This window comes from Nocardiopsis chromatogenes YIM 90109 (assembly GCF_000341185.1).
GTDB classification, from domain to species: domain Bacteria; phylum Actinomycetota; class Actinomycetes; order Streptosporangiales; family Streptosporangiaceae; genus Nocardiopsis_A; species Nocardiopsis_A chromatogenes.
The window spans coordinates 1-45934 of sequence record NZ_ANBH01000115.1 but is presented as its reverse complement, the minus strand read 5'-3'; the positions used below and the strand labels follow the sequence as shown (position 1 = coordinate 45934).

Genomic DNA, 45934 nt, shown 5'->3' with positions numbered 1-45934 from the left:
CCCCGCCCCCGCCAGGCCCGGCTGGCCATTCGCGCCCTCCGCGGAGGGCCCGGACTGTCCGGGCCCGCGCTCGACCGGCGCCCCGACCCGGCCGCCGCCCTCCTCCGGTGCGGCGTCGCCGACGCGCAGAGGGGCCATATCCCCCGCGCCGTCGTCGCCCTCGACGCCGCGCTCGAACGGGTCGGCCCGCGGACCCCCGAGCGGCTGCTGCCCGCCCTGCTCGCCAACCGCGGACTCGCCCTGGTCTACGCCGACCGGCTCGCCGAGGCCGCCGACGACCTCTCCCGCGCCCTGGCCCTGGCGGACGCACGGCGCCTGGGCTACCTGCGCGCCGCGATCCTGCAGAACCTCGGCTGCCTGGAGTCCCGGCGCGGCGACACCGCCGAGGCCCTCCGCCTGTTCACCGAGGCCTCCGCGGGGTCCACCCGCTCCCGGCGCGTCGCCCTGCTGATCGACGGCGCCGACGCGCTCCTCGCCGCGGGCCTGCCCGAGGAGGCGCGGCTGCGGCTGGAGTCCTTCGGAGGCCCCGGCGCGGCCGGTCCGCTGCTGGGTGAGGCGGCGGCCCTGCTCGTCGACGCCAAGCACCGGCTGGCCCGCGGGGACCGGCAGGCCGCCCTCGCCCAGGCGCGCCGGGTGCGCGCCCGGTTCGCCCCCGACTCGCTGTGGGCGCACCTGGCCGGGACGGTCGCGTGGTCGGCCCGCTGCCTGTCGGCGCCGACGCCGTCGGCGGGAGTCCGCCGCCGCACCGCCGCGCGGTGCGCGGTCTACGCGCCGACCGGGGCCGCCGGGGCCGTCCGTCCCACCCGCGACCAGGCCGCCGCTGCCGCGCTGGTGGACGCGGGCCGACACGCCGCGGCGCTGCACCGGCTGGCGGCGGACCGCCCCGGCCACGCCGAGGCGGCCGGGCACACGCGGCCGCGTGAACGCGCGATCGCCGCCGAGGGCGCGCGCCGGGCCCTGGCGGAGGGGCGCGGGGAGGACCTGCTGGCCTGGCTGGAGTACGGCCGGTCCGGCCGGGGCGCCGCGGCCTGCCGGGACCGGGCGTGGGCGGGGCTGCTGGAGCGGCTGCGCGACGCCTACCGGCGGGCCGAGGAGGGGGACGACGCGGCGCACTCGGAGATCGGGCACTGGTCGGCCCGGCTGGCGGCCGCGCAATTGCACCGGTGCCGGTCCGCGCCACCGCGCGGCGCCCGCGTCCTGGAGGAGCTGCGCGACCGGCTCGGCGGGCGGGCGCTGGTCTCCTACGCCGTCGTGGACGGGGACTGCGCGGCGGTGGTGGTGGCCGACGGCCGGGCGGAGGCGCACGTCCTGGCCCCTGCGGCGCACGTCGCCAGGGAATGCGCGAAGTTCGCGTTCGACGTGCGCATGGGGGCCCTGCGGGGTGTGGAGGAGAGCCGGGGCGCGGCGATGTCGGCGCGCCTGCTGGACCGGATGCTGCTGGGGCCGCTCGCGGAGGCTCTGAGCGACCGACCGGTGGTGGTGTGCCCCGCGCCGGTGGCCCAAGAGCTTCCCTGGGGGCGGCTGCCCACGCTGCGCGGCCGGGAGGTGTGCGTGGTTCCCTCCGCCCGTTCATGGCTGGATGCCGAAGCGGCGGCAGGGTGGGCGGAGGCCGCGGGACCGGCNGGCCCGGGGGTTCCGGGCGCGGCCGCCGAGGCCGGACGGGTGCGGGAGATCCTGCAGCGGGCCGGGGTGGAGACACGGGTGTTGAAGGGGCCGGAGGCCACCGTGGCCGAGCTGCGCGCGAGCCTGCCCGGGGCGCGGGTGGCCCACCTGATCGGGCACGGAGGGATGGCACCGGCGACACCGATGCTTGCGGCGCTCCTCTTCAAAGACGGGCCGCTGTTCGCCTACGACGCGGAGATGCTCCCGCGGGCGCCGCGCTTGGCGGTGCTGTCGGCGTGCTGGCTGGGGATGTCGACCCCGGCACCGTCCGGCGCGCCGCTGGGGATGGGAACGGCTCTGCTGTCGCGCGGGGCCGGGACCGTGGTGGCCTCGGCGGTACCGGTGCAGGACAGGGAGGTGAAGGGGCCGATGGGGGCGTTCTACGCGGCCGTGGCGGCGGGAACGCCCCCGGCCAGGGCGGTGGCCGACCACTTGGCGGAACACGGCTTCCTGTGCATGGGCGCGGGCTGACCCGGTGAACCCACGGCGGGCGCGGACCGATCAGGTCGTTTCGATCGGCCCGCGCCCGCCGAGCTGCGCCTCCGGGGCGGGGCGAATCCGGCCAGCGGCCGCAACGCGGCGACAGTGAACGGGACCGACCGTGGAAGGCCCTCCCCCACCGGCTTTCAAGCGGACCGCGAATCTTCGGAGGCGGTGACGTCCGCACAACTTCCGGCGGCCGCGGCCGCCGCGGCCCGGGCCACGTGCACGGAACTTCCGTCCAGCCGGGTCAGCGGTCACGTCCGCTGGAGTGGTGTCATTTCCGTCCGACCAGGTCGGCGCGGGCGTCACGGCCCAGGGGCGGCCCGCCTCGGTGCCGGTGCCATGACCGGCGCCCCGGCCTGTCGGCGGGTGGCCGAAGACCGACCGGCCAGGGCGGCCGCGGCCGCCGAGAAATCCACCACTCCAGCGGACGCCACCAGGTCAGCCCACTGGTTCCGGTTCTGGGGGAAGACCGGACCGCCTTTGAAGCCCTGACCTGGGCCCCGCCCTTCGGCGCGCGGCCGGGGGACGCCCTCCGAAGGCGGTCGTAGTCGGCGGAAGCTCCACCACCCCAGCGGACCTGGCCTCGGAGGCGGACCGCGCCTTCGCGACCACGTCCGCGGCATCTCCGTCCGAGCAGGTCGGTACGGTCGTCGCGGAGTTGGGCGGCACTGCCCCTGCGTCGGCATCCTGACCGGCGCCCGGCCTGGTGGCGGGTCGCCTCCGGCCGACGCCGTCCTCGTGGCCCCGGGCGGGGGTTCGGATGGTACAGACTGGGGCCATCGGGCGGGACCGCGATCCGCCCGGTGGCGGACCGCCGTGTCCCGCCCTGCTCCGCAGGAGTCCGTTTCCTTCCCGCGTGAACGCGGGGGTTTCCCGGAGGTCGACCGATGAGCTACGAGAACGACGACGCCCCAGAGCATCGGGAGTTCACCCTCGACGAGGTCCACGCGCTCATGCCGGAGGTCATGGAGCGCGCCGGTGAGCTGGTCGCGCTCCGCGCCGACATGGCCGAACTCGCCGCCGACCTGCGGATCGCCGGGGACTCGGCACTCGGAGGGCGGGCCGAGCTCAAGGGGATGGAAGCGCGCTTCAGCGAACTCCAGGCCTGGTTTCCCGACAACGGCATCGAGGTCAAAGGGCTGGCACCGATCCTGCTCGACTTCCCCGCCATGCTCGACGGGGCGTCCGTGCGCCTGTGCTGGCTCGAAGGGGAGACCGCCCTCGGGTGGTACCACCGGAGCGAACTCGGCTTCTTCGGCCGCCGCCCCCTCCCTTAGATCGTTGATGGGAAGCCCTGTATCGGCTGCGGACACGGCGAGGGGCGCCCGTGGCCGGTGTGTGCGGGCCGGGTGCGCCAGCGGACCAGGGCGGTGGTCCCGACGCTGAAGGGCCGGTCGGGGTCGGAGCGCCGTGCCGGGTGCACCGCCGGAGCGCATGGGCCGGGAGTGCGCCGGAGGGGCTGCGCGCCTTGCCCCGCGATCCGGCACGACCGGCTGATCGGTGCCCCGGCCAAGCGGCTGCCGGTGGTCTCCGACCAATGACCGGGGCACACATTCCCCAGCAACGATTCGGGGCACGTCTCTCGGATCAGACCCGATGACGCGACGCCCGGGCACGGTCCTCGCCGCGTCCTCATCGGTCGACGGCCTGCTGACCCGCCCCTATTCGGGCCGGGTGACGCCGCCGGTGCCTTCCACGGCCCCGATCCAGGAGACGCGCCCTGGTGTCCACCGCGCCGCAGCCCCCGGCCGCCGTGCTCCGGAGCCCTGCCGACGTGCGCCGGAGCCCCGGAGCGCCGAAGGGCCGGCGGCGTCCGCCGGTTCGGCTTCGTCTCGCTCCGGGGCCGTTGTAGGGGAGCACCCCGTCCCTCTCAGGGCGAACGACGCCCGGCCGGTGCCGACGGCGCCGGGGCCTCACCAGCCCCGCTGCCGCCATTCGTCCAGGTGGGGGCGCTCGGCGCCCAGGGTGGTGTCCTTACCGTGGCCCGGGTACACCCAGGTCTCGTCGTCCATCTCGGCGAAGACGCGCTCCTCCACGTCGCCCAGCAGCGACCGGAAGTCCGCCTCCGACCACGTCTTGCCCACGCCGCCGGGGAACAGGCTGTCGCCGGTGAACAGGTGCGTCCCCCCGTCGGGGTCGTCGTAGCGCAGCGCGATCGACCCCGGCGTGTGCCCGCGCAGGTGGATGACCCGCAGCGTGCACTCGCCCACCGGGACACCGGCACCGTGCTCCACCGGGTCGTCGACCGACACCGGGAGCTCGTCGCCGTCGCTCGGGTGGGCCACCGTGCGCGCCCCCGTGACCCCCACCACCTCGGCCAGGGCCTGCCAGTGGTCGGGGTGCCGGTGGGTGGTGATCACTCGGGCCAGGCCGCCGTCGCCGACCAGGTCCACGATCCGGTCCGCCTCCGCGGCGGCGTCGATGAGCACCGCCTCGCCGGTCCGCTTGCACCGCAGCAGGTAGGCGTTGTTGTCCATCCGCCCCACGGCGAGCTTGCTGATGGTCAGTTCTGCCAGGTCGCGTACGTCGGCCGGTCCGCCGACCCTGGTATCTCCTGAGTAGGTCACGTCTCCCATTACAACACCCACCGCGGTCTGCGCTTCTCGAAGAAGGCGCTGCGGCCTTCGGCCGCCTCCTCCCCCGCGAAGTAGCCCTCCGACAGTTCCGTCATCCGGGCGAACTCCGCCGCCCTGTCCGCCGCCCCCTGCCCGGCCAGCAGCGCCTTCGCACCCGCCAGCGCGCCGGGGGCGGCCGCGCGCATCCCGTCGGCGATCCGCTCCACGGCCTCGTCCAGCCCGGCGCGCGGGACCGCCTCGGTCAGCAGCCCCGCCGCGACCGCCTCGCGGGCGCCGAACACCTCGCCGGTCAGCAGGTACCGGCTCAGGGCGCGGTCGTGCAGCCGCCGCCGGACGGGGACCGAGATCACCGCGGGGACCAGGCCGATGCGCACCTCGGTGAAGGCGAACTCGGTGTCCTCCGGCGCGATCGCCATGTCGGCCGCCGCGACCAGGCCGAGCCCTCCAGCCCGCGCCGTCCCGTTCAAGCGGGCGACCACCGGCTTGGGGGCGTCCATGATCGCGGAGAAGATCTCCCCCATGCCGGGCGCCCCCGGGCCGGGATCGCGCCCCGCCAGTCGCTCGGCGACCTCCTTGAGGTCGGCGCCCGCGCAGAACACGGTCCCCGCCCCGGTCAGCACGACCGCGCGCACGTCCTCGTCGGCCGTCGCGGCCCGCAGCTCGGCGAGCAGGGCGGTGCGCAGCGGCGCGGACAGGGCGTTGCGGTTGCGCTCGGAGTCCAGGGTGATCGTCGCGATCCCGCGGTCGGTGCCGCGCCGTACGGGCGGTGCGCCGTCGGCCTCGGCCATCGGGTCTCCTTCCGTTGCGGTCATCGGCCCGCGGACCCGGCGCCGCCCGCCTTGCGCAGCGCGGCCAGCGCCCCGTCGGCGTGGGCGTTCATCCGGATCTCGCTCCTGACGACGTGCAGGACCCGGCGGTCGGTTCCGATGACGAAGGTGCACCGGCGGGTGGGCGCCAGCGCCGACAGGCCGGGGGCGGCGCGCCGGACGCCGTAGGCGCGGGCCGCCGTCCCGTCCGCGTCGGAGAGGAGGGGGAAGCCGAACCCGTGCATCCCGGCGAAGGCGCTCTGCCGTTCGACGGCGTCCGCGCTGATCCCCGCGCATCCGGCACCGATCCGGGCGAACTCCTCCGACAGGTCGCGGAAGTGGCAGCTCTCCGCCGTGCACCCGGGCGTCATCGCCGCAGGGTAGAAGAACAGCGCGATGGGCCCCTGTGCCAGCAGCCCGTCCAGGTCGCGCACGCGCCCGTTCTGGTCCGGGAGGGAGAACCCGGGCGCGGTGTCTCCGATATCAACCACGGGGCGCAATCTAGCCCACCCGCCGCTCGGCCACCACCCTTGATCACCGCCCGTGTGGGGGCGCGGCGGTGGAACAGGAGGTGGAGCGGTGCGGTGGGCGGTGGGCACCGATGGTCCGGAGGCCGACGCATGTGTCCGGCGGGGGCACGGCGGACGGACCGCGCGCCCTGTCCCGGCGGCGCCGGGCCAGCCCCTCCGAGCCCTCCGACGGGACCGACGTTCACCACAGGTCGGCACCTCGCCAGCCCCGCACCGCGCGCCCGTTCCGGTGCCCTGGGCCGCGGCCCGGCGGGGTCACTCGCCGATGGTCGTGTACGTCAGCAGCGGCACCCGCAGCTCCTCCGGCGTCAGGGAACCGTGCTGGCCCACCAGTGCGCTCTCGACCGGCTCCGCCCGGGGCGCCACCAGCGCGCACGACCCCGTGGCGACCGCCAGCACGTCGCCGATGCGCTCGCGCACCCCGTCGTCCACCCGGCCGAACAGGCCCGCCGCGACCGCCTCCTCCCGGGTCATCACCCGGGCGCGCCCCTCCAGGCGCTCCGCCCAGGCGTCCCGCACGTCCGCGGCCGCGCCCGGGACGGTGTACACCTGCCGCACGCGCGCCTCCCCCGCGAGCACGCGCACCCCGCGCGTGAGCCCCGGGTCGGCCTCCACGTCGATCCGGCAGTTGGGGCCCGTGTCGACCATGCCGTGGTCCGCCGTCACGTACAGCGCCGCGTCCGGCGGGAGCGCCTCGGCGACCTGCTCGGCCAGCCGGTCGACGTGGCCCAGGTGCAGCCGCCAGTAGTCGGAGTCCATGCCGAACATGTGCCCGTAGGTGTCCAGGTCGGCGTGGTAGACGAAGACCAGCGACCGCTCCCCCGTGGACATGGCCGCACCCGCGCGCACCGCCAGTTCGGTGATGTCGTTGGCGGGAAGGTAGCGGCTGCCCCGGGCCGAGGCGCGGCTGAGCCCGCTGCCCTCGTAGGACCCGGCGGCCACGTACCCGGTCGCCACCCCGGCGCGCTCGGCGCGCTGGTACACGGTGGTGCACGGCTGCCAGGACTCCGGGTCGACGTCGGCGTCCCAGCGCAGCTGGTTGAGGACGGTGTCCTGGCCGGGCACGGCGACCTTGTAGCCGACGACCCCGTGATGCCCGGGCGCCAGCCCGGTCCCGAAGGAGGTCAGGCTGGTCGCGGTGGTCGTGGGGAAGCCCGCCGTGATCGGTGCGGCGTCCCCGATCAGGGACGACAGGAAGGGGGCGCGCTCGCGGTGGGCGAGCAGCGCCTCCCAGCCCAGCCCGTCCACCAGGAGCACGCAGGCGCGGCGCGCCGGGGGCAGGCCGAGCACGTCGGGCTCGCCGTCCACCCCCAGCGATGCCAGCACGGACGGGGCCAGGTCGGCCAGGGACGCGGTGCCGTAGCCGGGGACGTCGAAGGGGGTGGTCACGGGCTTCCTCCAGGCTCCGTGATGGGCCGCCTCAGCCGGAGGCGGCCTCGGCCAGCACCGAGGCGAAGTTGAGCATGGTGGCGACCGCCTCCGGCCCGTCGGCGGCCTGGCTGACCCTGAGGGTCAGGGGTTCGGCGGTGATGGCGCCGGTGTAGCCGTGGTCGGCCTCACAGGTCTCGTCGGCGCAGGCGGCCGGCTCCAGGTCCACGTGGGCGACGGCGCCCCAGTTCACGCTCAGGCTGATGTTCAGGACCAGCTCGGCGGGCAGGGTCCCGGCGACGTGGTTGGCGGGGTCGGTGACCACCCGGGTCAGGGCGACCGACTGGATGTTGTCGAGCCGGATGGCGTCGGTGGTGGTGGACGCCTGGGGCCGGTCGGCGCCCTCCGTCGCCGGGTGCTCGTCGGTGTGGCAGACCACCAGCCGGGTCGCGGTGAGCAGTAGGACGGTGATGTGCCGCCGCATCTCCATCGCGGGATCGAAGGTGGCCTCGTGGTGGACGACGAAGGCGTCGGCGCTCTCACTGCCGAGAGCGGCGGCGACGGCGTCGGTCACCAGGCCGGGGTAGTACCCGCTGCGCTCGATCTCCGAGCGCCAGTCGGTGGACACGGCACGCGTTTTCCTCATACCTCCATCCTGCCCTCTCCCGCAGACAGATCGCACCCTGGTCGGCGCGGTCGCGGCGACCCGGGAGCGGTCGGGCGCCCATGGGTAGCGCACCGGTAGGGCGGGTACGGGCGGGGGCATGAAGGCGATTGCGCGCATCCGATTCCGGATTCCCCGCGGCTCCGCGCCCCGTGGAACGGTCCCGCCGCTGCCGAAACCGCCGCCGCCGGGTCCGGGGCCGACCCCGCCGGGCCCGGCCCCGGTCCCGCCGGAGCCGCCTGTCCCCGACCCTGAACCGGGGCCCGGCCCCGGACCGGGCCCCGTGCCGCCCGAACCCGAACCGCAGCCCGAACCGGCCTGAGGCTCCAAGGCCGCGGGGCGGCGGGCCGGTCGGGCGTGTTTCTGGATCAGGTCCGTAGCGGGGCACCGGCGGGGTCATGCGGCCCGGGGATGAGTCGGCCTGCTCGCCGTCGACCGGTGAGAACACGGCGAGGACCGTGCCCGGGCGCCGCGCAGTAGGGCCTGGCCCGGGAAACGCGCCCTGGATCGTTGATGGGAACCCCTGTATCGGCCGCGGACACGGCGAGGGGCGCCCGTGGCCGGTGTGTGCGGAGCGCCGTGCCGGGCGCACCGCCGGGGCCCATGGCCCGGGGCGCGCCGAAGGCACCGCGCGCCCTACGCCGCGACCCGGCACGACCGCCTGACCGGTGCCCCGGCCAAGCGGTCGCCGGTGGCCGACGACCGATGGCCGGGGCACACAGTCCCCGGCAACGATCCAGGTCGCCGAGCGGCGGAGGGGCGGGCGCCCTGTCCGGGCGGCCCGCCCCGCGCCGCTTCCGCCGTGTACCGGCTCGCCCTGTACCGGCTCTGCCCTGCGGCCTCCTAGAACGCCACTCCGCGCAGCCTCCTCGGGCCCGAGTCCGGGCGGATGTCGGGGGCCTCGCGCAGCCACACCCTCGCCCCCAGGACGTGCGCCCCCTCGGCGTTCACCGTCACCGGGTCCAGGTCCATGTGGCCGATCTCCGGGAACGCGTCCGCCAGTCGGGACACCCGCACGAGCAGCTCCTCCAGCGCCTCCACGTTCGGCTGCTCGGCCAGGGTCGTCGCCCCGGCGGGCAGGCCGAACAGCAGCGGGGCCGCCCGGACCGCGTGGACCAGGTCGCTGGCGTCGGCGTGGGTCAGCGGCGCCAGGCGGAAGGCCCGGTCGTCCAGCAGCTCGGCGGTCACGTCGGCCAGGCCGAACCCCACCACCGCGCCGAACGACGGGTTGTCCCCCGCCCGCACCACCGTGGGCACGCCGGGCACCACCATCCGCTGCACCACCAGCATCGCCTCGTCGCCGAGGCGGCCGTGCAGCGCGGTGAAGGCCCCCCGCACGTCGTCCGGGGTGCGCAGGTCGGCGCGGATGCCGGTGCCGCCCGCGCGCAGTCGCAGGTCGGGGGCGTTGGCCTTGACCACGACCGGGTACCCCAGCTCCTCGGCGGCCGCGACCGCCCCGTCGGCGTCGAAGACCGGCACGTCGGGCCAGACGTCGATGCCGTAGCAGGACAGCAGCTCGCGGGCGGTCTCGGGGGGCACCGCCGACTCCTCGCCGTGCACCGGCTCGCTGGTGAACCACACCGGCCGCGCCGCCTCGGCGCCGCCGCGCTCCAGCGCCCGGTCGATGACGGCGCGGGCGCGCGCGCCGTCCACGTCGGCCAGCTCGGGGTGGCGCCCCGGGTCCCGCTCGCGCCAGAGCGCGTACCGGGTGGCGTGCGCCAGCGCGCGCACCGCGTCCTCGGGGGCGAGGTAGGAGGGCACCGACCCGCGGGCGGTCTCGCCCTTCTCGTTGACCTGCCGCAGCTCCTCGGGGAGCCCTTGGTGCCCCAGGTAGGTGGTGAGGATGGGCTTGCCGGAGGTGGCCGCCTTGGAGCGCATCACCGCCGCCACATCGTCGGAGATGGGCGTCAGCGCCGGGATGAACACCACGATGACCGCGTGCACGGCGTCGTCGGCGAGCGCCTTGGACAGGGCCTGGTCGAAGTCCTCGGCGGTCGCCTTGGGGCCCAGGTCGACCGGGTCGTGCGGCTTGAGCCCCTCGCGCACGCACGCGTCCTTGACCAGCAGCCCCAGCGAGTCGGAGTTGCCGAGGATGGCCACCCGCGGCCCGGCCGGGAGCGGCTGGTAGGCGAAGAGCTGGGCGACGTCGAACATCTGGGTGATGTCGTCCACGCGCACCACCCCGGCCTGCTCGAACAGGGAGGTCACCGCGTAGTCGGGCAGCGACAGCGCCCCCGCGGCGTGCCCGGTGGGCACCCCCGAGGAGCCGCCGCTGCGCACCGCCACCACCGGCTTGTGCTGGGCCAGCCGCCGCGCCAGCCGGGTGAACTTGCGCGGGTTGCCCAGCGACTCCAGGTACTGCAGCACGACCTCGGTCGCCGGGTCCTCCTGCCAGTACTGGATCAGGTCGTTGCCGGACACGTCGGCCCGGTTGCCCGCCGACACGAACGTCGACAAGCCGATGCCGCGCTCGGAGACCCGCTGCAGGATGGCCCGCCCCAGCGCGCCGGACTGGGAGAAGAAGCCGATGGGCCCACGCGGCGGCACGTATGGCGACAGGGTCGCGTTCAGCGACACGGCCGGGTCGGTGTTGGCGACCCCCAGGCCGTTGGGGCCCACCACCCGCATGCCCTCCGCGCGCGCGGTGGTGACCAGGTCGTCCTGGCGGGCCTTGCCCTCGGGGCCGACCTCGCCGAACCCGGAGGTGACCACGACCAGCCCGTGCACGCCCTTGCGGGCGCACTCGCGGACCACGTCGCCCACCATGTCGGCGCGCACCGCCACCACGGCCAGGTCGACCGGGTCGGGGATGTCGAGCACGCTCGGGTAGGCGCGCACCCCGGCGACGGCGCGCGCCTCGGGGTGCACCGGGTAGACGGGCCCCTGGAAGTCCCCGGCGAGGAGGTTGCGCAGCGCGGTCTGCCCGACGGTGTGGGCGGTGCGGCTGGCGCCGATGACGGCGACCGACTCGGGGAAGAGCAGCCGCGCGATGGAGCGCGACTCGGCGCGCTGCTCGCGGGCCCGCATGACCTCTTCGGAGTGGTCGGTGGGCTCCAGGTCCAGGGTGAGGCGGATGACGCCCTCGTCGAAGGTCTGCTGGGCGGTGTAGCCCGCCTCCCGGAAGACGTTGATCATGCGCCGGTTCTCCGGCAGCACGTCGGCGATGAAGCGGCGCACCCCGCGCTCGCGTGCGGCGGCGCCGATGTGCTCCAGCAGGACGGAGGCCAGGCCGCGCCCCTGGTGGGCGTCCTCGACGAGGAAGGCCACCTCGGCCTCGTCCTCGCCGATCTTGTCGTAACGCACGACGGCGACCATCACGCCGGAGATGGTGGCGATCAGGCCGACCCGCTCGTCGTAGTCCACGTGGGTGAAGCGCTTGACGTCGCGGTCGGACAGGCGGGGGTAGGGCGCGAAGAAGCGGTAGTAGATGGTCTCGGGCGACAGGCGCGCGTGGAAGGCGCGCAGCAGGTCGCCGTCGTCGGGCGTGATCGGGCGGATGTGGGCCGTCCCGCCGTCGGTGAGTACTACGTCGGCTTCCCAGTGGTTCGGGTATGGCTGCACGGATTTGAGCCTAAGGGAGATCGGCCCCGGTGTGGTGAACGCCGCACCCCGTTTCGGAGGACGTTCGGGCGGTGCCGCTTCGTTACCTCGCCGTACCGGAGAACCTGTTAACGTCTCTGTGCATATGCTCGCAGGCCCGCGCGCACGGGGTCGGGCGACCGGGGCGCCGGCGGGCCGGAAGGCGCGTACGGTCGGGAGTTCTCCCCCGCTCGGCGGGGACGCAAGGTGGTGGTGGACGCAATGGCACGAGTCGTCGTGATCGGTGACCTCATGACCGATTCCGTCGCGCGGGCGTTCTACCCGCTCGCGCGCGGCAGCGACACCCCCGCCTCGGTCCTGACCTACGGCGGCGGGTCGGGCGCCAACGTCGCCGCCTGGCTGGCGCTGGAGGGCGCCGAGGCCACGTTCGTGGGGCGCCGCGGCTCCGACATCACCGGCCGCACCCGCGAGATGGAGCTGATGGGCTACGGGGTCGACTCGCGCCTGGTGATGGACCCCGAGCGGGCGACCGGCACCTGCGTCGTGATGATCACCCACCGCGGCGACCGGACCATGCTCAGCGACCCGGGCGCCAACGCCCGCCTGCAGCCCGAGGACCTGCCGCGCGACGTGTTCGCCCCCGACGGGCACCTGCACGTGTCCGGGTACACGCTGATCAACGAGGACTCCCGGCGGGCGGCCCGGATGGCGCTGCGCATGGCGCGCGAGTCCGGGATGTCGATCTCGGTCGACGGCGGCTCGCACGCCCCGCTCAAGCGGGCGGGCGCGGAGAACTTCCTGGACTGGACCAACGGTGCGCGGCTGCTGTTCGCCAACACCGACCAGGCCGAGGTGCTGACCGGCCGGGACGACCCGGAGGCGGCCGCCAAGGTGCTCACCGCGTGGTTCCCCGCCGTGGTGATCAAGCTCGGCGACGAGGGCGCGCTGTGGGCGGCCAAGGGCCGCGACGAGATCATCCGCGTCCCGGCCGAGCCGGTGGAGCCCTCCCCCGGCTCGATCGGCGCGGGCGACGCGTTCATGGCGGGGTTCCTGCCGCTGTGGCTGTCGGGCAAGCACCCGAAGGACGCCCTGGCCCGCGCCCAGCACCTGGCCGCCCGCGCACTGCACATGCCCGGCGCCCGCCCCGACCTGGGCGACCTGTAGCGGCGCCGGGCGGCCGACGGCCCGCCGGTCAGCCGTCGGGCAGGGCCGCGACGGCGTTGTTCTGGCCGACGACGATCCTCCAGACCCCCTGGTCGCGCGCGATCACACAGGTCGTCACGCCGCGGGGGCCCTCGACCGTCCGCCCGGCCCCGTCCGTGGGCACCTGCCGGACGTTCACGCCGACCACGCCCGGCGCGACCGCGAGGAGCTTGACGACCTCGTAGCGCGCGTAGGCCTCGCGCAGCGGCCCCCGGAACGCGGGGCCGCCGAATCCGGCGATCGCCTCGCGCCCGTCCAGGCGCATGCCCGCGGCATTGGTCCAGGACGCCTCCTCGGCGAAGCACGCGCTCAGGGCGACGGCGTCGTGGGCGTTGAAGGCCTCCTCCAGGTCCTTCACCACCGCCATCGCCGCCTGCCGTTCCTCCGTCGGGACGTCTCCCGCCACCACGATCCCCTCGGCCATGGCCGCCTCCCCTTCCCCTGTCCTCACCCGTGGCCGGGGCCGGCGTCGCACCGCTCCGTCCCGGCGGGCGCCGGCCCCGGGGGCCCTCCGGGCCCCGAGAACGACCCAACACCCTGAAGTCAGGTTGAGGTCAACCGCCGGGCACGGTGCGGACCGGGGCCGCCACAGCACCCGGCGGCCGGCCAACGCTCCGTCGGCCCGCGCGCACCCGTGCAGGGGCCGGGGCGCTGCCCGCCCCTACGACGTGGCGGCCAGCGCCAGGGGCAGGACCTCCTCGGCACCCGCCTCGCGGAGCAGCCGGGCCCCCACGGCGAACGTCCATCCGGTGTCCGTGAAGTCGTCGACGAGCAGCACCGGGCCGTCCAGCGCCGCCACGGACGCCCGGACCGCCTCGGGGACCTCCAGGGCCTTGGCCACCGACGCCAACCGCTGTGCGCTGTTGTGCCGCCGGGGCCCGGGCCGGTCCGGGCCCGTGTAGGACAGGGCCCCCACCGGCGCCAGGCGCCCGACCCGGGACAGCCGGGACGCCAGGTCGGCGATCATCGCCGGGCGGGTGCGCGAGGGCATCGCCACCACCCCGGCCGGGCGCCGCTCCCAGGGCCACGCCGCCAGCACGTCCACCACGGCCTTGAAGGCCGTCTCGTCCACGGGCGCGTCGGGGGCGTCGTCGGCGAGCAGGCGGCGCAGCGCCGTCCCCCACCCGATGTCGGTCAGGCGCGCCAGCGCCCGCCCCTCGGCCGCGCGCAGCCCCTCGGGGATCTTGCCCGAGGCCTGGACGCCCAGCGCCGCCATCCCGGTCGGCCACTGGCGGCGCGGCGCCACCGGGACGCCCGGACGGTCCAGGTGGGCGGCGGCCTCCCGGCGGCGGGCGGCGTCCACGTCGGCGGGCCAGTGCCGCCCGGTGCAGTTGTCGCACCGCCCGCACGGCGCCGCCTCGGGGTCGTCGAGCTGGCGGCGCAGGAACTCCATCCGGCACCCGCCGTGGCCGATGTAGTCGAGCATGGCCCGCTGCTCGCGCTCGCGCGCGGCCGCCACCGCCCGGTAGCGCTCGGCGTCGTAGGCCCACGGCTCCCCCGTAGCCTCCCAGCCGCCGCGCACCCTGCGCACCGCCCCGTCCACGTCCAGCACCTTGAGCATCTGCTCCAGCCGGGAGCGGCCCAGGTCCACCTCGGTCTCCAGGCGGGGCAGGGAGACCGGGCCCCCGGCCGACTCCAGCGCCGACAGCGCACGGCGCACGGTCTCCTCCGCGGGGAAGGACAGCCCCGCGAAGTAGGCCCAGATCTCCCGGTCCTCCCGCCCCGGAAGCAGGATCGCCTCGGCCGACTCCACGCCGCGCCCGGCGCGGCCCACCTGCTGGTAGTAGGAGATGGGCGACTGCGGGGCGCCCAGGTGCACCACGAACCCCAGGTCGGGCTTGTCGAAGCCCATGCCCAGCGCGCTGGTGGCCACCAAGGCCTTGACCTTGTTGCCGAGCAGCTCCTCCTCGGCGCGGCGGCGCTCCTCGGGCTCGGTGCGGCCGGTGTAGGCCCGCACCTCGAAGCCGCACTCGGCGAGGAAGGCGGCGGTCTCCTCGGCGGCGGCGACGGTCAGCGTGTAGATGATGCCCGACCCGGGCAGCTCGGGCAGGTACTGCGCCAGCCAGCTCCACCGGGACGCCCCGTCGGGCAGCTCGACCGCGGCCAGGCGCAGGCTCTCCCGGTCGAGGGCGCCGCGCAGCACCAGCGGCTCCTCGCCGTCGCCCGCGCCGAGCTGCTCGGCCACGTCCCGGGTGACGCGCTCGTTGGCGGTGGCCGTGGTGGCCAGCACCGGGATACCGGCGGGCAGCTCACGCAGCAGGGTGCGGATGCGCCGGTAGTCGGGGCGGAAGTCGTGCCCCCAGTCGGAGACGCAGTGCGCCTCGTCGACGACCACCAGCCCGGCCCCGGCGGCCAGCCGGGGCAGCGCCCGGTCGCGGAAGTCGGGGCTGTTCAGGCGCTCGGGGCTGACCAGGATCACGTCGACCTCACCGGCCTCGATGGCGGCGTAGGCCTCGTCCCACTCGGCGGTGTTGGAGCTGTTGACGGTGCGGGCACGGATCCCCGCCCGCTCGGCGGCGGCGATCTGGTTGCGCATCAGCGCCAGCAGCGGAGAGATGATCACGGTGGGACCGGCGCCCTGGGCGCGGCGCAGCGCGGTGGCCACGAAGTAGACCGCGGACTTGCCCCAGCCGGTGCGCTGCACCACCAGGGCGCGGCGCCGCCCTTCGACCAGGGCGGCGATCGCGGTCCACTGGTCCTCGCGCAGCCGGGCGTGGTCCCCGGCCAGGGCGCGCAGGTGGGACTCGGCGGCCTCGCGCAGGGCGGGACCGGTGTGCGGGGCGTCCGGGGCGGTGGAGGCGGCAGGGTCGTCGGAGGGCACCATGCCCTCCTTGCTACCAGAGCCGGGGCGGCGCCCGGAGCGCCTCAGCGGCTGTGGACGGGCGAGGGGACGGGCGGGCGGCGCCTCACCCCTGCCCGTCGACGGGCCCCCGGCCCGCCTCGCCCGTCTCGGCGCGGCGCTTCTCCAGGACCTCCTCCAGCTCGTCGGTCACCAGGTGCTCGGCGACGACCATGCCGCGGCTGTAGGAGACCCTGCCCAGGGTCTGCGCCAGCACCGGCATCGTCATGAACTGGAACACCGCCACCAGCGCCAGCGGCAGCGCGGTGGGCACGTCCGGAAGCCGGAACGCCGCCCCCGCCAGGATCAGCAGCAGCGCCACCGTGTCGGGCTTGGTCGAGGCGTGCATCCTCCCGAGCAGGGTCGGGAAGCGCACCATGCCGATGGTCCCCGTCAGCGCGAACAGCGCCCCCAGGGGCAGCAGGATCGCGGTCGCCCAGTCAGCCGCGGTCATGGGCCCTCCTCTCGGCGAAGCGCGCGGCGGTCAGGGTGGCGATGAACCCCAGCAGGGCGATGCTCACCATCACCCCCACGTAGGAGGTGTCGCCCCGCACCGCCACCTCCAGCGCGATGAAGCACACCAGCAGCACCGACACGGTGCTCAGCCCGATCACGCGGTCGAGCACCGAGGGGCCCCGCACCAGCCGGTAGACGGCCAGCAGCACCGCCGCCGCGAGCATGGCCCCGGTCGCCATGAAGGACACGTCCAGAGCGTTCACCGCTCCCCCCTCCCCGCGGCGCGGGCCGCGTCCATCTCGCGTTCGGTGGCCTCGAAGTCGGCGATGTCGGCGGCGGAGCCGAACGCGCGCACGAACAGCTCCTCCATGCGCCGCACGTCGCGGCGGAGCCGCGGCACGTCGCCCTCCCCGCGGATGGGGACGCCGTGCACGTAGATCACGCCGCCCTCCCGGTCGAGTTCGATGGTCTGGCTCCCGGTGACCAGCGACAGGCCCCCGCTGACCATGGCCATGAGCAGGTCGGAGTCGGTGCGCAGCGGCACCGCCACGATCGCCCCGCGCACCCGGCCGGGCCGGTGCAGCGCGTAGTAGGCCATCTGGACGCTGGAGGTCAGCAGGTCGAGGAGGATGCGCCCGGCCAGCAGGGCCGCCCGCAGCGGGCGGAAGCGCAGCCGCACCGGCAGGTGCGGCAGCTTGGCGGCGGCATAACACCCCGCCCCCACGCCGAACCCGGCCAGCAGGGTGCCGGGGCTCGCGTCGCCCCACAGCACCGCCCACATGGCGGTCAGCCACAGCACCATGGGCAGGCGGCCCAGCATGCGCACGGCGGCGTCGTTCAGCATGTTCACGATGCACCTCCCAGGACGGCCTGCAGGTAGGCCTGCCCGCTGATGAGGTCCTCGGCGGCGGTGAAGGCCAGGGCGGTGAGCGGCCCGGACGCGGCGGCCAGGGCCAGCCCGAGGGCGACCATGGCGCCGGTGGCCCCCGCCATCAGCAGGGCGCCGCCGGAGCGGCGGCCCTGGAGGCGCTCGCCCGCCTCGACGACGTCCGGCAGCGGCACGCCCCAGAACGCCCGCACCCACACCCGGAAGATCGCCATCAGGGTGAGCAGGCTGGTGGCGACCCCGGCGGCCACGCCGGTCCAGGCGAGCCACCCGCCCGCCTGCGCCCCGGCCTGGAACAGCGCCACCTTGGCCACGAAGCCCGACATCGGCGGCAGTCCGGCCAGGCTCATCGCGGGCAGGAAGAAGAGCAGCGCCAGCACCGGGGAGATCGCGGTCAGCCCGCGCAGCGCACGCAGCGAGGTGTGCCCCACGTACTGCCGGATCAGCCCGTTGACCAGGAACAGGGCGGCCTGCACGACGATGTGGTGGACCAGGTAGACGATGACCCCGGCCAGCCCGGCGACGCTGCCCAGCGCCAGCCCGAAGAGCATGAACCCGATGTGGCTGACCAGCGCGAAGGACATGATCCGGTTGACGTCGTCCTGCACCAGGGCGCCGAGGATGCCCACGATCATGGTGGCGATCGCCAGCCACATGATCACCGGTGCGATGTCGTCCCGGGCGAACAGCAGCGTCTGGGTGCGGATGACGGCGTACACGGCCACCTTGGTCAGCAGCGCGGCGAAGATCGCCGAGATGCGGGTGAGGGCGACCGGGTAGCTGTCGGGCAGCCAGAAGTGCATCGGCACGATGGCGGCCTTGATCCCGAACACCACCAGGAACAGCAGTGCCAGGACCGTGCGCAGCGCGTCGGGGGCGCCGCCCAGGCGCACCGCGATGTCGGCGAGGTTCACCGTGCCGGTGACGCCGTAGACCAGCGCGATCCCGGTGAGGAAGAGGATCGAGGAGGTCAGGCTGACCACCGTGTAGATCATGCTGGCCCGCACCCGGGCGCGGGTGGGCGCCTGGGTGATCAGCGCGTAGCTGGCGGTCAGCATGATCTCGAAGCCGACGAAGAGGTTGAACAGGTCCCCGGCCAGGAAGCTCAGGCAGACCCCGGCGGTGAGCACCAGGTAGATGGGGTGGAAGACCGCCGGGGTGGCGCGGCTCAGGCCCGCGGTGTCCTGCCCGATCGCGTACAGCAGCACCACCAGCAGCACGACCGAGGAGACCAGCAGCAGCAGCGCGGTCAGCGGGTCGGCGGCGATGGTGATGCCGAGGGGCGCGGGCCAGCCGCCCCCCTGGGAGGTGAGCACCGTCCCGTCGGCGGTGCGCCGCACCAGCGCGGCGGCGGCGAGGACGACCAGGGCCAGGGTGACCACGGCGACGGCCTGCTGGCCGCGCCGGTAGGAGCGCAGCAGCAGCGCCGCGGCGGCGCCCAGGACGGGGACGAGGAAGGGGATCGCCAGGAGTGTGCTCACGCCGACTCCTCCGGTTCCTGGAGGCTGCTGATGCGGCGGTCCTCGAGGTCGTCGGGGACCTCGTCGTCACCGTCGCCCAGCCACACCCGGTAGGCCAGCGCGAGCAGGAAGGTGGTCACGCCGAAGGTGATGACGATGGCGGTGAGCGCCATGGCCTGGGGCAGCGGGTCGCTCATCGCCGAAGCCTCGCCCGGCAGCAGCGGCGGCAGGGTGATGGCCCGGTCGGTGAGCATCAGGGACAGGTTGGCGGCGTGCCCCAGCAGCAGGATGCCGAAGACGACGCGCATCAGGGAGCGCTGGAGCAGCAGGTAGAAGCCGCAGGAGTAGAGGACGCCCACGGCGAGGATCAGCACGAGGCTCGGTGCCGGTGTCATCGGGGGCCTCCCTTGTTCCGGGCGCGGCGGCGACGGCGCCCCGCGCGCACTTCCTCCTCCTCGGCCTCCATGCGCGCCCCCAGCGCGGCCACGACCGACAGCACGAGGCCGACCACGATGAGGAACACGCCGGCCTCGAAGGCGAGGTAGCTGGCGAACGTGACCTTTCCGAACACCGGGAGCTCGGCGGAGTGCTTGATGACCTCCAGCAGGTCGCCGCCGCTGATCAGCGGAAACCCGGCGGTGACCCCGGACAGCAGCAGCCCGCCCGCCAGCAGGGTGTTGGGCTTGAGCGGCATGCCCGCGGCCAGCTCGTGGCGGCCGCCGGCGATGTAGCGCAGCACGAACGCCATGCTGGCCACCAGTCCCCCGGCGAACCCGCCGCCGGGCCGGTCGTGCCCGGCGACCAGCAGGAACACCGAGAAGACCAGGACCGAGGGGACGAGCAGCCTGACGGCCACCTCCAGCAGCACCGACCGGGGGCCGAAGGCCGGGCTGACGACGGTGCTCAGCCAGCGCTCGCGGGGCGCCTCCCATCCCTCGGGGGGCGTTCCGGCGCCGCCGGGGGCGGCGGTGCCCTCGTCGGAGACCTCGCTCATCGGGCGCTCCCCTCCTCATCTCCCGCGGGTGCGCCCGGCACCCCGGGCACCGCCTCGGGGGCCTCGGCGGCGGGCTCGTCGATGACCCGGTCGCGCCGGTTGAGCAGTACCAGCGAGGCGACCGCCACGGCGGCGGTGGCCAGCACCACCACCTCGCCGAAGGTGTCCAGGGCCCGGAAGTCGGCCAGGATCGTGTTGACCAGGTTGCGCCCCCCGGCCTCTTGGGCCGCCCCGGTGTAGGAGGCTCCGACGGGGGGCTCGGTGCGGGCGGAGGTGGCCAGCCACAGGGTCAGCGCGACGAAGGCCCCGGCGGCGCCGGACAGCAGCACCATGAGCCGCTTGGGCCAGCCGGGCGGGCGCACCGAGAAGGTGGCGGGCAGGCGCCGCAGCACGAAGACGAGGATGACCGTGGTCAGCGTCTCCACCAGCACCAGGGTCAGGGCCAGGTCGGGGGCGCCGTGCAGGACGAAGAGCCCGGCGATGGCGAACCCGGTGGCGCTGAGCAGGATCAGCGCGGCGAACCTGCGGTGCTCGCGCAGCGCGGCGATGGCGGTGACCGCTATGACCACGGCCACCAGCGCCTCCAGGGGGCTGTCCCACAGCCGCAGGTCGTCCCCGGCGGGCACGGCGAGCTCGCCGGTGGCCAGCGCGCGGACCAGGCGCACACCGGGCAGTGCCAGCAGCGTGGCCAGGATGATGCCGAGGTAGGCGGGCAGCGAACCGGTCTGCAGGCGGCGGGTGACGCTCAGCGCGACGGCGTAGACGGCGTGGACGGCGAAGTGGTACCCGACCTCGGCGTTGGGGCCGCGCGGCAGCGCCGCCCGTAGGCGCAAGACGATCGGACGCCAGTGGAACAGGGCGGCTCCGGCGGCGATGACCGCGACGGTGAGAAGCAGGGGCGCTCCGAGCCCGTGCCAGAGCGCCAGGTGGTACGGGGCGCCGTGGTCGTCGTAGGGGGCGGCGTAGGCCTGCGCGATCGGGTCGATGGCTTTGGGGTAGGCGCCGAACACCAGGCTGAGCGCCCCGAGGGCGACGGGGGCGGCGAGGAAGGCCGCCGTGGGGCGGTGGAAGCTCGGCTCGTCCACGCCGGGCTTGACCGCGAACGCGCCCCACCAGAAGCGCGCGCTGTAGGCGAAGGTGAGCACCGACGCCAGGACGATCCCGGTGAGCATGGCGGCCGACGCCCAGGTCGGCAGTTCGGTCGCGTGGCCGGGCAGGAACGCCTCCAGGGCGGTCTCCTTGGCCACGAAGCCCAGCAGCGGCGGCAGCCCCGCCATGGAGGCCGCGGCCGCGCCCGCGGCCACGGCGAGGACGGGCATCCGGCGGCGCAGACCGGTCAGGGCGGCGATACTGCGGGTGCCCGTCTGGTGGTCGATCACGCCGACCGTCAGGAACAGCGCGGCCTTGAAGAGGCCGTGGGCGAGCAGCGCCCCCGCCGCGGCGACGGCGGCGGTGGAGGAGCCCATGCCGCCCAGCAGCATCAGGAAGCCGAGCTGGCTGACGGTCCCGTAGGCCAGCAGCAGCTTCAAATCGTCCTGGCGCAGCGCGCGCCAGCCGCCCAGGAGCATGGTGGCCAGGCCGAACGCCAGCACCAGCGCGCGCCAGGGGTCGGTGTCGGCGAACCCGGGGGCCAGGCGGGCCACCAGGTACACGCCGCCCTTGACCATGGCGGCGGCGTGCAGATAGGCGCTCACGGGGGTGGGCGCGACCATCGCCCCGGGCAGCCAGGAGTGCAGGGGGACCTGCGCGGACTTGGCGAAGGCCCCGGCCAGCACGAGCACCAGCGCCACGGCGACCGCGGGGCCGTCCGGAGGCGAGGCGACCAGCTCGGAGATCCGGTAGGTACCGCCCGCCCGGCCGAGCACGACGAACCCGATGAGCATCGGCAGGCCCAGGCCGGCGGTGGTCAGCAGGGCCTGCAGGGCGGCGCGGCGCGCGCCCTCCTTGCGGTCGTCGTGCCCGACCAGCAGGAAGGAGGTGACCGAGGTCAGTTCCCAGAAGACGTAGAGCGCGAACAGGTTGTCGGAGGTGACCACGCCCAGCATGGCCCCGGCGAACAGCGTCATGGTCGCGGCGAGGCGGCCCAGGCCGCGCTCGCTCCGCCGGAAGTACCCGGCGCTGTACCAGAAGATGACCGCCCCCACGCCGCTGACCAGCAGCACCATGGCCAGGGCGAGGGCGTCGAGGCGGAAGTCGAGGTCGATCCCCAGGGCGGGGACCCAGGACAGGCGGGAGGCGGCCGGGTCCCCGGCGAGGACGGCGGGGGCCCGGACCAGTGCCCAGGCGGCGGCGAGCACGAGCGGGGCGCTCGCGGCGAGGAAGGCGCGCGCCCCCAGGGCGCGTGCGAGCAGGGGCAGCACGGCCGCGGCGGCGGCGTGCAGGGCGATGATCAGCGGCAGCAGCATGGACCTCGGAGTGGGCGGCGGGGTCGGGCGGCGTCGGGCACGGGGCGGCGGGGGGCGGTGCGGTACGGGGACACCAAGGTTAGCGGCGGCGGATCCGACCGGCTTGACTCCCACGCGATGGCGTGTAACATTCGCCCCAAATTTTCCACGATGCGGAATGATTACTCACGGTGATTTCCGGCCGTCACCAGCGCATTCCCCTGCCGCGCCCGCCCCGGGCGGAGGCGCATTCCCGGATCGCACGTGGGAGATATCACCTCGGCCCCCGGGCATCGGCGGCCCCGCCCGCACCACCCGCGCCGCCCCCTCGGATGTCACACAACGTAGCGTCGACCGGCCCGCGACACCCGCCGCCGCAGTCGTGAAGCGCCACCGCAATGCGGTGTTAACGGAACCCTAACGGTGATCTGCGCCCCACTGCCCGCGCGGCGCGGGGCGCCCCGGTTCGCGATGGTCCCCGGGTCGGGCCAGAATTGGCGGCATGGCCCGTTCAAGCACTCCCTCTCCGCCCGAGGAGCTCGCCGAGAAGATCATCGACATCGACGTCTCCGAGGAGATGCGCGGCAGCTTCCTCGAATACGCCTACTCGGTGATCTACCAGCGCGCCCTGCCCGACGCCCGCGACGGGCTCAAGCCGGTGCAGCGGCGGATCCTCTACCAGATGAGCGAGATGGGCCTGCGCCCCGACCGCGGGCATGTCAAGTGCGCCCGCGTCGTGGGCGAGGTCATGGGCCGGCTCCACCCGCACGGCGACGCCGCCATCTACGACGCCATGGTGCGGATGAGCCAGGCCTTCGCCATGCGCGTCCCGCTGGTCGACGGGCACGGCAACTTCGGCTCCCTCGGCGGCGACGACGCCCCGGCCGCCATGCGCTACACCGAGGCGCGCATGGACCGGGCCGCCCAGATGATGGTCACCTCCATCGACGAGGACGTCGTCGACTTCCGGCCCAACTACGACGGCCAGGAGAACGAGCCCGAGGTCCTGCCCGCCGCCTTCCCCAACCTCCTGGTGAACGGCGCCTCGGGGATCGCGGTGGGCATGGCCACCAACATGGCCCCGCACAACCTGGGCGAGGTCGTGGGCGCCGCCCGCCACCTGCTGGCCAAGCCGGACGCCCCGCTGGAGGAGCTCATGGAGCTCGTCCCCGGGCCGGACCTGCCCACCGGCGGCACCATCGTGGGCCTGGACGGCATCCGCGACGCCTACGCCAAGGGCCGCGGCACCTTCCGCACCCGCGCCACCGTCTCCATCGAGAAGGTCTCCCCCCGGCGCATGGGCCTGGTCGTCACCGAGCTGCCCTACAGCGTCGGCCCGGAGAAGGTCGTGGCGCGCATCAAGGAGCTGGTGCAGGCCAAGAAGCTCCAGGGCATCGCGGACCTGAAGGACCTGACCGACCGCAACCAGGGCCTGCGCCTGGTCATCGAGCTCAAGAACGGCTTCAACCCCGAGGGCGTGCTCGCCGAGCTGTACCGGCTCACGCCCATGGAGGAGTCGTTCGGCATCAACAACGTCGCCCTGGTCGACGGCGAGCCGCGCACCCTGGGCCTGCGCGACCTGCTGCAGGTCTTCGTCGACCACCGCCTGGAGGTGGTGCGGCGGCGCAGCGAGCACCGGCGCGCCAAGCGCCGCGAGCGGCTGCACCTGATCGACGGCCTGCTCGTCGCGCTGCTCAACATCGACGCGGTCATCGCGCTGATCCGCGACTCGGAGGACACCGCCGACGCGCGCACCCGCCTGATGGACACCTACGAGCTGTCCGAGACCCAGGCCCGCTACATCCTCGACACCCCGCTGCGCCGCCTGACCAAGTTCGACCGGCTGGAGCTGGAGAAGGAGGGCGAGCAGCTCAAGAAGGAGATCGCCGAGCTCACCGCGGTCCTGGAGTCCGACTCCAAGCTGCGCAAGGCGGTCTCCAAGGAGCTGGCCGAGGTCGCCAAGGAGTACGGCACCCCGCGCCGCACCGTCCTCCTGGAGAGCGACGGCGCCGCCCGCACCTCCGCGGTCCCGCTGGAGGTCGACGACGCCCCCTGCGCGGTGCTGCTCAGCGCCGACGGGATGCTCGGACGCAGCAAGGGCGCGGCCGTGCCGCGCGTCTACGACGGGCTGCGCACCAAGCACGACGCGGTGGCCTGCGCGGTGCCCGCGCGGCTGCGCGGCGACATCGGGCTGGTGACCGACCTGGGGCGGGCCATCCGGCTGCCGGTGGTCGAGCTGCCCGAGCTGCCCGACGCCGGGGAGGACGCGCCGCCGCTGGCCTCGGGACTGCCGGTGGGCGAGTTCGTCGCCCTGGAGCCCGACGAGCGCGTGATCGCCCTGGCCTCCATGGACGGCGAGGGGCCCGGCCTGGCCTTGGGCACCGAGCAGGGCGTGGTCAAACGGGTGGTGCGCGACTTCCCCGCCAACAAGGACGACTTCGAGGTCATCACGCTCAAGGACGGCGACCGCCTGGCCGGAGCGGTACAGCTCGCCACCGGCGAGGAGGACCTGGCGTTCGTCACCTCCACCGGCCAGCTGCTGCGGCTGGACGCCTCGTCCGTGCGCGAGCAGGGACGCCCGGCCTCCGGGGTGGCGGGCGTCAAGCTCGCCGAGGACGCGCGCGTGCTCTGGTTCGGCGCGGTCGCCGTGCCCGAGGACACGGTCGTGGTGACCGTCGCCGGGGCCTCCGGCGACGGCACGCTGGTGGCCGCCGAGGGCGGCTCGGCCAAGGTGACCCCGTTCGAGGCCTACCCGGTGAAGGGCCGGGCCACCGGCGGCGTACGCTGCCACAGGTTCCTCAAGGGCGAGGACGCCCTGGTGTTCGCCTGGATCGGCCGCGCGCCGGCCCGGGCCTCGCGGGCCGACGGCGGCCCGGTCCGCCTGCCCGACATGGACCCGCGCCGGGACGGCTCGGGCGAGCCGCTGATGCGCGCGGTCGCCACGGTGGGCAGCGGGCAGCACGACACCGGGTTCCTGGAGCGCCCCGGGGAATGACGCGAACGGACGCGCCCGGCCGTGAGGGGCGGCCGGGTCCGCACCCATGGAGGAGACCGCGATGAGCAATGCCTTCGACGATGTGATCGGCGCCAATGCCGCCTATGCGCGGGACTTCGCCTCGGCGGGCCTGCGGCCCGCGGCCGCGCGCGGCCTGGGCCTGGTGACGTGCATGGACTCGCGCATCGACCCGCTGGCCGCACTGGGCCTGGAGGTCGGCGACGCCAAGATCCTGCGCAACCCCGGCGGCCGGGTCACCGACGACGTGCTGACCGCGCTGGTGCTGTCGGCCTACCTGCTGGAGGTCGAGCGGGTGCTCGTCATGCCGCACACCAAGTGCAAGATGGCCTCGGTATCGAGCGACGACGAGGTGCACGACCTGATCAAGCGCGAGCACGGGGTGGACACCCGGAGCCTGGAGTTCCACACCGACAACGACCAGATGGGGGCGCTCAGGCACGACCTGGAGCGCGTCCGGCACCACCCGCTGCTGCCGAAGGACCTGCCGGTCGCGGGGGCGCTCTACGACGTGGACACGGGCCGCGCCGAGCTGGTCGACGCCTGAGCGAGGGGTCGGCGGAGCGCCCCTGCAGCCGTGGCGGCCCCGGGGGCGCCCCGCCGCTCCCAGGGCCCCCTCTCCCTGAGGAGCTGGGAATACGGCGCTCAGCGCGGTGGTTGTGACGCCCGACGGCGGACAACCCATGAGAGGTGCGCTGATGCAGGGTTCCACCTACGAGACCTTCACCGTCGGCCGTTTCTACTTCGAGATGGGCGACCCGATCGCCGCCGCCCAGGTCCTGGCACCGCTGGCCGCCGAAGAGCCCGAGAGCCGCTCCGTCCTGGAGCTGCTCGGCCGTGCCTACTTCCACTCCGCGCAGCTGCACAAGGCCGAGGAGACCTTCCGGCGGATCGTCGAACTCGACCCGTGCGACAGCTGGGCGCACATCGCCCTGGCCAGGTCGCTGGAGCGGCAGAGCCGCGACGAGGAGGCCGCGGCCCACCGCAGGATGCACGCCGCCATGTCCGGCGGGTCGCTCGACTGACCGCCCCGCACCGTCCGACCTCCCCCGACACCAGGGCTGGGCCCCTCCGCGCGAGGGGCCCAGCCCTTTTCCGCACCCGCCCCCGCCGGTCCCCGGGCCCGGCGGAGCGGCGGCGGGGCGGCGGCCCCGCACGTCGGCACGGGTCGGCGCTAGGCTTCTCCGCATGGACGGATCCTCTGCCCACGGCCCCGGCAACGGACCCGTGGACCGCTCGTGCGCGCGTACCCGGGGCTGGGTCGACGAGGCGGTGCGCAGGGTGGTCGCCGACGCCAACCGGTCGGCCGACACCCACCTGCACGCCTTCCCCCTGCCCGAGGCGTGGGGCATCGACCTGTACCTCAAGGACGAGTCGGTGCACCCCACCGGCAGCCTCAAGCACCGGCTCGCCCGGTCGCTGTTCCTCTACGGGCTGGCCAACGGCTGGATCCGGGAGGGCACCACGGTGGTCGAGGCCAGCTCGGGGTCGACCGCGGTGTCCGAGGCCTACTTCGCCCGGCTCATCGGGGTGGACTTCGTGACGGTGGTGCCCCGCTCCACCAGCCCCGAGAAGATCGCCCTCATCGAGCGCTACGGCGGGCGCTGCCACTACGTGGACCGGCCCCCGGAGATGTACGAGGAGGCCGAGAAGCTGGCCGCCCAGACCGGCGGGCACTACATGGACCAGTTCACCTACGCCGAGCGGGCCACCGACTGGCGGGGCAACAACAACATCGCCGAGTCGATCTTCGACCAGCTCTCCATGGAGCGCCACCCCGTCCCCGAGTGGATCGTGGTGGGCGCGGGCACCGGCGGCACGTCGGCGACCATCGGCCGCTACCTGCGCTACCGGCGGCACCACACCCGGCTGGCGGTGGTGGACCCGGAGAACTCGGCGTTCTTCCCCGGGTGGGTCACCGGGGCCGCCGACTACGGCACCGGCATGCCCTCGCGCATCGAGGGGATCGGGCGGCCGCGCATGGAGCCGAGCTTCGTGCCGGACGTGATCGACGTGATGGTGCCGGTGCCCGACGCCGCGAGCATCGCGGCCATGCGGCACCTGGACCGGGTGACCGGCCTGTGCGCGGGCGGGTCCACCGGCACCAACATGTGGGGCGTGTGGCAGCTGGTCGCCCGGATGCTGCGCGAGGGCGTGCGCGGCAGCGTCGTCACCCTCATCTGCGACGGCGGCGAGCGCTACCGGCACAGCTACTACGACGATGCGTGGGTGGCCCGGCAGGACATGGAGCTGGAGCCCTACACCGCCGCCATCGAGCGCTTCCTGGCCACGGGCGACTGGGAGCCGCCCGCGGAGTGACCCCGCGGGCCCGGCTCCNGGGCGGCCCCCGCCCGCCTCAGGCGCGCACCACGTAGGCCTTGGCGAGCATGTCGCCCACCCGCTGGTTGCCCTCGCTGGCCAGGATGACGACCAGGCCCACCAGGCCGTAGAAGATGCCGTCCACGATCAGCAGGATCCAGCGGATGAAGTGCTGCATCATGGTGGCCTCGGAGCCGTCGGCGGAGACGACCCGCAGGCCCAGCATCTTCATCCCCAGCGTCTGGCCTCCGGCCTTCGCGGGCCAGATCACCCAGTAGCCGATGTAGATGAGCACCCACAGCACGATCACCAGGAGGGTGAGGAACACGGCCAGACCGGGGTTGCTGGGCGACCCGTCCGGCTCGGTCGGCGTGAAGGCCAGCGGCAGGAGCACGATCATGGCCGCGAACGGGATGATCGACGACAGGATGCCGTCGATGATGTACTGCCCCACCCGGCGCCCCACCACGTCGACGTCGCCGGGGACGCCTCCCGCGGCCGCGGGAGGGCCGTAGCCGCCGTAGCCCTGCGGAGCCCGGCCGGGCGCCCCGTAGGCCGGCTGCCCGGCCCCGTACCCGGGCTGTCCGGGCTGTTGCGGGCCGCCGGGGGACTGCGCACCGTGGCCGGGCGGCTCCTGGGCCCACTGCTGGGGCTGCTGCGGCCCGGACGGGCCGCCATAGGGGTTCTGCCCGCCCGGAGGCGGGGAGCCGGGCGGCGGCCCACCGCCCTGCCCGGGCCCACCGCCCTGCGGCGGCCGGTCCTGGCCCCCCGGTTCCGGATACTGCTGTCCGTCGCTCATCGCTCACCGTCGCTTCGCGTTCGCCCCGCCCGGGTCCGGGCGCGTTGCGTGACTTACGGTGATTCAAACACACCCGAGCGTCAGGATTGCGGATCCGCGCCGAGGGCGGGCGCATCCCCTCGGGACGGCGGAGGGCTCAGGCGTCGATGCGGTCCGGGTCCAGCTCCTGGGCGCCGTCGGCGATGAACTTGCGGCGCGGGGCGACCTCGTTGCCCATCAGCAGGTCGAACACCTTCGCCGCCTCTTCGGCGTGCTCCACCCGGATGCGGCGCAGGGTGCGGTGGCGCGGGTCCATCGTGGTCTCGGCGAGCTGGTCGGCGTCCATCTCGCCCAGGCCCTTGTACCGCTGCACCGGCTCCTTCCAGGTCTTGCCCTTCTTCTCCAGCTCCAGCAGCGTCCGCTGCAGCTCGGCGTCGGAGTAGGTGTAGATGTAGCGGTCCTCGGGCTTGGCGCCGCGCTTCTTGCGCACGTTGGTCAGCTCGATCCGGTGCAGCGGCGGCACCGCCGCGTACACCCGCCCGGCCTCCAGCATCGGGCGCATGTAGCGGTAGAACAGCGTCAGCAGCAGGCAGCGGATGTGCGCGCCGTCCACGTCGGCGTCGGCCATCAGGATGACCCGGCCGTAGCGGGCGGCGTCCAGGTCGAAGGTGCGGCCCGAGCCCGCGCCGATGACCTGCAGGATGGCCGCGCACTCGGCGTTCTTGAGCATGTCCCCCACCGAGGACTTCTGCACGTTGAGGATCTTGCCGCGGATCGGCAGCAGCGCCTGGAACTCCGAGTCGCGGGCCAGCTTGGCGGTGCCCAGGGCCGAGTCGCCCTCGACGATGAACAGCTCGCTGCGGTCCAGCCCCTCGCTGCGGCAGTCCACCAGCTTGGCCGGGAGCGCCGAGCTCTCCAGCGCGTTCTTGCGGCGCTGGGTCTCCCGCTGCTGGCGGGCGGCCAGGCGGGCCTTTGCCGCGTTGACGGCCTTCTCCAGCACCGTGCGGGCCTGCTGCTTCTCGGCGCGCTTCGTGGAGGCCAGGAAGTCCTTCAGCTCCTTGGCGACCACCTGGGACACGATGCGCGAGGCCGCCGAGGTGCCCAGGATCTCCTTGGTCTGGCCCTCGAACTGCGGCTCGGGCAGGCGCACCGTCACCACGGCGGTCAGGCCTTCGAGGACGTCCTCCTTGGTGACGGCGTCGTCGTTGGCCTTGAGCAGCTTGGTGGCGCGGAGCTGGTCGTTGACCACCCGCACCAGCGCGCGCTCGAACCCGGCCATGTGCGTGCCGCCCTTGGGGGTGGCGATCACATTGACGAAGGAGCGCAGGGTGGAGTCGTAGCCGGTCCCCCACCGGAGCGCCACGTCCACGTCGAGGGTGCGCTCGACGTCGGTGGGCGTCATGTGGCCCATCTCGTCCAGGACGGGCACCGTCTCGGTGAAGTGGCCCTGGCCCTGGAAGCGCAGCACCGAGCAGATCGGCTCGTCGGGGGCGAGGAAGGAGCAGAACTCGCCGATCCCGCCGTCGAAGCGGAACTCCTCCACGAAGGGGGGCTCGCCCTCGGTGCGCTCGTCGCGCACGGCGATGGTCAGCCCCGGGATGAGGAAGGCCGTCTGGCGCGCCCGGTCCAGCAGCGCCTCACGGGCGATGTCGGCCTCCTTGAGGAAGATCTGCCGGTCGGCCCAGAACCGCACGCGCGTGCCGGTGGCGCTCTTGGCGATCTTCTTGCCCTTGTGCAGGCCGGAGGCGGCCGAGAAGGCGGCGTCGGGCCCGGCCTCCTCGAAGGTGCCGGGGATGCCCCGGCGGAAGCTCATGGAGTGGGTGCGCCCGTCCCGGTCGACCTCCACATCCAGGCGGGCCGACAGGGCGTTGACCACCGAGGCGCCCACGCCGTGCAGGCCGCCGGAGGCGGTGTAGGAGCCCGACCCGAACTTGCCCCCGGCGTGCAGCTTGGTCATCACCAGCTCCACGCCGGACAGCCCGGACTTGGGCTCGGCGTCCACGGGGATGCCGCGGCCGTCGTCGCGCACCTCCACCGACCCGTCGGCGTGCAGCACCACGTCGATGCGCGAGCAGAACCCGCCGAGGGCCTCGTCGACCGAGTTGTCGATGATCTCCCACATGCAGTGGGTGAGCCCGCGGCTGTCGGTCGAGCCGATGTACATGCCGGGGCGCTTGCGGACCGCCTCCAGGCCTTCCAGGACCGAAAGATGCCGTGCGGAGTAATCCTCGGGCTCGTGGACGGCGGCGGTAAGGGCGGTCACCTGGACGTCTCCTGCTTCGTCGGACAGGGCACGCGGGCGCCCGGTGGGGCGTCGCGTGCGCGGGGCGCGGGGCGGGCGGGGAGGCCTCTCCCCGCCGGCGCCGGGGCTCGGGTCAGCCTATCCGCGCGCGGGGACATCGCCGGGCCGACCTCCTCGGACCGGCCTCCCCCCGACCGCGGCGGTGCGGCGGGGCGCGTGCGGGCGGCGGCGCGCGGCCGGGCCCAAGCGACATTACCACCTCTCTACCACGGGGCTCCGGCCGCGCCATCGCCCGCCCCGCACGGCGTGTCGCCGGTCCGCATCCCGGCCCGCGGCCCGTCCGATTCCGCTGTCGGCGTACAGAAGACCTGGTTGGGAACGTCAGGGGCCGGTTAGGTGTTGTGCTGAGGTGACTAACGCCGAGCATTGAGGAAGGCGAAGTGACTGGAACCCTTGCCCCCACTCAGCCGCTGACGGCCGCGGACCGCTGCGACCGCTGCGGTGCGCAGGCCTACGTCCGGGTGCTTCTCAACTCCGGCGGCGAGTTGCTGTTCTGCGCGCACCACATGCGCGAGCACGACGACGAGATCCGCAAGATCGCCGCTGAGATCCAGGACGAGACCAGCCGGCTGCAGGAGACCCCGGCCACGACCCCCGATGAGGAGCGTTAGGAACTCCCGACCCCTGGCAGAACCGAGGCGGCGGCCCGAGTGGGCCGCCGCCTCGGTGCCGTTCCAGGGGCACTGCGTCTCCCGAGGCACTGCGTACCGTGTCCGTCCGTGTCCGCCGCGTGGGCGCGGCGGGGCTCAGTCCGGAGCGACCCGGTAGCGGTAGCCGCCCGCACCGGTGAACCCGGCCCGCTCGTAGGCGCGCACGGCGGCGGCGTTGTCGGCCTCGACCACCAGGTATGCCTCCCGGGCGCCCTTGGCGTGCGCCCAGGCGAGCAGGGCGTCCATGATGCGGCCCGCACGGCCCCGTCCGCGCTCGGCGGGCACCGTGCCCATGGTGTAGATCCCGCAGCGGCCGCCGCCGACGATCACGCTCCCCCGCGCGGCGCCGTCCGCGTCCACGGCGTACCCGACGACGGGCGCGCGGCCGAGGATGCGCAGTACGCCTCGGGTGCGGTCTGGGCCCTCGCCGACGGAGTCGGCCACGGCGCGCCACCGCTCGTCGGGCGCGGGGAGCACGTCGATGCCCTCGGGCTGCGCCGGGGCGGAGCCGAGGGGACGTGTCATCAGGAGCGTGCGCTGCTCGGCCTGGTAGCCGCGCGCGTCGAGTTCGGCGTCGACACGGGCGATGAGGGCGCCGTCGGCCCCGGGGTCGCCGCTCCACACCTGGACGCAGGGGGTGATGCCGCGCTCGCGGTAGAACCCCTCCATGGCCTCGATGCGGGGCTCGGGGCCGACGGGGAGCGCGGAATTGGCGCGACGGGTGATCCCGGCGTCCGCGCCGAGCCGCCACCCGTCCCGCACCTCGACCTCGGCCGCTGACCAGTCCTCGGCCAGCCGCGCCGCCCATGTGCCGATGGTCATGCACGCTCCCAAAAGCTCTGCCGCTGCAACCCTCTGGAGGATATACTCAAGAGTGCGTTAAATATACGCATTGGGGTGCGATCCCTCCCGGAACGGAAGGAACAGACATGACGAAGATCCTGGTCGACATCGACGACGAGGCACTGGAGGCCGCTGCCAAGCGCTTCGGCACCAAGACCAAGAAGGACACCGTCAACACCGCGCTGCGGCGCGCCAACGAGGACTATGAGCGGGCGGAGGCGTTGGCAGGCCTCAAGGCACTCGCGGACGAGGGCGGACTCGACTTGGAGCTCCTGAACGACAAGAGCAACTACCGCCGATGAGCCCGGCTGTCTTCCTCATCGACACCAGCGCTCTCAACCGCCTGGTCCAAGGGCTGGAGAATCCCGAGCTCCGCTCGTGGATCGAGAACGTCGACAAGGCGCTCATCGCGATCTCTCCGATCACTGAGCTGGAGTTCCTCCACAGCGCGCGATCGGGCAAGGACAGGAGGAAGGCCGTCTCGTTCCTCAACTCCGCACTCCTACCGGCCACGCTGGACGAGGAGCAAGCCCGGCGTGCCTTCGAGGTTCAGCGGATCCTGACAGAGAACGGGGAGCACAGAAGCGCCGGGACCGTCGATCTGCTGGTCGCTGCCTGCGCGGAGCTCAGCGGACTGACGTTGCTGCACTACGATCGGGACTTCGAGACCATCGCGAAGCACACCGGGCAGTCCATGTCATGGCTGGCACCGCCCGGTTCGCTGTGAGAGGGAGCCCATGCTCATCCTGCTGCCCCCGTCCGAAGGCAAGGCGACCGAGGGGGACGGCCCCGCGCTGGACCTCGCCGAGCTGTCGCTGCCCGAGGTGAACGGGGCGCGGGAGGCGGTCCTGGAGTCCCTGGAGGCCCTGTGCTCCGGCCCCCGCGAGCGGGCCATGGAGGTCCTCGGCCTCACCCCGGGGCAGGCCGACGCCGTCGACCGGAACCTTGCGCTGCGCGCGTCGCCCACACTGCCCGCCGCCCGGCTGTACACCGGTGTGCTCTACGACAACCTGCGCCTGGGCGAGCTGCTGGAGGGACCGACGGCGGCGCGCACGCGAGAGTCCGTGCTGGTCTTCTCCGGGCTGTGGGGCGCGGTGGGGATCGGCGACCCGCTGCCGCCGTACCGCCTGTCGATGGGCGTCAAGCTGCCGCCCATGGGCGCCCTGGGGACCTTCTGGCGCTCGCACCTGGCCGACCCGGTGGCCAAGCGCGCGGAGGGGCGGCTCATCGTCGACTGCCGCTCGTCGACGTACGCAGCGGCGTTCAAGCCCTCCGGGGAGGTCGCCGACCACACGGCCTCCGTGCGGGTGCTGAAGGAGACCGTGAAGGGCGGCGAGGTGAAGCGCAGCGTGGTGAGCCACATGGCCAAGGCCACGCGCGGGGCGATCGCCCACACCCTGCTCTCCGAGGGACGGGCGCCGGAGACGCAGGCCGAGCTGGCCGAGGCCCTTAACGACCTGGGGCACACCGCCGAGCTGACCACCCCGGCCAAGGCGGGGCGCCCGTCGACGCTGGACGTGGTCATCCGCGACTGAGGGGCGGCGGGGCGCCCCGTCCCGAAACGCCTTCAGGCCCGTGAGCGGTGCTCTCGGGCCTGTTCTCCGCCGGGGGCCGCCGGGGACGCCGGGGAACGGCGTCCGCCGCGCAGGGGTGCCGAGCGTAACGAAGGCGTATCGACGCTTTATCCCGTCCATACGCCCTCTCCGCGAGGATCATGACCGGCAAGATGCTGGATCGGATGACGGACGCGAACGACATCCGCCTCTGCGGAGCGCACCGCGGCGCCCTGTTCCCGGGCCTCGCCACACCGGGGGCGGGGACGCGCGGTCCGCGGGCGCACCGCCGGGGCCGACGGCGCCGCGGGCGCCGACCGGGGTGAACGGTCGGCGCCCGCGGGGCCGCATTCCTCAGACGAGGTCAGTCCAGGTAGTCGCGCAGCACCTGGGACCGCGACGGGTGCCGCAGCTTGGACATCGTCTTGCTCTCTATCTGTCGGATCCGCTCGCGCGTGACCCCGTAGACCTTCCCGATCTCGTCGAGGGTCTTGGGCTGGCCGTCGGTCAGGCCGAACCGCATGGAGACCACGCCCGCCTCGCGCTCGGACAGGGTGTCGAGCACCGAGTGGAGCTGCTCCTGCAGCAGGGTGAAGCTGACCGCCTCGCCCGGCTGGATGGCCTCGGAGTCCTCGATGAGGTCGCCGAACTCGCTGTCGCCGTCCTCGCCCAGCGGGGTGTGCAGGGAGATCGGCTCGCGGCCGTACTTCTGCACCTCCACGACCTTCTCCGGGGTCATGTCGAGCTCCTTGGCGAGCTCCTCCGGAGTGGGCTCGCGGCCCAGGTCCTGCAGCATCTGGCGCTGCACGCGGGCCAGCTTGTTGATGACCTCCACCATGTGCACCGGGATGCGGATGGTCCGCGCCTGGTCGGCCATCGCGCGCGTGATGGCCTGGCGGATCCACCAGGTGGCGTAGGTGGAGAACTTGAAGCCCTTGGTGTAGTCGAACTTCTCGACCGCGCGGATCAGGCCCAGGTTGCCCTCCTGGATCAGGTCCAGGAAGAGCATGCCGCGCCCGGTGTAGCGCTTGGCCAGCGACACGACCAGCCGGAGGTTGGCCTCCAGCAGGTGCTTCTTGGCGCGGGCGCCGTCACCGGCGATCCACTCCAGCTCGTCGAGGAACTCGTCGCTGAGGACGTCGCGCTCCTCGGCGAGCTTCTCCTCGGCGAACAGGCCGGCCTCGATCCGCTTGGCGAGCTCGACCTCCTGCTCGGCGTTGAGCAGCGCCACGTTGCCGATCTGCTTGAGGTAGTCCTTGACCGGGTCGGCGGTGGCGCCGGCCGCCACCACCTGCGCGGCGGGGGCGTCGTCGTCATCGTCGTAGAGGACGAAGGCCTCGTCCTCGGAGGTGTTGGCCGCCGCCTTCTCGGGGATGCCGACGACCTCGGGCTTGCCCCCGGCGGCGGCGATCGGCCCGCCGACCGGCTCGGGCTTGTCCTCGGTGTCCTCGACCAGCTCCAGCTCGGCGCCGGTGTCCTCGATCTCCTCGGAGTCGGCGACCTCGAGGTCGAGGTCGTCGCCGCCGTCCTCGGCGACCTCCAGCGCGGGCTCGTCCTTCTTCTTGGCCCCGCCCTTGGCCGCCGCCTTCTTGGCCGGGGCCTCGGCCTTGGCCTCCGGCTTGGCGGCGGGCTTCTTGGCGGCCGCCTTCTTCGCCGGGCGCGCGGGGGCCTCCTCGGCCTCGGCGGCCCGCTTGCGCGGGGCGGCCTCGGCGGCGCCGGAGTCCACGACCGCGGTCACCGTCTCGGGCTGCTCCTGCGCGGCGGCGGCGCGCCGCGTGGTGCGGGAGGCCGAACCGGAGGCGGGGGCCGCCGAGGACTCGGCCGACGAGGAGGACGCGGACGCGGAGGAGGACCGGGTGGACGTCTTCTTCGGGGCCGCGTTCTTGCGGCGCGCGGACTTGCGGCGCGAGGGCGCGGACTCCTCGGCGCCGACGACGAGGGTCACGCCCTCCTTGGTCAGGCTGCGCAGCACGGCCTGGGCCTGGGACATCGGGATGTCGGCCTCTTCGAAGGCACGGCGCACGTCCTCGGGCTCAAGGTACCCCTGGGACCGCCCACGCTCGATCAGCTGCTGGATGACGGGCTCTTGCAGCGACTCCGGCTGTTTAGAGCGGGTCGAACTGGCAGGTGACACAAACACCTCTCGAACGGACGTGTGGCGAGATTGCTGGACCCGGCGGTCCGAAGACCTGTGGGAGGCGGAGCCACCGCCCCCCGGCTGTTGCCCGGGATCGTCCCCGCCCGCGAGGCGGGGTTGCCGATTCCCTATCAGCGTATGCGCCCTCTCTAGCGTTTGGGCCCATCCGCTCGGTAGGATTTTTCTCCGCGGCCGCACGGATCCCATCCCACCGTCGGGTCCTGACCCCACCCCCCGCGTGAGCGGGGTTGATGGTTCCTCCACCTTAGGTGTCGGACTTGTTCTTACGGTCTACGCCTCCGGTGCGGCCTCGATCACCGGGAGGTGGACGGCGAGCAGTGTGACGTCGTCGTCCTGCTCATACCCTGCGAGCATGCCCTCCACAAGGTACTGGAGCATGTGCTGTGGATCCCCCACCACCTCCGGCGGCGCCTGAGACGCAACGGTGACCAATTCTTCCAGCCCGGACGCGACGGACCGCCTCCGGTTCTCAACAAGTCCATCGGAGTAGAGCACCACGGTGTTACCGGGTTGGACGAAAAACTTGTGGTGGCCCCGCTCGGCCCGCACACCCAGGGGCGTGTCGGGCTCGGTCTCCAGCAGCCACGGCTCGGTGCTCTCGGTGACCACCAGGGGCGGCAGGTGCCCGGCGTTGCTCAGGTCGATCTGCCCGGTCTCCGGGTCGAGCACGAAGTACACCAGCGTGGTCACCTGGTCGGCGCCCTCGGTGGCGTCGAACATGCGGTCCAGGCCGGTGAGCACGTCGGCGGGCTCGGGCATGCTGAACGCCAGCGCCCGCAGCGCGTTGCGCACCCGGCTCATCCCGGTGGCGGCCTTGATGCCCTTGCCCATGACGTCGCCCAGCACCCCGGCCACGCGGCCGTCGGGCAGCGGGAAGGCGTCGTACCAGTCGCCGCCGACCTGCACGTGCTGGGTGCCCGAACGGTAGAAGGCGCGCATCCGCACGCCCTGCACCTCCGGCAGGTCCTCGGGCAGGAGGCTGGCCTGCAGCGCCTCGGCGGTGCGGTGCTCGCGCTCGAAGAGCTTGGCCCGCTCCAGCGCCAGGGCGCACTGGCCGGCCAGCGCCTCCAGGAAGACCTTCTCCTCGTCGGGCACGTCGCGCGCCGCGGCGTAGGAGAAGCCCAGGGCGCCGATCGGTTTGCCGCCGCTGAGCAGCGGCAGCGCGGCCCACGCCCGCTCGCCGGGGGCGGGCTCGTCCGCGGCGGCCTCGTGCTCTTCCTCCTCCAGCAGCGCGCGCAGCTCCCCGGGCCCTCCGGCGAAGCGCGGGCGCTGGTCGCGCACGGACAGCCCCATCAGGGCGTCCTGCCCGGCCCCGGCGGCGCGGCCGCGCTCGGGCACCCCGGACTCGCCGATCACCCGCAGCCGGGTGCGGCCGTCGTCCAGCTCGGCGACGCGGGTGCGGTCGGCGCCCACGGCCGAGCGGCCGATCTCCGCCATGGCCTGCACGACCTCGGCGACGGTGAGCGCCTCGGCCAGGTCGGCGGTGGCCTTCTGCAACCGCACGGTGCGCAGGGCCGCCTCGCCGAGCTGCTGGGTGAGGCGCTGGCGCATCTCGTCGCCCTCGTGCTGGGTGGTCACGTCGGTGTTGTGGCCGACCCACTCGGAGGCCGTCCCCTCGCCGATCAGCAGCGCGCGGGAGCGGAAGTGGCGGTGGTCGCCGGAGCGGGTGCGCACCCGGAAGGTCTCGTCGAACAGGGTGCGGTCGGCGACCGCGTCGTCCCAGGCGCGCTCCACCCGCGGACGGTCGTCGGGGTGGACCGCGTCCAGCCAGCCCCGGCCCCGGTACTCCTCCTCCGACTGCCCGGTGACGGCGCGCCACTCCGGGCAGTCCTCGGTGATCAGGCCGTCGGTGCACGCGGTCCACACCACCTGGTTGGTGGCGGCCAGCAGCGCCCGGTAGCGCTCTTCGGTGCGGCGGCGCCCGTTCTTCTCGCCCAGGTCGACGGCGATCAGCGCCACCCCGTCGACGTCGCCGGCGCCGTCGTGCACCGGAAACCAGGACAGCGCCCAGTGGCCGCCGTCCCCGGCCGCGGGGAAGCGGTGCTCGCCGCACAGGTCGCGGTCGCCGGTGATGACCGCCGCCAGGGCGGTCTCGTGCGCGGCGGCGTCGGCCGGGCCGAGCACGTCGGCGGGGCGCAGCCCGAGGCAGTCCTGCTCGTCGACCCCGTAGACCGCGGCCAGGGCCGGGTTGACCCGCTGGAAGCGGCAGGAGGAGTCGAAGAGCGCGAAGCCGATCGGGGCTTCCTTGAGGATCGTGTCCAGCAGCGCCGAGTCGGAGGGGCCGAGTCCGGACATGCGAGGGAGCGGAACGGACGTCTCGGTGCTCACCAGTGACACCTCCGGGGGTCCTTCCCCCGTTGGACGGGGGCTCGCGCGCGCGAGCGCCGGAAAACACGTGCACATCTGATCCGGCCGCGCCGCGCTCGGTGGCGGACGGGGCGGGCGGCCCCGCCCGAGGGGCGGCGCGGCTCGGTCGCCGCCACCGCCACAGCATAAGCCACATCACTCCGACGGGCCGGACGGCGACGGAAAGTCGGGGGACGGCAGAGGACAGATGATACGCCGTCCCATTTCTCCCCGCCTTCCCCCGCCGGTTTTTCGGCCCCCCTTTTTTCGCCGCGTCCCGTGGGCCCCCCGCACGCCGCGGTGGCGGGGGCCGTCGTATCGGTTCCGGCCGCCACGTCCGAAACCCCTCCTCCCGGCCCGCACCCCGCGCGCCCCACCGGTTCGCCCGCAGGGATTAAAGGCTGGGCAAGGTCTGCCCCGACGGGTCTTGACACTGCTTCCCGCGCGGATGAAATGGATGGTGGTCACCGTCCGACCACCGCCGGCGAGAGGCGTGAGCGAGGATGCTCCAGACTTTTCCCGCGACCGGGCTGCAACACGTCGCCCGGCGCCTGAACGACGAGTTCGGCTCCCTGTCCCCGAGATTCGTGGAGCGCTGCGTCTGTGACGCCTGGAACTGCGCCGAGCACCTCGGCTTCCAGGCGACCCCGGTCCTTGTGGAACGGGTCGCCCGGGAACGGCTCCAGGCCATGGTGATGTCCCAGCCACCGTCGGGGCGGCCGGTGCCGCCGCGCCTTCCCGACCACGACACCTTCGGCTGAACCGGCCGCGGCGCCTCAGGGGACGGGCGCCGCCCCGGCGGACACGGACGGCGCCGCGTTCCGACGGCGCCACCACGGCTCCCAGCGGCCACCATCCGCCGCCTCTTCGGCGTTCACACACGTTTCCTGCGGAATTTCGCCGGAATTCGCATGAGATCCGCGCCGATGCCCCCGACGCCTCCACCGCCGCCCGCGGACGTCGGACGTCCCGCCTTTCCGCGGTCCTGTTCATCGGCGGCGTGCGGCCGCGGCACGTGCCATAGGCTCGGGCAGGTGTCCGTACCTCCCCTTCCCCCGGGCTCCGGAGCCGCCCCGGAGCCGGTCTTCGACGAGATGCTGCGGGTGGCCCGTGCCCTGCTGGCGATGCGCGACCCGCTCGACGCCGAGCTCGCGCTGAGCCGGATGCTGGGCGCCTGGTGGGGCCGGAGCATGCCGGGGATGAGCGGGGAGGACGTCGAGCGCCACCTGGGCGAGGGGCTGATCGCGCGCGCCACCGCCGCGCGGAGCCCGGCCGGGCTGGCGCTGCTGTCCGGGATCGCCGCGCTCGGTCCGACCGAGCACCGCCGGGAGCTGGCCCGGCAGGGGATGCTGGCCCTGTCCGACCAGGGGATGGCGCTGCCCTCGTGGGTGCGGGAGCTGGGCGCGGCCGAGCCGGTGGCGGCGTACCGGTCCGGGGACCGGTTCGGCGACGCCGACGAGGTGGTGTGCACCTTCCGGCGCGCGAACGAGGCGGAGGACCCGGAGGAGGACGCGGCGGCCGCGGGCCGGGCACCGGAGGGCGAGGGCTCCGGGGAGCCCGGGGGACCCGCGGCGCCCGGAGCGTCCGGGAGGCCCGACACCCCCGGTGAACCGGACGAGGCCTCGGCGACCCACGCCCTCATCGCCGTCATCGACCACAACGCGGGCGGGGTGCTGCGGGACGCCTGGGTGACCAGCAAGGTGGGCCGCCTGCTGGAGCACGCCCGCTCCGAGGCGGGGCGCAACCCGATGGCGGTCTTCACCCGGATCTCGCCGGGCCGGGCGCGCACCCTGCTGGAGGCGGCGCTGCGGCGCACCGACCGGGTCGTCGCGGGCGGCACGGGGCGCCCGGCGCGGCTCACCGCCGCCCGGCGCGACGACCTGCTCGGCGGGTCGCTCAGCTCGGTGCACGCGCTGCTGCGGTCGCGGATGCGGGCCCTGCCCCGGGAGGGGCGCCCCGCACCGGAGCCGGTGTGGCGGCGCGACGACCGGGCCACCCTCGCGGCGCGGTTCCTGGCCTCGGAGACCGCCGCTGAGCTGTCCGACTCCTATGCCGCCAGCCGGTGCGTGGACCACATCATCGCCTACGGGTGCGACGTGGACGGCGGGCGCCCGCTGCGGGTGAGCCCGCGCAAGGTGGAGGCGTTCCTGCTGACGTGGCTTCCGCGGCGTGTGGTGCTGCTGCGCGAGGAGTGCGAGGCGATGCCGCACGTGCTGGGCGCGTGGATCCGCTGGGCAGGGCCCCGGTGGGGGCTGCCCGAACCGGCGGTCGGGGCCGCACTGGACGCGCTGTGGGAGGCGATCGGGCCGTTCACCGAGACCTACCGGGACCCGGCCGAGTCCCTCGGGCTGGGCCGCCGCGAGGTCCGCAGGCTGCTGCCGGACGGGGACCTCGAGGCGCTGCCGCGCCGCATGTTCGCCTTCCCGCTGCTGGCGGGCGACCTGCTGGACGACGCGGAGGGGACGTTCGACCCGTCGACCCCGCAGGGGCGGCGGGCGCTGCTCAAACTCGACCACTTCGGCGAGATCGACGACCCCGAGGGGCGCCCGCGCGGCCGCCACTCGGTCGACGGCGGGAGGACCGGGGCCCACCGCCGCGCCGCCTCGGGGGCGGGCCGGATCGGGGCGCGGCGTTCCGGCCGGGCTTCGGAGCGGGATTCGGACCGCGCCGCCGCCGAGGCGGAGCTGGCCGCCCACGAGCGGCTGGCCGAACGGCTGTGGGACGGCGACCCCCCGGAACTGTGGGCGGCGGCGCAACGCCTCCTGGACCGGGGGGAGAGCCGCCCGGCGGTCCTGCGGGCGCTGATCACCGCCATGGAGGCGGCCGACCGGTCGAGCTGCCCGGACGCCCTGGTCAGCCGGTTGAACGAGCTGTAGCCGGTCCGAGGGGGCGCCACCGTCCGCGCTCGTTCCGCCCTCCCGGGCATTCCCCTGCAACCACAGCGGACGCGTCGGACTCGGCGGGCGCCGCGGGCGCTCAACCCTCCAGCATGCGCTCGCGCAGAGTACTCACGAGGTCCGGGGCCAGCTTCAACCCCTTGGAGACATAGGCGTCGAAGGTCCCGTAGGCCCGCTCCACCTCGGCGAAGGCCTCCGCCAGGTACTCCTCGCGCACCTGGATGATCGGCTCCAGCAGGTCGCCGTCGACGCCGTTGCGCTCGGCCTGGCGGCGCATCGCCCGGCGCAGGCGGTCCATGCGGGGGTTGCTGGCCAGGTAGTCCTCGAACACGGTCTCCCGGTCCACGCCCAGCAGGGTCAGCAGCAGCGCCGCGCCCCAGCCGGTGCGGTCCTTCCCGGCGGTGCAGTGGAACACCGCGGCGGTCGGTCCGGTCGCGGCGCGGCGGACCAGCTCCGAGTAGGCGGCGTTGGCGTCCGGCTCGGTCACCAGGACCCGGTTGACCTCCAGCATGAACGCGGCCGCTCCCCCGCCGCCCAGCGCCTCGGCGGCCGCCCGCGGGTCGGTCAGCAGGCGCTCCAGGTCACCGCCGGTGGAGTGGTTGCCCTGCACGTCGAGCACGGCGTACTCGGCGCCGTCGGGCACCCGGTCGGGCTCGGCGGTGCGCTCGTGCGCGGTGCGCAGGTCGAGCACCTGGCGCAGCCCGAGCCGGGACAGCGCGGCGAAGTCCCCGTCGTCCACCCGGGCCAGGGCGTCGGCGCGGTACAGCAGGCCGCGGCGCACGGCGGCGCCGTCGGCCGCGCGGTAGCCGCCGAGGTCGCGGAGGTTGGGGAGGGTGGCGAGGGCGGAGTCGTTCGTCATCGGGGCCGAGCCTACCTTCCGGTCTGTCGGCCCTCCCCCACCGGGGCGGGAGCCGGGCGGGGGCCGGTGCGGGGGCGGGGGTCAGCCCTTGCGCGCGAGCAGCTCCGTGATCTGCTCGCCGGCCTCCTTGACGTCCTTCACGGTGTCGACGCCGCGCCAGAAGCCGTCGATCCGGTAGCCCGCCAGGCGCTTCTCCTCGGCCAGGCGCGGGAAGGTGGTCGACTCGTGGTCGCCCTTGACCGGCAGCAGCTCGGTGGCGGCCGCCTCGAAGATGTACACCCCGGCGTTGATCCAGAACGGCAGCATGGGGCTCTGCGTGAAGCCCCCGATGGTGCCGTCCTCGTCCACCTCCACGATGCCCCAGCTGGTCTGGTACTGGGCCAGGGCCAGACTGGCCATGGCGCCCTTGTCCCGGTGGAAGGCGGTGAACTCGTCCAGCGGGAACCAGGTGAGCACGTCCCCGTTGAGCCCGAAGTAGGGGGCGGCCTTGTCGCGCAGCCCGGTGGCGGCGAAGCGCAGCGCGCCGCCGCGCCCGAGCGGCTCGTCCTCCACCAGCAGGGTGACGTCCGGGCCCTCGGTGCGCAGGGACAGGTGCTCGCGCAGCACGTCGGCCTTGTAGCCGCAGGACACCACGGCGTGCTCGACCCCGTGGCCGGCCAGCCACTCCAACTGGTAGTCGATGATGGGCCGCCCGGCGACCTCGACCATCGCCTTGGGGCGGGTGTCGGTGTACGGGCGCAGGCGCGTGGCCTGGCCCCCGGCGAGGATGACGGCTTCCCGGATCGGAGCGCTGGGTGCGTTCATGGAGCGGACACTAGCAGGGCCCGCGGCGGCTCGGCGGGGCCGCAGAGGGGCGCCGCGAGACACCACGGGGCGCCGCGGGGCGCCGCGGGGCCGCTCGTCACCGCTGGGTGATCTCCTCGTAGGCCGAGCGCAGGTCGGCACTGGTCACCCGGGTGAGCTCCTCGGCGGTGGCGGCCTCGCCCAGTTCCTCGGCCACCCTCAGGTCGCGGTGCGAGCAGGCCTTCTCGTACAGCGAGCGGGCGAAGCGGCCGTTGCCCAGCTCGTCGATCCACCCCTCCTCGCACACGTAGCCGAAGATGCTGCGCAGGTCCTCGCGCGCCTCCTCGTCGAAGGAGTCGCCGGTGCGGGCCGCCACGGTGTCGGCGATCGCCGACAGCTCGTCGGGCGTGTAGCTGGGAAAGCCCACCCGCACGTTGAAGCGCGAGGCCAGGCCCGCGTTGCTGGCCAGGAAGCGGTCCATCTCCCTGGGGTATCCGGCGAGCACGATCACCAGGCGGGAGCGGTCGTCCTCGGCCCGTTTGAGCAGCGTCTGGATGGCCTCGGAGCCGAACGCGTCGCCGCCGCTGTAGCCCGGGTTGGCCAGGGCGTAGGCCTCGTCGACGAACAGTACCCCGCCCAGGGCGCGGTCGACGAGCTTGTTGGTCTTGATGGCGGTGGCGCCCAGGTGCTCGCCGACCAGGTCCGAGCGCTGGGCCTCGACGACCTCGGCGCGGGTGAGCAGGCCCAGGGCCGCGAAGACCCGGCCCAGCACCCGCGCGACGCTGGTCTTGCCGGTGCCGGGCGGGCCGGAGAAGACGAAGTGCCGCATGGGCGGCTGGGTGGGCAGCCCCTGCTCCTCGCGCAGCCGGACCACGCGGAGCTGGGCGGCGATCGAGCGGACCTGCCGTTTGACCGGCTCCAGGCCGATCATCTCGTCCAGCTCGGCCAGCGCCCCCTCCAGGTCGGGGGCGTCGCCGAAGCCGGGGAGGCGGGCGGTGAGCCCCTCGTAGGCGGTGGCGATGTCGGGCTCGCGCACGGTCACCAGGTCGTCCGGGCTGGGGGTGTCGGCGTCGCCGGAGGTGACCACCCGCACGTCGCGCGCCTCGGCGGCCTTCTCCACCAGGGAGCGGGCGAAGCGGCCGTTGCCCAGCTCGTCGACGGCGCCGCGCTGCTCGACCTCCTCCAGGCGGCGCCGGAGCCCGGGCAGCGCGTCGGGGTCGAGCAGGTCGCCGCGGGCGGCGAACAGGTGCTCGCAGATGCGGCGCAGCTCTTCGCAGGAGTAGCTGGGGAAGGTCACCCGGGTGGAGAAGCGCGAGGCGAGGCCGGGGTTGGAGGCGAGGAAGCGGTCCATCTCGTCCTCGTATCCGGCGAGGATGACGACGAGGCGGTCGCGGTCGTCCTCGGCCCGCTTGAGCAGGGTCTGCACGGCCTCGCTGCCGAACCGGTCGGGCTGCCCGTCGCCCTCGTTGACCAGGGAGTAGGCCTCGTCGATGAAGAGCACCCCGCCCAGGGCGCTGTCCACCAGGGCGTTGGTCTTGATGGCGGTGGCGCCCAGGTACTCGCCGACCAGGTCGGCCCGCTGGGCCTCCACCACGCGGGCGGAGGGCAGCAGCCCGAAGGAGTGGAAGACGGTGGCGAGGGTGCGGGCGACGCTGGTCTTGCCGGTGCCGGGCGGGCCGGAGAAGACCAGGTGGCGCAGGGGCTTGTCGACGGCGTACCCGGCGTCGGCGCGCAGGCGGGCGGCCTCGATGGAGGCGGCGATGGCCCGCACCTGCTGTTTGACCGGGTCCAGGCCGATCATGTTCTCCAGGCGGGCCAGGGCCTCGTCGACCGGGACGGGCTCGTCGTCGTCCGGACCCGCGCCGGTGTCCCGGGCGGCGGGGGCGGGGCGGGCGCCGTGGGCGCGGACGGACCGGAGGTCGGGTGCCGCGCCGGGCGCGGCGCCCGCGGCGCCGCCCCGGCCCGACGCGCCGGGACCGCCGGGGCCCCTGGAACCGGCCGGACCGCCGGGGCCTCCGCCCACCTGCACCATGCCCCGGCGCAGCCGGTAGGCGGCCACGGCGCGCCAGACCAGCGCCGCGGCGGCCGCGCAGGCGGCGGTGAGCGGGCCGAGCGCGGGCGGGGCGCCGCCCGCGATCATCCCGGCGAGCCCGGTGCCCATGCCCGCGATGAGGGCGACGAGCAGGGCCAGCAGGGTGGTGTGCCAGGCGGGGAACTCGCGGATGCGGGAGGCGGCCAGGGAGACCAGCAGGGGGATGAGGGGGAGCAGGAGGAGGACCGAGCGGTCGGCGACGGGGATGGGGATCTGCAGCAGTAAGAAGGCGACGACCAGCCAGGCGATGCTCACCAGGGTGGTGGCGACGGCGTCGGAGGAGTGCATGAGGGCGGCGCCGAGGGCCAGCAGGGTCACGGCCGCGGCGATCCCGGCCAGGACCGGGACGCCCGCGATGAAGGCGGTGATCCCGGCGACGGCGACCACGACCAGCCCCGCGGTCCAGCGCGTCTTGGGCGGCCGGGCGTGGTAGGCGGCCCGGGCGCGTTCCAGGGGGGATCCAGCCGTCCCGGTGCGGACCGAGCGGGACCGGTCTTCGCGCGGCATACCCGTGCCTCCCTCATCCCGTCGCCTCCGCGGTCCGTCCCATACTGCCGCGAATGCCGGGGGCGGGAGAACAGCCCGCCCCGCCCCTCCCCGGCGTGTCGCCGGTCGGCGGGCCGGGACCGACCCACCTGACAGGCGCCGGGTCACGTGCGGTGAGGGGGTGTGAGCACCGACGGAAGGTTCCGCCCCGCGGAAGGCGGCGACGCCGGACGGCGGGTTCCCCACACGAACGCGGGTCCCCCACACGAACAACGTGGTCCCCGACACCGGGGCGGCCACTAAGGCGGCGTTGTCGGGCGGCGGGCGCGTCCGTGGTCGAGGTGACGGGCAGCGACGGAGCCGGCAGGTACCCCACGAGCGGCTCTGGCCGAGCGGCGGGCCTCCCGGATGTGGGGTGGAAGGCGGCGACGACGGCGCGTGCCCCTTCCCGCTAGCACTGTCGGCCGCCGGGCGTGTGCGTAGTCGCCGTTGATGGCGGCGACGGCCAGAGCCGAGCGGCTCCCAAGCGCCGCCTGCCGTCCGGCAGGTCCCTCGCGGTCCAGGTCGCGGCGGCCCAGCAGGCACCCCACTCCGTGACCCCAGCCGTCCCCCCGAGGTGCGGGGTGGAAGGCAGCGACGACGGCCCGTGCCCCTTCCCGCTAGCGCTGTCGGCTGAGCGGCGTGCGCGTGCTCGCCGTAATCGGCGGCGACGGCCAGAGCGGGGCTCCTTCCCGGCGCTGCTTGCCGGGCGGCGGGCCCTCGCGGTCCGGGAGGGGCGGCGCGGCACCGGGGTTCGCGCTCTTCGACACCCGGGGCGCCCCTCTCGCCTGCACCACACCACCCGGCAATGCCGTGACCAGGGCAAATACTCCGCGTTAGGTGCGGTCGGGGCCGGGAAGCGCACCCAACGACGTTCCCAGCGGCCCCGGGGTGACGAAGAGCGCGATTCCAGAACAAGTTCTAGGAGCGGAATGCCCTGTTCGTACCCGATCGGGGTGTTC

At 74.3% G+C, this 45934-nt stretch carries 36 protein-coding genes; 13 read left to right on the top strand and 23 right to left on the bottom strand.

All coding sequences use genetic code 11. The features are described 5' to 3' along the window. Nucleotides 1-1365: 1365 nt before the first annotated feature. Together D476_RS40075 and D476_RS0111765 are read left to right on the top strand one after the other, a co-directional pair. The gene (locus D476_RS40075) at nucleotides 1366-2133 is read left to right on the top strand and encodes a CHAT domain-containing protein (RefSeq protein WP_394296929.1); all 768 of its coding nucleotides are present in this window, start codon (nucleotides 1366-1368) and stop codon (nucleotides 2131-2133) included. 902 nt (nucleotides 2134-3035) lie between these two features. Further along, nucleotides 3036-3425: a DUF2203 domain-containing protein gene (locus D476_RS0111765; protein ID WP_017624152.1), complete on the top strand. Its 390-nt coding sequence runs from the start codon at nucleotides 3036-3038 to the stop codon at nucleotides 3423-3425. Between the two features lie 636 nt (nucleotides 3426-4061). On the opposite strand, the gene D476_RS0111760 is transcribed toward D476_RS0111765, so the two are convergent. The 6 genes from D476_RS0111760 to D476_RS0111735 form a co-directional block, all read right to left on the bottom strand. Next, nucleotides 4062-4715 carry an MBL fold metallo-hydrolase gene (locus D476_RS0111760; protein WP_026123430.1) on the bottom strand — a complete coding sequence of 218 codons (654 nt, stop codon included), beginning with the start codon at nucleotides 4713-4715 and terminating at the stop codon, nucleotides 4062-4064. An 8-nt stretch (nucleotides 4716-4723) separates the two neighbouring features. Next, on the bottom strand, nucleotides 4724-5512 hold the full coding sequence (locus D476_RS0111755; RefSeq protein ID WP_017624150.1) for an enoyl-CoA hydratase-related protein: 789 nt from the start codon (nucleotides 5510-5512) through the stop codon (nucleotides 4724-4726). 20 nt (nucleotides 5513-5532) lie between these two features. Further along, entirely contained in the window at nucleotides 5533-6021 is a 489-nt protein-coding gene (locus D476_RS0111750) for a peroxiredoxin (RefSeq protein WP_017624149.1), read from the bottom strand. Nucleotides 6022-6315: 294 nt separating this feature from the next. After that, nucleotides 6316-7449, bottom strand: coding sequence for an alkaline phosphatase family protein (locus tag D476_RS0111745; protein WP_017624148.1), 1134 nt, complete (start codon nucleotides 7447-7449; stop codon nucleotides 6316-6318). A 31-nt stretch (nucleotides 7450-7480) separates the two neighbouring features. Continuing rightward, nucleotides 7481-8074: a DUF5998 family protein gene (locus D476_RS0111740; protein ID WP_239648681.1), complete on the bottom strand. Its 594-nt coding sequence runs from the start codon at nucleotides 8072-8074 to the stop codon at nucleotides 7481-7483. Between the two features lie 861 nt (nucleotides 8075-8935). Beyond that, nucleotides 8936-11653, bottom strand: a complete 2718-nt coding sequence (locus D476_RS0111735) for a bifunctional acetate--CoA ligase family protein/GNAT family N-acetyltransferase (protein WP_017624146.1) — start codon at nucleotides 11651-11653, stop codon at nucleotides 8936-8938. A gap of 240 nt (nucleotides 11654-11893) precedes the next feature. Here D476_RS0111735 and D476_RS0111730 point away from each other — a divergent pair, with 240 nt between their 5' ends. Next, entirely contained in the window at nucleotides 11894-12796 is a 903-nt protein-coding gene (locus D476_RS0111730; RefSeq protein ID WP_040726095.1) for a carbohydrate kinase family protein, read from the top strand. 28 nt (nucleotides 12797-12824) lie between these two features. Here D476_RS0111730 and D476_RS0111725 read toward each other — a convergent pair whose 3' ends face one another. From D476_RS0111725 to mbhE, 9 genes are all read right to left on the bottom strand, one after another. Then, a complete protein-coding gene (locus tag D476_RS0111725) occupies nucleotides 12825-13259 on the bottom strand; it encodes a YybH family protein (RefSeq protein ID WP_017624144.1) in 435 nt (144 codons plus the stop codon). A gap of 237 nt (nucleotides 13260-13496) precedes the next feature. After that, a complete protein-coding gene (locus D476_RS0111720) occupies nucleotides 13497-15659 on the bottom strand; it encodes a RecQ family ATP-dependent DNA helicase (protein WP_017624143.1) in 2163 nt (720 codons plus the stop codon). Nucleotides 15660-15741: 82 nt separating this feature from the next. Next, complete coding sequence (gene mnhG, locus D476_RS0111715; protein ID WP_017624142.1) at nucleotides 15742-16128, bottom strand: monovalent cation/H(+) antiporter subunit G; 387 nt, start codon at nucleotides 16126-16128, stop codon at nucleotides 15742-15744. Further along, a complete protein-coding gene (locus tag D476_RS0111710) occupies nucleotides 16115-16393 on the bottom strand; it encodes a monovalent cation/H+ antiporter complex subunit F (RefSeq protein WP_017624141.1) in 279 nt (92 codons plus the stop codon). The genes mnhG and D476_RS0111710 overlap by 14 nt, the downstream gene beginning before the upstream one ends. After that, nucleotides 16390-16974 (bottom strand): Na+/H+ antiporter subunit E, encoded by a 585-nt coding sequence (locus tag D476_RS0111705; RefSeq protein ID WP_239648682.1) that lies wholly within the window; start codon nucleotides 16972-16974, stop codon nucleotides 16390-16392. Before D476_RS0111705 ends, D476_RS0111710 begins: the two co-directional genes overlap by 4 nt. Before the next feature lie 2 nt (nucleotides 16975-16976). After that, nucleotides 16977-18497 (bottom strand): Na+/H+ antiporter subunit D, encoded by a 1521-nt coding sequence (locus D476_RS0111700; protein ID WP_017624139.1) that lies wholly within the window; start codon nucleotides 18495-18497, stop codon nucleotides 16977-16979. After that, the gene (locus tag D476_RS0111695) at nucleotides 18494-18871 is read right to left on the bottom strand and encodes a sodium:proton antiporter (RefSeq protein ID WP_017624138.1); all 378 of its coding nucleotides are present in this window, start codon (nucleotides 18869-18871) and stop codon (nucleotides 18494-18496) included. The genes D476_RS0111700 and D476_RS0111695 overlap by 4 nt, the downstream gene beginning before the upstream one ends. Beyond that, nucleotides 18868-19470, bottom strand: a complete 603-nt coding sequence (locus D476_RS0111690; protein WP_017624137.1) for an MnhB domain-containing protein — start codon at nucleotides 19468-19470, stop codon at nucleotides 18868-18870. The genes D476_RS0111695 and D476_RS0111690 overlap by 4 nt, the downstream gene beginning before the upstream one ends. After that, the gene (gene mbhE, locus D476_RS0111685; protein WP_017624136.1) at nucleotides 19467-21875 is read right to left on the bottom strand and encodes a hydrogen gas-evolving membrane-bound hydrogenase subunit E; all 2409 of its coding nucleotides are present in this window, start codon (nucleotides 21873-21875) and stop codon (nucleotides 19467-19469) included. Before mbhE ends, D476_RS0111690 begins: the two co-directional genes overlap by 4 nt. 481 nt (nucleotides 21876-22356) lie before the next feature. On the opposite strand from mbhE, the gene D476_RS0111680 reads away from it, so the two are divergent. From D476_RS0111680 to D476_RS0111665, 4 genes are all read left to right on the top strand, one after another. After that, on the top strand, nucleotides 22357-24849 hold the full coding sequence (locus D476_RS0111680; protein ID WP_017624135.1) for a DNA gyrase/topoisomerase IV subunit A: 2493 nt from the start codon (nucleotides 22357-22359) through the stop codon (nucleotides 24847-24849). Between the two features lie 61 nt (nucleotides 24850-24910). After that, the gene (locus tag D476_RS0111675; protein ID WP_017624134.1) at nucleotides 24911-25414 is read left to right on the top strand and encodes a beta-class carbonic anhydrase; all 504 of its coding nucleotides are present in this window, start codon (nucleotides 24911-24913) and stop codon (nucleotides 25412-25414) included. Nucleotides 25415-25565: 151 nt separating this feature from the next. Beyond that, on the top strand, nucleotides 25566-25892 hold the full coding sequence (locus D476_RS0111670; protein ID WP_017624133.1) for a tetratricopeptide repeat protein: 327 nt from the start codon (nucleotides 25566-25568) through the stop codon (nucleotides 25890-25892). A gap of 163 nt (nucleotides 25893-26055) precedes the next feature. After that, a complete protein-coding gene (locus D476_RS0111665) occupies nucleotides 26056-27186 on the top strand; it encodes an L-cysteine desulfhydrase Cds1 (protein WP_040726094.1) in 1131 nt (376 codons plus the stop codon). Between the two features lie 37 nt (nucleotides 27187-27223). On the opposite strand, the gene D476_RS0111660 is transcribed toward D476_RS0111665, so the two are convergent. Together D476_RS0111660 and D476_RS0111655 are read right to left on the bottom strand one after the other, a co-directional pair. Then, nucleotides 27224-27985, bottom strand: coding sequence for an RDD family protein (locus D476_RS0111660; RefSeq protein ID WP_017624131.1), 762 nt, complete (start codon nucleotides 27983-27985; stop codon nucleotides 27224-27226). Nucleotides 27986-28121: 136 nt separating this feature from the next. Further along, entirely contained in the window at nucleotides 28122-30227 is a 2106-nt protein-coding gene (locus D476_RS0111655; RefSeq protein ID WP_017624130.1) for a DNA gyrase/topoisomerase IV subunit B, read from the bottom strand. Nucleotides 30228-30646: 419 nt separating this feature from the next. Here D476_RS0111655 and D476_RS0111650 point away from each other — a divergent pair, with 419 nt between their 5' ends. Continuing rightward, nucleotides 30647-30877: a DUF7455 domain-containing protein gene (locus D476_RS0111650; protein ID WP_017624129.1), complete on the top strand. Its 231-nt coding sequence runs from the start codon at nucleotides 30647-30649 to the stop codon at nucleotides 30875-30877. A 135-nt stretch (nucleotides 30878-31012) separates the two neighbouring features. Here D476_RS0111650 and D476_RS0111645 read toward each other — a convergent pair whose 3' ends face one another. Further along, the gene (locus D476_RS0111645) at nucleotides 31013-31738 is read right to left on the bottom strand and encodes a GNAT family N-acetyltransferase (RefSeq protein WP_017624128.1); all 726 of its coding nucleotides are present in this window, start codon (nucleotides 31736-31738) and stop codon (nucleotides 31013-31015) included. 107 nt (nucleotides 31739-31845) lie between these two features. Here D476_RS0111645 and D476_RS0111640 point away from each other — a divergent pair, with 107 nt between their 5' ends. From D476_RS0111640 to yaaA, 3 genes are read left to right on the top strand one after another with little or no spacing between them, the layout of a single operon-like run. Beyond that, nucleotides 31846-32061 carry a type II toxin-antitoxin system VapB family antitoxin gene (locus D476_RS0111640; RefSeq protein WP_017624127.1) on the top strand — a complete coding sequence of 72 codons (216 nt, stop codon included), beginning with the start codon at nucleotides 31846-31848 and terminating at the stop codon, nucleotides 32059-32061. Then, nucleotides 32058-32486, top strand: coding sequence for a PIN domain nuclease (locus D476_RS0111635; protein WP_017624126.1), 429 nt, complete (start codon nucleotides 32058-32060; stop codon nucleotides 32484-32486). Before D476_RS0111640 ends, D476_RS0111635 begins: the two co-directional genes overlap by 4 nt. Nucleotides 32487-32496: 10 nt before the next feature. Beyond that, on the top strand, nucleotides 32497-33294 hold the full coding sequence (gene yaaA / locus D476_RS0111630) for a peroxide stress protein YaaA (RefSeq protein ID WP_017624125.1): 798 nt from the start codon (nucleotides 32497-32499) through the stop codon (nucleotides 33292-33294). A gap of 382 nt (nucleotides 33295-33676) precedes the next feature. Here the strand turns inward: yaaA and D476_RS0111625 are convergent, their stop codons facing one another. Together D476_RS0111625 and D476_RS0111620 are read right to left on the bottom strand one after the other, a co-directional pair. Continuing rightward, on the bottom strand, nucleotides 33677-35389 hold the full coding sequence (locus tag D476_RS0111625) for an RNA polymerase sigma factor (RefSeq protein ID WP_152529322.1): 1713 nt from the start codon (nucleotides 35387-35389) through the stop codon (nucleotides 33677-33679). A 351-nt stretch (nucleotides 35390-35740) separates the two neighbouring features. Further along, nucleotides 35741-37765: a SpoIIE family protein phosphatase gene (locus D476_RS0111620; protein ID WP_051061712.1), complete on the bottom strand. Its 2025-nt coding sequence runs from the start codon at nucleotides 37763-37765 to the stop codon at nucleotides 35741-35743. Nucleotides 37766-38319: 554 nt separating this feature from the next. On the opposite strand from D476_RS0111620, the gene D476_RS0111615 reads away from it, so the two are divergent. Both D476_RS0111615 and D476_RS0111610 read left to right on the top strand, forming a co-directional pair. Continuing rightward, nucleotides 38320-38577, top strand: a complete 258-nt coding sequence (locus tag D476_RS0111615; RefSeq protein WP_017624122.1) for a hypothetical protein — start codon at nucleotides 38320-38322, stop codon at nucleotides 38575-38577. Nucleotides 38578-38910: 333 nt separating this feature from the next. After that, nucleotides 38911-40692: a hypothetical protein gene (locus tag D476_RS0111610; RefSeq protein ID WP_017624121.1), complete on the top strand. Its 1782-nt coding sequence runs from the start codon at nucleotides 38911-38913 to the stop codon at nucleotides 40690-40692. Between the two features lie 100 nt (nucleotides 40693-40792). On the opposite strand, the gene D476_RS0111605 is transcribed toward D476_RS0111610, so the two are convergent. The 3 genes from D476_RS0111605 to D476_RS0111595 form a co-directional block, all read right to left on the bottom strand. Further along, nucleotides 40793-41572: a tyrosine-protein phosphatase gene (locus D476_RS0111605; protein ID WP_017624120.1), complete on the bottom strand. Its 780-nt coding sequence runs from the start codon at nucleotides 41570-41572 to the stop codon at nucleotides 40793-40795. Between the two features lie 81 nt (nucleotides 41573-41653). Then, nucleotides 41654-42376: a nucleotidyltransferase family protein gene (locus tag D476_RS0111600; protein WP_017624119.1), complete on the bottom strand. Its 723-nt coding sequence runs from the start codon at nucleotides 42374-42376 to the stop codon at nucleotides 41654-41656. Between the two features lie 97 nt (nucleotides 42377-42473). Next, on the bottom strand, nucleotides 42474-44954 hold the full coding sequence (locus D476_RS0111595) for an AAA family ATPase (protein WP_017624118.1): 2481 nt from the start codon (nucleotides 44952-44954) through the stop codon (nucleotides 42474-42476). Between the last annotated feature and the right edge of the window lie 980 nt (nucleotides 44955-45934).

What these genes read in the sequence shown, in the direction of transcription:
- D476_RS0111765 (WP_017624152.1), top strand. Translation starts at nt 3,036, where the DNA reads ATGAGCTACGAGAACGACGACGCCCCAGAGCATCGGGAGTTCACCCTC.
- D476_RS0111755 (WP_017624150.1), bottom strand. Translation starts at nt 5,512, where the DNA reads ATGGCCGAGGCCGACGGCGCACCGCCCGTACGGCGCGGCACCGACCGC.
- D476_RS0111740 (WP_239648681.1), bottom strand. Translation starts at nt 8,074, where the DNA reads ATGAGGAAAACGCGTGCCGTGTCCACCGACTGGCGCTCGGAGATCGAG.
- D476_RS0111730 (WP_040726095.1), top strand. Translation starts at nt 11,894, where the DNA reads ATGGCACGAGTCGTCGTGATCGGTGACCTCATGACCGATTCCGTCGCG.
- D476_RS0111725 (WP_017624144.1), bottom strand. Translation starts at nt 13,259, where the DNA reads ATGGCCGAGGGGATCGTGGTGGCGGGAGACGTCCCGACGGAGGAACGG.
- D476_RS0111720 (WP_017624143.1), bottom strand. Translation starts at nt 15,659, where the DNA reads ATGGTGCCCTCCGACGACCCTGCCGCCTCCACCGCCCCGGACGCCCCG.
- mnhG (WP_017624142.1), bottom strand. Translation starts at nt 16,128, where the DNA reads ATGACCGCGGCTGACTGGGCGACCGCGATCCTGCTGCCCCTGGGGGCG.
- D476_RS0111705 (WP_239648682.1), bottom strand. Translation starts at nt 16,974, where the DNA reads ATGCTGAACGACGCCGCCGTGCGCATGCTGGGCCGCCTGCCCATGGTG.
- D476_RS0111695 (WP_017624138.1), bottom strand. Translation starts at nt 18,871, where the DNA reads ATGACACCGGCACCGAGCCTCGTGCTGATCCTCGCCGTGGGCGTCCTC.
- D476_RS0111690 (WP_017624137.1), bottom strand. Translation starts at nt 19,470, where the DNA reads ATGAGCGAGGTCTCCGACGAGGGCACCGCCGCCCCCGGCGGCGCCGGA.
- mbhE (WP_017624136.1), bottom strand. Translation starts at nt 21,875, where the DNA reads ATGCTGCTGCCGCTGATCATCGCCCTGCACGCCGCCGCCGCGGCCGTG.
- D476_RS0111680 (WP_017624135.1), top strand. Translation starts at nt 22,357, where the DNA reads ATGGCCCGTTCAAGCACTCCCTCTCCGCCCGAGGAGCTCGCCGAGAAG.
- D476_RS0111675 (WP_017624134.1), top strand. Translation starts at nt 24,911, where the DNA reads ATGAGCAATGCCTTCGACGATGTGATCGGCGCCAATGCCGCCTATGCG.
- D476_RS0111670 (WP_017624133.1), top strand. Translation starts at nt 25,566, where the DNA reads ATGCAGGGTTCCACCTACGAGACCTTCACCGTCGGCCGTTTCTACTTC.
- D476_RS0111665 (WP_040726094.1), top strand. Translation starts at nt 26,056, where the DNA reads ATGGACGGATCCTCTGCCCACGGCCCCGGCAACGGACCCGTGGACCGC.
- D476_RS0111660 (WP_017624131.1), bottom strand. Translation starts at nt 27,985, where the DNA reads ATGAGCGACGGACAGCAGTATCCGGAACCGGGGGGCCAGGACCGGCCG.
- D476_RS0111645 (WP_017624128.1), bottom strand. Translation starts at nt 31,738, where the DNA reads ATGACCATCGGCACATGGGCGGCGCGGCTGGCCGAGGACTGGTCAGCG.
- D476_RS0111640 (WP_017624127.1), top strand. Translation starts at nt 31,846, where the DNA reads ATGACGAAGATCCTGGTCGACATCGACGACGAGGCACTGGAGGCCGCT.
- D476_RS0111635 (WP_017624126.1), top strand. Translation starts at nt 32,058, where the DNA reads ATGAGCCCGGCTGTCTTCCTCATCGACACCAGCGCTCTCAACCGCCTG.
- yaaA (WP_017624125.1), top strand. Translation starts at nt 32,497, where the DNA reads ATGCTCATCCTGCTGCCCCCGTCCGAAGGCAAGGCGACCGAGGGGGAC.
- D476_RS0111620 (WP_051061712.1), bottom strand. Translation starts at nt 37,765, where the DNA reads ATGTCCGGACTCGGCCCCTCCGACTCGGCGCTGCTGGACACGATCCTC.
- D476_RS0111615 (WP_017624122.1), top strand. Translation starts at nt 38,320, where the DNA reads ATGCTCCAGACTTTTCCCGCGACCGGGCTGCAACACGTCGCCCGGCGC.
- D476_RS0111610 (WP_017624121.1), top strand. Translation starts at nt 38,911, where the DNA reads ATGCTGCGGGTGGCCCGTGCCCTGCTGGCGATGCGCGACCCGCTCGAC.
- D476_RS0111605 (WP_017624120.1), bottom strand. Translation starts at nt 41,572, where the DNA reads ATGACGAACGACTCCGCCCTCGCCACCCTCCCCAACCTCCGCGACCTC.
- D476_RS0111600 (WP_017624119.1), bottom strand. Translation starts at nt 42,376, where the DNA reads ATGAACGCACCCAGCGCTCCGATCCGGGAAGCCGTCATCCTCGCCGGG.
- D476_RS0111595 (WP_017624118.1), bottom strand. Translation starts at nt 44,954, where the DNA reads ATGCCGCGCGAAGACCGGTCCCGCTCGGTCCGCACCGGGACGGCTGGA.